This window comes from Streptomyces sp. NPDC020845, from assembly GCF_044334165.1.
Classification (GTDB): Bacteria; Actinomycetota; Actinomycetes; order Streptomycetales; family Streptomycetaceae; genus Streptomyces.
Genome location: NZ_JBIRSJ010000011.1, coordinates 223381 through 280078 on the forward strand (window position 1 = coordinate 223381; position 56698 = coordinate 280078).

General features: G+C 69.8%; 54 protein-coding genes, 3 tRNA genes and 1 pseudogene (2 of these 58 running past the window's edge). 26 read left to right on the forward strand and 32 right to left on the reverse strand.

Annotation, left to right across the window (positions count from 1 at the left end; all coding sequences use genetic code 11):
- Nucleotides 1-696, reverse strand: the 5' portion of a protein-coding gene (locus ACH4U7_RS29560) for a DUF5819 family protein (RefSeq protein ID WP_398530860.1). It extends 63 nt beyond the left edge of the window; only the first 696 of its 759 coding nucleotides appear in the window; the start codon lies at nt 694-696; its stop codon lies beyond the left edge, outside the window.
- A 187-nt stretch (nt 697-883) separates the two neighbouring features.
- On the opposite strand from ACH4U7_RS29560, the gene paaA reads away from it, so the two are divergent.
- The 6 genes from paaA (at nt 884) to ACH4U7_RS29590 (ending at nt 5736) form a co-directional block, all read left to right on the forward strand.
- The gene (paaA, locus tag ACH4U7_RS29565) at nt 884-1834 is read left to right on the forward strand and encodes a 1,2-phenylacetyl-CoA epoxidase subunit PaaA (protein ID WP_398530861.1); all 951 of its coding nucleotides are present in this window, start codon (nt 884-886) and stop codon (nt 1832-1834) included.
- Nucleotides 1831-2127, forward strand: a complete 297-nt coding sequence (paaB, locus tag ACH4U7_RS29570) for a 1,2-phenylacetyl-CoA epoxidase subunit PaaB (protein ID WP_398530862.1) — start codon at nt 1831-1833, stop codon at nt 2125-2127. Before paaA ends, paaB begins: the two co-directional genes overlap by 4 nt.
- A complete protein-coding gene (gene paaC, locus ACH4U7_RS29575) occupies nt 2124-2828 on the forward strand; it encodes a 1,2-phenylacetyl-CoA epoxidase subunit PaaC (protein ID WP_385617208.1) in 705 nt (234 codons plus the stop codon). Before paaB ends, paaC begins: the two co-directional genes overlap by 4 nt.
- On the forward strand, nt 2822-3325 hold the full coding sequence (gene paaD, locus ACH4U7_RS29580) for a 1,2-phenylacetyl-CoA epoxidase subunit PaaD (RefSeq protein WP_089507439.1): 504 nt from the start codon (nt 2822-2824) through the stop codon (nt 3323-3325). The genes paaC and paaD overlap by 7 nt, the downstream gene beginning before the upstream one ends.
- Nucleotides 3325-4434 (forward strand): 2Fe-2S iron-sulfur cluster-binding protein, encoded by a 1110-nt coding sequence (locus tag ACH4U7_RS29585; RefSeq protein ID WP_398530863.1) that lies wholly within the window; start codon nt 3325-3327, stop codon nt 4432-4434. Before paaD ends, ACH4U7_RS29585 begins: the two co-directional genes overlap by 1 nt.
- 132 nt (nt 4435-4566) lie before the next feature.
- The gene (locus ACH4U7_RS29590) at nt 4567-5736 is read left to right on the forward strand and encodes an acyl-CoA dehydrogenase family protein (RefSeq protein ID WP_398530864.1); all 1170 of its coding nucleotides are present in this window, start codon (nt 4567-4569) and stop codon (nt 5734-5736) included.
- Between the two features lie 35 nt (nt 5737-5771).
- Here ACH4U7_RS29590 and ACH4U7_RS29595 read toward each other — a convergent pair whose 3' ends face one another.
- From ACH4U7_RS29595 to ACH4U7_RS29610, 4 genes are all read right to left on the reverse strand, one after another.
- Complete coding sequence (locus ACH4U7_RS29595) at nt 5772-6125, reverse strand: rhodanese-like domain-containing protein (RefSeq protein ID WP_398530865.1); 354 nt, start codon at nt 6123-6125, stop codon at nt 5772-5774.
- Between the two features lie 42 nt (nt 6126-6167).
- On the reverse strand, nt 6168-7139 hold the full coding sequence (locus ACH4U7_RS29600) for a hypothetical protein (protein WP_398530866.1): 972 nt from the start codon (nt 7137-7139) through the stop codon (nt 6168-6170).
- A 41-nt stretch (nt 7140-7180) separates the two neighbouring features.
- Nucleotides 7181-8620: a DUF2252 domain-containing protein gene (locus ACH4U7_RS29605; RefSeq protein WP_398530867.1), complete on the reverse strand. Its 1440-nt coding sequence runs from the start codon at nt 8618-8620 to the stop codon at nt 7181-7183.
- 250 nt (nt 8621-8870) lie between these two features.
- Nucleotides 8871-9236 (reverse strand): winged helix-turn-helix transcriptional regulator, encoded by a 366-nt coding sequence (locus tag ACH4U7_RS29610; RefSeq protein WP_385617219.1) that lies wholly within the window; start codon nt 9234-9236, stop codon nt 8871-8873.
- Nucleotides 9237-9382: 146 nt separating this feature from the next.
- Between ACH4U7_RS29610 and ACH4U7_RS29615 the strand changes: the two genes are divergently transcribed.
- Complete coding sequence (locus ACH4U7_RS29615) at nt 9383-10036, forward strand: FMN-dependent NADH-azoreductase (RefSeq protein ID WP_398530868.1); 654 nt, start codon at nt 9383-9385, stop codon at nt 10034-10036.
- Between the two features lie 370 nt (nt 10037-10406).
- On the opposite strand, the gene ACH4U7_RS29620 is transcribed toward ACH4U7_RS29615, so the two are convergent.
- Nucleotides 10407-10493: transfer RNA gene (locus tag ACH4U7_RS29620), tRNA-Leu, on the reverse strand.
- Between the two features lie 325 nt (nt 10494-10818).
- Between ACH4U7_RS29620 and ACH4U7_RS29625 the strand changes: the two genes are divergently transcribed.
- From ACH4U7_RS29625 to pknB, 6 genes are all read left to right on the forward strand, one after another.
- Entirely contained in the window at nt 10819-11649 is an 831-nt protein-coding gene (locus tag ACH4U7_RS29625) for an FhaA domain-containing protein (protein ID WP_398530869.1), read from the forward strand.
- A 10-nt stretch (nt 11650-11659) separates the two neighbouring features.
- Nucleotides 11660-12181 (forward strand): FHA domain-containing protein, encoded by a 522-nt coding sequence (locus tag ACH4U7_RS29630; protein WP_398530870.1) that lies wholly within the window; start codon nt 11660-11662, stop codon nt 12179-12181.
- A gap of 75 nt (nt 12182-12256) precedes the next feature.
- Nucleotides 12257-13888 carry a PP2C family protein-serine/threonine phosphatase gene (locus ACH4U7_RS29635; RefSeq protein ID WP_398531028.1) on the forward strand — a complete coding sequence of 544 codons (1632 nt, stop codon included), beginning with the start codon at nt 12257-12259 and terminating at the stop codon, nt 13886-13888.
- Nucleotides 13889-13910: 22 nt separating this feature from the next.
- Nucleotides 13911-15335: an FtsW/RodA/SpoVE family cell cycle protein gene (locus tag ACH4U7_RS29640; RefSeq protein WP_398530871.1), complete on the forward strand. Its 1425-nt coding sequence runs from the start codon at nt 13911-13913 to the stop codon at nt 15333-15335.
- Nucleotides 15332-16804 (forward strand): penicillin-binding transpeptidase domain-containing protein, encoded by a 1473-nt coding sequence (locus tag ACH4U7_RS29645; RefSeq protein ID WP_398530872.1) that lies wholly within the window; start codon nt 15332-15334, stop codon nt 16802-16804. The genes ACH4U7_RS29640 and ACH4U7_RS29645 overlap by 4 nt, the downstream gene beginning before the upstream one ends.
- Nucleotides 16805-16972: 168 nt before the next feature.
- Nucleotides 16973-18985, forward strand: a complete 2013-nt coding sequence (gene pknB, locus ACH4U7_RS29650) for a Stk1 family PASTA domain-containing Ser/Thr kinase (RefSeq protein ID WP_398530873.1) — start codon at nt 16973-16975, stop codon at nt 18983-18985.
- Nucleotides 18986-19079: 94 nt separating this feature from the next.
- Here pknB and ACH4U7_RS29655 read toward each other — a convergent pair whose 3' ends face one another.
- The 6 genes from ACH4U7_RS29655 to ACH4U7_RS29680 all read right to left on the reverse strand — a co-directional run bounded on the left by ACH4U7_RS29655 (nt 19080) and on the right by ACH4U7_RS29680 (nt 23989).
- Nucleotides 19080-19820 carry a class E sortase gene (locus ACH4U7_RS29655; RefSeq protein WP_398530874.1) on the reverse strand — a complete coding sequence of 247 codons (741 nt, stop codon included), beginning with the start codon at nt 19818-19820 and terminating at the stop codon, nt 19080-19082.
- Between the two features lie 76 nt (nt 19821-19896).
- Entirely contained in the window at nt 19897-21057 is a 1161-nt protein-coding gene (locus ACH4U7_RS29660) for a class E sortase (protein WP_398530875.1), read from the reverse strand.
- Nucleotides 21058-21575: 518 nt separating this feature from the next.
- Nucleotides 21576-22226 carry an aminodeoxychorismate/anthranilate synthase component II gene (locus ACH4U7_RS29665; RefSeq protein ID WP_089507425.1) on the reverse strand — a complete coding sequence of 217 codons (651 nt, stop codon included), beginning with the start codon at nt 22224-22226 and terminating at the stop codon, nt 21576-21578.
- A complete protein-coding gene (locus ACH4U7_RS29670; protein ID WP_143667732.1) occupies nt 22223-22414 on the reverse strand; it encodes a hypothetical protein in 192 nt (63 codons plus the stop codon). The genes ACH4U7_RS29665 and ACH4U7_RS29670 overlap by 4 nt, the downstream gene beginning before the upstream one ends.
- A 55-nt stretch (nt 22415-22469) precedes the next feature.
- Nucleotides 22470-23165, reverse strand: coding sequence for a class E sortase (locus ACH4U7_RS29675; protein ID WP_398530876.1), 696 nt, complete (start codon nt 23163-23165; stop codon nt 22470-22472).
- Between the two features lie 56 nt (nt 23166-23221).
- Nucleotides 23222-23989: a DUF881 domain-containing protein gene (locus ACH4U7_RS29680; protein ID WP_398530877.1), complete on the reverse strand. Its 768-nt coding sequence runs from the start codon at nt 23987-23989 to the stop codon at nt 23222-23224.
- Nucleotides 23990-24135: 146 nt separating this feature from the next.
- On the opposite strand from ACH4U7_RS29680, the gene crgA reads away from it, so the two are divergent.
- The gene (gene crgA, locus ACH4U7_RS29685; protein WP_014177983.1) at nt 24136-24393 is read left to right on the forward strand and encodes a cell division protein CrgA; all 258 of its coding nucleotides are present in this window, start codon (nt 24136-24138) and stop codon (nt 24391-24393) included.
- A 313-nt stretch (nt 24394-24706) separates the two neighbouring features.
- Here the strand turns inward: crgA and ACH4U7_RS29690 are convergent, their stop codons facing one another.
- A complete protein-coding gene (locus ACH4U7_RS29690) occupies nt 24707-25594 on the reverse strand; it encodes a rhomboid family intramembrane serine protease (protein WP_398530878.1) in 888 nt (295 codons plus the stop codon).
- Nucleotides 25595-25795: 201 nt separating this feature from the next.
- Nucleotides 25796-26329, reverse strand: coding sequence for a peptidylprolyl isomerase (locus ACH4U7_RS29695; protein ID WP_358637784.1), 534 nt, complete (start codon nt 26327-26329; stop codon nt 25796-25798).
- Nucleotides 26330-26551: 222 nt separating this feature from the next.
- Here ACH4U7_RS29695 and ACH4U7_RS29700 point away from each other — a divergent pair, with 222 nt between their 5' ends.
- Nucleotides 26552-27259: a DUF5324 family protein gene (locus ACH4U7_RS29700; RefSeq protein ID WP_398530879.1), complete on the forward strand. Its 708-nt coding sequence runs from the start codon at nt 26552-26554 to the stop codon at nt 27257-27259.
- A gap of 119 nt (nt 27260-27378) precedes the next feature.
- Here the strand turns inward: ACH4U7_RS29700 and ACH4U7_RS29705 are convergent, their stop codons facing one another.
- Nucleotides 27379-28524: a response regulator gene (locus ACH4U7_RS29705; protein WP_398530880.1), complete on the reverse strand. Its 1146-nt coding sequence runs from the start codon at nt 28522-28524 to the stop codon at nt 27379-27381.
- 260 nt (nt 28525-28784) lie between these two features.
- A tRNA-Ala gene (locus tag ACH4U7_RS29710) sits at nt 28785-28857 on the reverse strand.
- Nucleotides 28858-28974: 117 nt separating this feature from the next.
- On the opposite strand from ACH4U7_RS29710, the gene ACH4U7_RS29715 reads away from it, so the two are divergent.
- Nucleotides 28975-29520, forward strand: coding sequence for a transcriptional regulator (locus tag ACH4U7_RS29715; RefSeq protein WP_014177978.1), 546 nt, complete (start codon nt 28975-28977; stop codon nt 29518-29520).
- Between the two features lie 48 nt (nt 29521-29568).
- Nucleotides 29569-31305 carry a protein kinase gene (locus ACH4U7_RS29720; RefSeq protein ID WP_398530881.1) on the forward strand — a complete coding sequence of 579 codons (1737 nt, stop codon included), beginning with the start codon at nt 29569-29571 and terminating at the stop codon, nt 31303-31305.
- A gap of 79 nt (nt 31306-31384) precedes the next feature.
- Here ACH4U7_RS29720 and ACH4U7_RS29725 read toward each other — a convergent pair whose 3' ends face one another.
- The 11 genes from ACH4U7_RS29725 to dnaA form a co-directional block, all read right to left on the reverse strand.
- Nucleotides 31385-32776, reverse strand: coding sequence for a hypothetical protein (locus tag ACH4U7_RS29725; protein ID WP_398530882.1), 1392 nt, complete (start codon nt 32774-32776; stop codon nt 31385-31387).
- 180 nt (nt 32777-32956) lie between these two features.
- The gene (locus tag ACH4U7_RS29730) at nt 32957-33091 is read right to left on the reverse strand and encodes a DLW-39 family protein (protein ID WP_003958712.1); all 135 of its coding nucleotides are present in this window, start codon (nt 33089-33091) and stop codon (nt 32957-32959) included.
- A gap of 185 nt (nt 33092-33276) precedes the next feature.
- Nucleotides 33277-33350: transfer RNA gene (locus ACH4U7_RS29735), tRNA-Ile, on the reverse strand.
- A 61-nt stretch (nt 33351-33411) separates the two neighbouring features.
- On the reverse strand, nt 33412-33999 hold the full coding sequence (locus ACH4U7_RS29740) for a DUF3566 domain-containing protein (RefSeq protein WP_398530883.1): 588 nt from the start codon (nt 33997-33999) through the stop codon (nt 33412-33414).
- 147 nt (nt 34000-34146) lie between these two features.
- Entirely contained in the window at nt 34147-36756 is a 2610-nt protein-coding gene (gene gyrA, locus ACH4U7_RS29745; RefSeq protein ID WP_398530884.1) for a DNA gyrase subunit A, read from the reverse strand.
- Nucleotides 36757-36801: 45 nt separating this feature from the next.
- Entirely contained in the window at nt 36802-38844 is a 2043-nt protein-coding gene (gene gyrB / locus ACH4U7_RS29750) for a DNA topoisomerase (ATP-hydrolyzing) subunit B (protein WP_398530885.1), read from the reverse strand.
- 323 nt (nt 38845-39167) lie between these two features.
- Nucleotides 39168-39701, reverse strand: a complete 534-nt coding sequence (locus ACH4U7_RS29755; protein WP_398530886.1) for a DUF721 domain-containing protein — start codon at nt 39699-39701, stop codon at nt 39168-39170.
- Nucleotides 39698-40921, reverse strand: a complete 1224-nt coding sequence (gene recF / locus ACH4U7_RS29760; RefSeq protein ID WP_398530887.1) for a DNA replication/repair protein RecF — start codon at nt 40919-40921, stop codon at nt 39698-39700. Before recF ends, ACH4U7_RS29755 begins: the two co-directional genes overlap by 4 nt.
- A 44-nt stretch (nt 40922-40965) precedes the next feature.
- The gene (gnd, locus tag ACH4U7_RS29765; RefSeq protein WP_398530888.1) at nt 40966-41844 is read right to left on the reverse strand and encodes a phosphogluconate dehydrogenase (NAD(+)-dependent, decarboxylating); all 879 of its coding nucleotides are present in this window, start codon (nt 41842-41844) and stop codon (nt 40966-40968) included.
- Nucleotides 41845-41934: 90 nt separating this feature from the next.
- Nucleotides 41935-43065, reverse strand: coding sequence for a DNA polymerase III subunit beta (dnaN, locus tag ACH4U7_RS29770; RefSeq protein WP_398530889.1), 1131 nt, complete (start codon nt 43063-43065; stop codon nt 41935-41937).
- 924 nt (nt 43066-43989) lie between these two features.
- Nucleotides 43990-45891, reverse strand: coding sequence for a chromosomal replication initiator protein DnaA (gene dnaA, locus ACH4U7_RS29775; protein ID WP_398530890.1), 1902 nt, complete (start codon nt 45889-45891; stop codon nt 43990-43992).
- 455 nt (nt 45892-46346) lie between these two features.
- Between dnaA and rpmH the strand changes: the two genes are divergently transcribed.
- The 9 genes from rpmH (at nt 46347) to ACH4U7_RS29820 (ending at nt 53157) form a co-directional block, all read left to right on the forward strand.
- Nucleotides 46347-46484, forward strand: a complete 138-nt coding sequence (gene rpmH, locus ACH4U7_RS29780; protein ID WP_003956500.1) for a 50S ribosomal protein L34 — start codon at nt 46347-46349, stop codon at nt 46482-46484.
- Nucleotides 46485-46508: 24 nt separating this feature from the next.
- Nucleotides 46509-46892, forward strand: coding sequence for a ribonuclease P protein component (gene rnpA, locus ACH4U7_RS29785; protein ID WP_089507410.1), 384 nt, complete (start codon nt 46509-46511; stop codon nt 46890-46892).
- On the forward strand, nt 46889-47206 hold the full coding sequence (gene yidD / locus ACH4U7_RS29790; protein WP_089507409.1) for a membrane protein insertion efficiency factor YidD: 318 nt from the start codon (nt 46889-46891) through the stop codon (nt 47204-47206). The genes rnpA and yidD overlap by 4 nt, the downstream gene beginning before the upstream one ends.
- 3 nt (nt 47207-47209) lie before the next feature.
- The gene (gene yidC / locus ACH4U7_RS29795) at nt 47210-48367 is read left to right on the forward strand and encodes a membrane protein insertase YidC (protein ID WP_398530891.1); all 1158 of its coding nucleotides are present in this window, start codon (nt 47210-47212) and stop codon (nt 48365-48367) included.
- Between the two features lie 14 nt (nt 48368-48381).
- On the forward strand, nt 48382-48891 hold the full coding sequence (locus ACH4U7_RS29800) for a protein jag (protein ID WP_398530892.1): 510 nt from the start codon (nt 48382-48384) through the stop codon (nt 48889-48891).
- Between the two features lie 133 nt (nt 48892-49024).
- Nucleotides 49025-49738, forward strand: coding sequence for a 16S rRNA (guanine(527)-N(7))-methyltransferase RsmG (gene rsmG / locus ACH4U7_RS29805; protein WP_398530893.1), 714 nt, complete (start codon nt 49025-49027; stop codon nt 49736-49738).
- A gap of 277 nt (nt 49739-50015) precedes the next feature.
- Nucleotides 50016-51104, forward strand: a complete 1089-nt coding sequence (locus ACH4U7_RS29810) for a ParA family protein (RefSeq protein WP_078610557.1) — start codon at nt 50016-50018, stop codon at nt 51102-51104.
- Complete coding sequence (locus tag ACH4U7_RS29815) at nt 51101-52231, forward strand: ParB/RepB/Spo0J family partition protein (RefSeq protein WP_398530894.1); 1131 nt, start codon at nt 51101-51103, stop codon at nt 52229-52231. The genes ACH4U7_RS29810 and ACH4U7_RS29815 overlap by 4 nt, the downstream gene beginning before the upstream one ends.
- A 308-nt stretch (nt 52232-52539) precedes the next feature.
- Nucleotides 52540-53157 carry a GNAT family N-acetyltransferase gene (locus ACH4U7_RS29820; protein ID WP_055545947.1) on the forward strand — a complete coding sequence of 206 codons (618 nt, stop codon included), beginning with the start codon at nt 52540-52542 and terminating at the stop codon, nt 53155-53157.
- Between the two features lie 139 nt (nt 53158-53296).
- Here ACH4U7_RS29820 and trxA read toward each other — a convergent pair whose 3' ends face one another.
- The 5 genes and pseudogenes from trxA to ACH4U7_RS29845 all read right to left on the reverse strand — a co-directional run.
- Nucleotides 53297-53626, reverse strand: coding sequence for a thioredoxin (gene trxA / locus ACH4U7_RS29825; protein ID WP_089507403.1), 330 nt, complete (start codon nt 53624-53626; stop codon nt 53297-53299).
- Between the two features lie 45 nt (nt 53627-53671).
- Nucleotides 53672-54625: a thioredoxin-disulfide reductase gene (gene trxB / locus ACH4U7_RS29830; protein WP_398530895.1), complete on the reverse strand. Its 954-nt coding sequence runs from the start codon at nt 54623-54625 to the stop codon at nt 53672-53674.
- Nucleotides 54626-54784: 159 nt separating this feature from the next.
- The gene (locus ACH4U7_RS29835; RefSeq protein ID WP_398530896.1) at nt 54785-55765 is read right to left on the reverse strand and encodes a hypothetical protein; all 981 of its coding nucleotides are present in this window, start codon (nt 55763-55765) and stop codon (nt 54785-54787) included.
- Nucleotides 55762-56452 (reverse strand): annotated as a pseudogene (gene sigM, locus ACH4U7_RS29840) (RNA polymerase sigma factor SigM). Before sigM ends, ACH4U7_RS29835 begins: the two are co-directional and overlap by 4 nt.
- A gap of 36 nt (nt 56453-56488) precedes the next feature.
- A protein-coding gene (locus ACH4U7_RS29845) for a protein kinase family protein (protein WP_398530897.1) crosses the window boundary here: on the reverse strand, nt 56489-56698 show its 3' end. The gene runs 1506 nt beyond the window's last position; only the last 210 of its 1716 coding nucleotides appear in the window; the start codon falls outside the window, past its right edge; the stop codon is at nt 56489-56491.

A 56698-nucleotide genomic window follows, 5' to 3' on the forward strand; every position in this document is an offset into this window, starting at 1 on the left:
GATGGGACGGGTGTCGATCTTCTCCTCGCTCCACGACGGGGCGGCCAACTGCCGGGTGAGCGAACGCAGCTGGAGCCGCTGCACCGTGCCGCCGTCCTGCTTCAGGCCCAGGCGGAGTATCGCGAGCCGCCGCAGATACTGCGCCGAGAGCTGTCCGCGCAGCCCGTTCGGCCGCTCCTGGGCGTCATGCGAGAGAAGGTAGAAGTCCCAGGCGCGGCGCAGCTGGTTCTGCTGGGTGTGGCTGGGCAGCGGATTGTGCCTGATGGCCGCGCCGTCCTGGGCCGACAGATCTCGCCACCCGGTGGTCGCGGTGCCGCCCTCAGGGGTGCGGATCTCGGCGCGCACCTGGACGGCGATGTTCTGCTGGAGGGGGTTCGGGGCGAAAAGCTTCCAGTTCCGTTCGAATTCTGGATATATGTAGTCGTCTATAGCCTCGCTGTACTGCTTACTGACCGTGTTGGCCGGGGAGACGTTCAGGAAGGCCATCCCGAGGTGGACGGCCACGGCGGCCACGGTCACCGCGAGGCCCACGGCCACGACGAGCTGCGAGGGCAGCGACAGCAGGCTCCCCGCTCTCGTCTCCCTCGCTTCTTGCTCCCCTTCCTCCCCCTGCTCCCCTCTCTCCCCTTTCTCCGCGATGTGCCCCGTATCCGCCATTCCCGCCCCGATCCCGTGGTCCCCGGCCGCGCGCCGCACGCCGCGCTCTCCGCGCCTTCCGCGGCCCTTACGCCCCGGAACGGTACCGATGAGCGCGCGCAGGGCACAGCGCCCCGGAGTTATCCACAGGCTTGACACCCCACGTTCCCCCGGCACACCATTGAACCGAACGATCGGTCGGTCGGGTGCGGGCGACAGCCCGGCGGGGACGGCGAAGGGGCTTCGCATGACGACGATGGCGGCTGACGCGGAGGCGTATCAGACGGTGTTCGACGCCGCCCTGGCCACGGACGAGCGCATCGAGCCCCGCGACTGGATGCCCGACGAATACCGCGCCTCGCTGGTGAGACAGATGGCCCAGCACGCACACTCCGAGATCATCGGCATGCAGCCGGAGGCCAACTGGATCAGCCGGGCGCCCTCGCTGCGCCGCAAGGCCATCCTCATGGCCAAGGTCCAGGACGAGGCGGGACACGGCCTGTATCTCTACAGCGCCGCCGAGACCCTGGGCACCAGCCGCGACGAGCTGCTCGACAAGCTCCACTCCGGCCGCCAGAAGTACTCCTCGATCTTCAACTACCCCACCCTCACCTGGGCCGATGTGGGCGCCATCGGATGGCTGGTGGACGGCGCGGCGATCACCAACCAGGTGCCGCTGTGCCGCTGCTCCTATGGGCCGTACGCACGGGCGATGGTCCGGATCTGCAAGGAGGAGTCCTTCCACCAGCGCCAGGGCTTCGAGCTGCTGCTGACCCTGAGCCGTGGCACCGAGGCGCAGCGCGCGATGGCTCAGGACGCGGTGGACCGCTGGTGGTGGCCCTCGCTGATGATGTTCGGCCCGCCCGACGAGGCATCGGCCCACTCCGCCCAGTCCATGGCCTGGAAGATCAAGCGCCATTCGAACGACGAGCTCCGCCAGCGCTTCGTCGACATCTGCGTCCCGCAGGCCGAAGCGCTCGGCCTGGCCCTCCCCGACCCCGACCTGAGGTGGAACGAGGACCGGGGCCACTACGACTTCGGGCCGATCGACTGGGAGGAGTTCCGCGAAGTGCTCCGGGGAAACGGGCCGTGCAACACCCAGCGCATCTCCCAGCGGCGACGGGCCCATGAGGAAGGCGCCTGGGTGCGCGAGGCGGCCGCGGCGTATGCGGCCAAGCACGGAGAGGCCGGAGCATGAGCGGCGGCACCAGCGGTGAGTGGCCCCTGTGGGAAGTGTTCGTGCGCGGCAGGCGCGGCCTGTCCCACACCCACGCCGGCAGCCTGCACGCGCCGGACGCCGAGATGGCTCTGCGCAGCGCCCGCGATCTGTATACGCGCCGCTCCGAGGGCGTCTCCATCTGGGTCGTGCCGTCCGACCGGATCACCGCCTCCTCACCGGACGAGAAGGATCCGTTCTTCGAGCCGGCCGCCGACAAGGCCTACCGCCATCCGACCTTCTACGAGATCCCCGAGGGGGTGCGGCACCTGTGACCGCCGCCGCACTCGCCCTCGGCGACGACGCCCTGGTGCTCTCCCACCGGCTGGGGGAGTGGGCGGGGCACGCCCCGGTGCTGGAGGAGGAGGTCGCCCTCGCCAATATCGCCCTGGACCTGCTCGGGCAGGCGCGGGTGCTGCTCTCCCTGGCGGGCGACGAGGACGAACTGGCCTATCTGCGGGAGGAGCGCGCCTTCCGCAATGTCCAGCTCGTCGAGCAGCCCAACGGCGACTTCGCCCACACCATCGCCCGCCAGCTGTACTTCTCCACCTATCAGCAGCTGCTGTACGACCGGCTGGCGCGCGGCGACGGCCCCTTCGCCCCGCTGGCCGCCAAGGCGGTCAAGGAGGTCGCCTACCACCGCGATCACGCCGAGCACTGGACCCTGCGGCTGGGCGATGGCACCGCCGAGAGCCATGAGCGGATACGGCGCGGTCTGGAGGCGCTGTGGCGGTTCACCGGCGAGCTGTTCGAGCCGGTCGAGGGGTGCGAGGTGGACTGGACCGCCCTGCACGACGAATGGCTGGCACGGATCACGGCCGTGCTGGACCGGGCCACCCTGGCCGTGCCCGAGGGCCCGCGGCGCGGCGCCTGGGCGGCCGGCGCCGGGCGGCAGGGCGTCCACACCGAGCCGTTCGGCCGGATGCTGGCCGAAATGCAGCATCTGCACCGCAGCCACCCGGGGGCGTCATGGTGACGCCCGCGCCCGCGACCCCGCTCGAGACCCGGCTGCGCGAGCTGGCGGGTGCCGTGCCGGACCCGGAGCTGCCCATGGTGAGCCTGGCCGAGCTCGGTGTGCTGCGCGCGCTGCGCGTCATGGCGCCGGGCCGGGTCGAGGTCGAGCTGACCCCCACCTACACCGGCTGTCCCGCGCTGGAGTCGATGGCCGCGGACGTCGAACAGGTGCTGCACGACCACGGCATACCCGAGGTGACGGTCCGCACCGTCCTCTCCCCGCCCTGGTCGACGGACGAGATCAGCGCGGAAGGCCGCCGCAAGCTGGCCGAGTCCGGCATCGCACCGCCCGGCCCCCGCGCCGCGGGCGGGCCGGTCGCCGTCGACCTGACGGTGCGCTGCCCGCACTGCGGATCGACCGACACCAAGCTGCTCAGCCGCTTCTCCTCCACCTCCTGCAAGGCGCTGCGCCGCTGCGAGACCTGCCGCGAACCCTTCGACCACTTCAAGGAGTTGTGATGGCCGCCGAAGGCGTGGCGGCGCCCGTGCCCCGCCATGGCGCCTTCCATCCACTGCGGGTGATCGCGGTCGACCGGCTCACCGACGACTCGGTGGCCGTCACCCTCCAGGTCCCGCCCGCGCTGCGCGAGACCTTCCGCTTCTCTCCGGGGCAGCACATCGCGGTGCGGCGGTTCGCCGACGGCGCCCAGATACGGCGGACCTACTCGATCTGCACACCGGCGCCGGCGGCCGAGGGCCCCTCGGCCCTGCGGGTCGGGGTGCGGCTGGTCGAGGGCGGCGAGTTCTCGACGTATGCCCTCAAGGAGCTGGCGGTCGGCGAGGTCATGGAGGTGATGGCCCCGGCCGGCCGGTTCGTACTGGACCCCAGGCCCGGCCACTTCGCCGCCGTGGTCGGCGGCAGCGGCATCACCCCCGTTCTGTCCATCGCCTCGACGCTGCTCGCCCGCGAGCCCCAGGCCCGCTTCTCCTTGATCCGCGGTGACCGCACCACCGCCTCCACGATGTTCCTGGAGGAGGTCGCCGATCTGAAGGACCGCTGGCCCGGCCGGTTCCAGCTGGTGAGCGTCCTCTCCCGGGAGGAGCGGCAGGCCGGGCCGGTCTCCGGACGGCTCGACGAGGAGCGGCTGACCGGGCTGCTGCCGGCGCTGCTGCCGGTGGAGTCGGTGGACGGCTGGTTCCTGTGCGGGCCGTACGGGATGGTGCGCGGCGCCGAGCGGGCGCTGCGCGCCCTCGGGGTCGCCCGCCGCCGCATCCACCAGGAGATCTTCCATGTGGACGCCGGGGACAGCGAGGCCGTCCCCGCGGGGCCGAGCCCGACCGCGGCCCCGTCCCGCTCCATGGTGACGGCGACCCTGGACGGCCGGTCGGGCACCTGGCCGGTGCGGGAGGGCGAATCGCTGCTGGAGGCCGTGGAGCGCAACCGCCCGGACGCGCCATACGCCTGCAAGGGCGGGGTCTGCGGGACCTGCCGGGCGTTCCTGGTCTCGGGCGAGGTACGGATGGACCGGAACTTCGCGCTGGAGCCGGACGAGGTGGCGGCCGGTTATGTGCTGTCCTGTCAGTCGCACCCGGTCGACGAGCGCGTGGAGCTGGACTTCGACCGCTGAACCGCCGCAGCGCGGCCCGACGGGGTGGTCGGCGTCCCCGAAAGGGCGGGCTTGCGCGGGCGTTCCCTTCTTGTAGAACCTGTTCTATCTTGACGGGCCGTCAGACCAAGCCATGGCGCGGGAGGACGGACAGTGGACTTCACCTTCACCGAGGAGCAGCAGGCGGCCGCCGAGGCGGCGAAGGCGGTCTTCTCCTCCGCCCCGCCGGACGGGGTGCCCAGCCCCGCGCTCACGCCCGGCGCCGTCGCCGACGACCTCGACCGCCGGCTGTGGGGCAAGGCCGCCGACGCCGATCTGCTCGGACTCCTGCTGGACCCGCGGTACGGCGGAGCCGGACTGGACCCCATCGCCCTGTGCCTGGTGCTGCGCGAGGCCGGCCGGGTCCTGGCCCGTGTGCCGCTGCTGGAGTCCACCGCGGCCGCGCTCGCCGTCCAGCGGTACGGCGGGGAGGAACTGCGCGCCGCCGTGCTGCCCGGCGTCGGCCGGGGCGAGCTCGTGCTGACCGTCGCGCCCCACGGCCGCACCGGCCACGACGCGGCCGAACTCGCCGTACAGGCCCGCCAAGACAGTCGCGCTGACGGCGACGGCGGCTCCTGGGTCCTCGACGGCGCTCAGACCGCCGTGCCCTGGGCCCACAGCGCCGACCACATCCTCATCCCCGCCCACACCGAAGCGGGCCAGACGCTACTCGCGCTGGTCCCCCGCGACCTCACCGGTGTCGCCCTCAGCCCGCAGATCTCCACCAGCGGCGAACGGCTGGCCGAGATCCGCCTGGACTCCGTACGGCTGGACGGCTCAGAGGTGCTGACGGCGGACGGCGCCTGGGAGTGGCTGCGCCATCTCCTCACCACCGGCACCTGCGCGCTCGCGCTGGGGCTTGGCGAAGCGGTGCTCACCCTGACCAGCTCCTACACTAGCAAGCGCGAGCAGTTCGGCTTCCCGCTCGCCACCTTCCAAGCGGTCGCCGTCCAGGCCGCCGACCGCTATATCGATCTGCGCGCGATGGAGGCCACGCTCTGGCAGGCCGCCTGGCGGCTGGCCACGGACCGCGAGGGCGCACCGGCCGCGCCCGGGGCGCTGCCCGTCGCGGGGGATGTCGCCGTGGCCAAGATCTGGGCCGCCGAGGGGGTGCGCCGCGTCGTCCAGACCGCGCAGCATCTGCACGGCGGCTTCGGCGCGGCCACCGACTATCCGCTGCACCGCTACCACGCCTGGGCCAAACAGCTGGAGCTGTCCCTCGGCCCCGCCGCCGCCCACGAGGAGGCGCTGGGCGACCTACTCGCCGCCCATCCGCTCGGCTAGGCCAGTACACAGCGGGCCCCTGTCCGGGCGCTCGACTAGAGCACAAAGGCCCTGTCGGCCGCGGCGGTCTGCCCGCTCACCAGCGGGCGGCCCGCCGCCTGCCAGGCGAGCATGCCGCCGTCCACATTCACCGCGTCCAGACCCTGGGCGATCAGATACTGCGTCACCTGCGCCGACCGCCCGCCGACCCGGCACACCACATGCACCCGTCCGCCATCGCCCAGCGCCTCGGTCAGCTCACCGAACCGGGCCACGATCTGCCCCATGGGGATATGCAGGGCGTCCTCGGCGTGCCCTGCGGCCCACTCGTCGTCCTCCCGCACATCCAGCAGGAACCCATCGGCCGGCACCGCCGCGACCTCCACCTCGGGAAGCGGGGCAAATCCCATCACATACACCTCTCACACGACCTGGCAGCTGAGGGAAACCTACTACCGCACGAGCTCCGCCAGCTGATTCTCCTTCTCGGCGACCTTGGCCAGCAGCTGCTCGGCGATCTCGTCGAGCAGCCCGTCGGGGTCCTCCGGCGCCATCTTGATCATCGCGCCGATCGCGCCGGACTCCAGCTCGGCGGCGACCTGGGCCAGCATCTCCTTCCGCGCGGCCAGCCACTCCAGCCGGGCGTACAGCTCCTCGCTGGGGCTCCACCGGCGCTCGGGTGGCGGCGGACCGGCCGCCCACTCCTCGGCCAGCGCCCGCAGCCGCTCCTCGTCCCCGGCCGCGTACGCCGCGTTGACCCGCACGATGAACTCGCCGCGCCGCTCCCGCTCGGCTCCGTCCTCCGCCAGGTCCGGATGCGCCTTGCGGGCGAGCTCCCGGTAGATGCGGCGCGCCTCCTCGCTCGGCCGCACCCGCGGCGGCGGCTGCACCGGCTGCTCGGTGAGCATGGCCGCCCCCTCGGGCGACAGCCCATCGGAGTCGAGCCAGCCGTGGAACAGCTCCTCGACCTGCGGCATCGGCAGCACCAGCCCCCGCGCCTCCCGCGCCTTGCGGATGTCCTCGGGGTCGCCTGTGCGCGCCGCCACCGCCTCGGCGATCAGCGCGTCCAGCTCGTCGAGGCGGGAGTACATCGGCCCGAGCCGCTGGTGGTGGAGCCGGGAGAAGTTCTCCACCTCGATGCGGAAGGTCTCCACCGCGATCTCGAACTCGATCAGCGCCTGCTCCGCCGCCCGCACGGCCCGCTCAAGCCGCGCGGTGGCTTCCGCCTCCGCCGTCGCCTCGGCCTCCGCCTCCGCCTCCGCCTCCGCGTCCGTGCCCGCGTCCGACGGCACACCCGCCGCCGGCTCCGACGGCTCCTCTGATCGGGCTTCGGGCCGGGTGTGTGATCGCTCCTGCGATTCAGCCTGGGGCTCTGCCTCCGGCACCGGCTGCCGGGCCTGCTGCTGCGCTTCCGGGTTCGTCACCCGCTCACCCTACGTCCGGCAGCAATCGGGCCGGGGAGGTGTCACACCCCCAACTCGGCCGCTATCCGCCCGCCCCGCACCGCGGCGAGAAGCCGCGCATGGTCCTCCTCCGTGCGGTCCGCGTACGCCACCGCGAACTCGGCGACCGCCTCGTCCAGCTCGTCCCCCTTTCCGCAGTACCCCGACAGCAGCCGCGGGTCCACGCTGTGCGCATGCGCCCGCGCCAGCAGCGCGCCCGTCATCCGCCCGTAGTCATCCAGCTGGTCGGCCGCCAGCGCCACCGGGTCCACACTTCCCTTCCGGTTGCGGAACTGCCGCACCTGGTAGGGGCGCCCCTGGACCGTGGCCCAGCCCAGCAAAATGTCGCTGACCACCTGCATCCGCTTCTGGCCGAGCACCACCCGCCGCCCCTCATGCGCGACGGCGGACACCTCGAAGCCGGCCTGCCGCACATACGGCAGCAGCGCGGACGGCCGCGCCTCCTTGATCTGCAGCACCATCGGCTCACCTCGGTGGTCGAGCAGCAGCACCACATACGACCGCGTCCCCACGCTTCCGGTGCCCACCACCCGGAACGCCACGTCGTGCACCGCGTAACGGGCCAGCAGCGGCAGCCGGTCCTCCGGCAGCGTCCCCAGATACTCGCCCAGCGCCGACGCCACGGCCGCCGCCTCCGCGTCCGGCACCCGTCGCAGCACCGGCGGCGCGTCCACGAAGCGCCGCGCCACCGGTCGCCCGGACGGGTTCTCCCCGTCCGGCACGGCCTCCGTCGACCTGGCGGCGAACCGCGCGCTCGTGTTCCGCCGCGCCTTCTCCGAGACCCGCTGCAACGTGCCGGCCAGGTCCTTGGCGTCCGCGTGCGAGACCAACTCCTCGTCCGCGATCGCGTTCCACGCGTCGGCGGCGGGCAGCTTCGACAGCAGCCGCAGCGTGCGCCGGTAGGAGCCCACCGTGTCATGCGCCGCCGCCCGGCAGGTGTCCTCGTCCGCTCCCGCCTCCCGCCCGGCCAGCACCAGCGAGGCGGCGAGCCGCTTCACATCCCACTCCCACGGGCCGTGGATGGTCTCGTCAAAGTCGTTGAGATCGATGACCAGGCCGCCGCGGGCGTCCCCGTACAGACCGAAGTTGGCGCCGTGGGCGTCCCCGCAGAGCTGCGCGCCGACGCCGGTCACCGGCGTGGCCGCCAGATCGTGGCCCATCAGCCCGGCCGCCCCGCGCAGAAAGGAGAAGGGGGAGGCGGCCATTCGCCCGACCCGGATCGGGGTGAGCTCCGGCAGCCGCCCGGCGTTGGACCGCTCGACCGCCTCCACCGCGTCCGGCCGCCCCGCGCCCCGCGGCAGCTCGCGATGGGCCGAGCGGGGCACCCGCTCCCGCAGCGCCTTCCCTTCCTGCCGGGCCGCGCCGCTCCCCGGCCACGGGGCGAACCCCGGGACATGCGGCAGCCGCCGCACCGACTCCTCGCCGCGCTCGCCGTCCGTCATCACGCGTCCCCCGTTCAACACGCGCCCCCCATTTCCCCGCCGGCACAACCACCGGCCATGTCGCAGATATCGCAGACGTCGAAGACGACGAGACCGACAACCAGACCGGCAACCGGCCCCGGACACAGGCCCGAAGACTTCGACTGCCATGACCGTACAGCCCGCCGCGAAAACCCGTCACGGCCTGTGGATAACCTCGCCGACCGCCGCGAACGCCCTGTTCAGAACCCGCTCAGAAGGTGAGGGCCGGCTACCGGCACTCCTCGTCCTCGGCCATGTACCGCTCCGCCCACCGAGCCAGCTCGCTCAGCGCGGGCTCCAGCGCCCTGCCGCTCTCCGTCAGCCGATAGGTGACCCGCAGCGGCGGCCCCGCATCGACCTCCCGCAGCGCCAGCCCCGCCGCCACCAGTTCCGTGAGCCGGTCGGTCAGCATGCGCTCGCTGATCTTCGGGATGGCCCGCCGCAGCTCGGCGAAGTACGCGGGCCGCGTCATCAGGACGGTCACGATGAGCCCGGTCCACCGCTTGCCGAGCAGTTCGAAGACGCGGGTCATCGTCCCGTCGACCTTCATGCACGTCTTCTCGTCGTGCTCCGCGCGCCCGCCGCCACCCGCCATGGAGCACAGCGTACTGCCACTTCAACCCATACTGCGGAAAAGTAAGCTCCTGTGCTATTCATAGCTACGTAGAAATTTTTCGCACTCACCGCCGGGGCCGCCACCAAGCCGCCCCGGCACCGAGCTCCGTTATTCGGAAGGTCCTCATGCCCACGCTTCTGCACATCGACAGCTCCCTCTTCCCTGCCGACGCCTCCGCCTCCCGCGCCATCACGGCCACCTTCCGCAAGGAGTGGGAGGCCCAGCACCCCGACGGCACGGTCATCTACCGCGACCTGGCCGCCGAGCCCCTGCCGCACCTGGACGGCCTCGCCGCCGCCGCGGGCTTCACCCCCGCCGAGCAGCGCACGCCGGAGCTCGAGGCCGCCTTCGCCCTGCGGGACACCCTGGCCTCCGAGCTGGAGCGGGCCGACGCGGTCGTGATCGGCGCCCCGATGTACAACTTCACGATCCCCTCCTCCCTCAAGGCCTGGCTGGACCACGTGATCATCGCGGGCCGTACGTCGATGGCCCAGCCGTCCACCACGGCGGGCACCCCGACGGTCGTCGTCGCCAGCCGTGGCGGCGGCTACGGCCCCGGCACCCCGCGCGAGAGCTTTGAATTCGTCCTCAACTACCTGGGCAAGACGCTGACCGAAATGCTCTCCCTGGACGTCGAGTTCATCGTCCCGGAGCTGACCCTGGCCCGTACCAACCCGGCCATGGCCGACCTGGTCGACCTCTCCGACGCCTCCAAGGCCAAGGCGCACGAGGAGGCGGCCGCCAAGGCCAAGACCGTCACCGCCCGCCTCGCCGCCTGACCCGTACCGGGTACCGCACCGCTACCCCACCACCCGTCGGCTCCGGCCCGACCGCCCGGCGGGCCCAGGGCCTCCCCCGTCCGCCGACGCCGCCACGCACCGCGAGGGCTGCGACAGCGCGCAGCGGGGGAGGCCCCACTCACGGCCGTCCTGGCGGCCGGCATCGGGGTGTACGCACTGCGCCACCGGGCCGGTTCACCGAAACCGCCGTGACCTGCGGCACAGGGGAAGAGACACGCCAAAACCCGCGCACCGAAACCCGCACGCCGAAACCCACCCACCCGAAACAGCGCGCCCGAAACAGCGCACCCAAACGCGAAACGGGCCCCTCCGGCGCGACTTTCGTCACACAGGAGAGGCCCGATCCGACTGGTGCGCGAGGGGGGAGTTGAACCCCCACGCCCTTTCGGGCACTGGAACCTGAATCCAGCGCGTCTGCCTATTCCGCCACCCGCGCATGGGTGCTGCCGACCGAATCACCGCCGATTTACCGAACCGATCCTTCCGGTTTGGCCGATCTGTGCGGTGCGCCTTCCGACATCCAGAACATTAGCACGCCGTCCAGGGTGGATTCACACGCGTTCCCGACGCCCCAGCACCCGCCCGACCGGATAGCGACCCGGTTGCGGGACACTGTCATGAAGGCACCTCTACGATCCCTGTGAGAGGTGACACTGCTCCGCAGGGCCAGGAAGGGGAACCACCCGATTTCCCGACGCGTGGATACGATCAGTAAGCAGTATGAGGACGACACTGAGCACGACTGAGGAAGGAGGTGCCCCGTGGGAGTACTGAAGCGCTTCGAGCAGCGTCTCGAGGGTCTCGTGAACGGCACCTTCGCCAAGGTGTTCAAGTCAGAGGTCCAACCCGTCGAGATCGCGGGCGCGCTCCAGCGTGAGTGCGACAACAACGCCAGCATCTGGAACCGCGACCGGACCGTCGTCCCCAACGACTTCATCGTCGAACTGAGCGCGCCCGACTACGAGCGGCTGAGCCCGTACTCGGGCCAGCTCGGCGATGAGCTCGCGGGCATGGTGCGCGACTACGCCAAGCAGCAGCGCTACACGTTCATGGGCGCCATCAAGGTCCATCTGCAGAAGGCCGACGACCTCGACACCGGCCTGTACCGCGTGCGCAGCCGCACCCTGGCGTCCAGCGAGTCCCAGAGCCCGCAAGGGGGACGCGGTCCCGCCGCGCCCCAGCAGCGCCCCGGCGGCTACGGCTACCCCCCGCAGCCCGCGGGCGCACCCCCCATGCCCGCCGCGCCGCCGTCCGGCGCCCGCTCCGCGCCCCGCGCGGGCGGCCCCGGCGTCGGTGCGCAGTCGTACGGGCAGACCCGCCGGTGGATCGAGATCAACGGCACCCGCCACCAGATCTCCCGGCCCACCCTGGTCCTGGGCCGGAGCACCGACGCCGACGTGCGGATCGATGACCCCGGAGTCTCGCGCCGACACTGCGAGATCCGGGTCGGATCGCCCTCGACCATCCAGGATCTGGGCTCGACCAACGGCATCGTGGTAGACGGACAGCACACCACACGCGCTACGCTCCGCGACGGCTCGCGCATCGTCGTGGGCAGCACCACCATCGTTTACCGGCAAGCCGAAGGGTGAAGCGGGGGCAATGTCAGAGCTGACCCTCACGGTCATGCGGTTGGGTTTCCTCGCCGTACTGTGGCTGTTCGTCATCGTGGCCGTCCAGGTCATCCGTAGCGACCTGTTCGGGACCCGCGTGACCCAGCGCGGTTCGGCGCGGCGCGGGGCCCCCGACCGGCCGCAGCAGCGGCAGGCGACGCCTCCACCCCAGCGCCAGCAGCCGGCCGGCCGGGGCGCGAGCCGCGGCCGCCGCGGCGCACCCACCAAGCTGGTCGTCTCCGAGGGCACGCTCGCGGGCACCACGGTCGCCCTCCAGGGGCAGACCATCAGCCTCGGCCGGGCCCATGACTCGACCATCGTGCTGGACGACGACTACGCCTCCAGCCGGCATGCCAGGATCTACCCGGACCGCGACGGCCAGTGGATCGTCGAGGACCTCGGGTCCACCAACGGCACATATCTCGACCGGACCCGACTCACCACACCGACACCGATTCCGCTGGGCGCGCCGATCCGTATCGGCAAGACCGTCATCGAGCTGCGGAAGTAGTACGACCATGACGACCGGAGGGTGGGCAGCGTGGTTGGCAAGGGGCTGTACCCGGAGCCGACGGGCGAGGTGCGCATGAGTCTGTCACTGCGTTTCGCCGCCGGATCGCACAAAGGCATGATCCGGGAGGGCAACGAGGACTCCGGCTACGCCGGCCCCCGGCTGCTCGCCATCGCCGACGGCATGGGCGGCCAGGCCGCCGGTGAGGTCGCCAGCTCGGAAGTGATCTCCACTCTCGTCCAGCTCGACGACGACGTCCCGGGCTCGGACATCCTGACCTCCCTGGGCAGCGCCGTGCAGCGCGCCAATGACCAGTTGCGCATGATGGTCGAGGAGGATCCGCAGCTGGAGGGCATGGGCACCACGCTCACCGCCCTGCTGTGGACCGGCCAGCGGCTCGGCCTCGTCCACGTCGGCGACTCGCGCGCGTATCTGCTGCGCGACGGCGTGCTCACCCAGATCACCCAGGACCACACCTGGGTGCAGCGCCTCGTCGACGAGGGCAGGATCACCGAGGAGGAGGCGGGCACCCACCCGCAGCGCTCCCTGCTGATGCGGGCCCTGGGCAGCGGCGACCATGTCGAGCCCGATCTGTCCATCCGGGAGGTCCGGGCCGGGGACCGCTATCTGATCTGCTCCGACGGCCTGTCCGGCGTGGTCAGCCACCAGACCCTCGAGGACACCCTCGCCAGCTACCACGGCCCGCACGAGACCATTCAGGAGCTCATCCAGCTCGCGCTGCGCGGCGGCGGCCCCGACAACATCACCTGCATCGTCGCCGACGTCCTCGACGTCGACGGCAGCGACACCCTCGCCGGACAGCTCAACGACACCCCCGTCATCGTGGGCGCGGTCGCCGAGAACCAGACCTCCCTCGGGGACGGCGGCGCCGCGCACACCCCCGCGGGCCGCGCCGCGGAGCTCGGGCGCAACCGGGGGATGGCGCCGGGGGAGGCCCAGGGGGGCTTCGGCCCGCCGGGGAGCGGCGACCCGTCGCTCGGCGGCCCGCCCGAGGGCAGCTACGGGGCGTACGCGGACGGCGACTTCACCAAGAAGGGCGGCCGCAAGAAGTGGATCAAGCGGTCGCTGTACATCGCGCTGGGCCTCGCGGTGGTCGGCGGCGGCCTCTACGGCGGTTACCGCTGGACGCAGACGCAGTACTACGTGGGCGCCAACGGCGACCATGTGGCGATCTACCAGGGCATCAGCCAGGACCTCGCCTGGATCAAGCTCAACAAGGTCCATGAGGACCACCGTGAGATCGAACTCAAGTACCTACCGGTGGACCAGCGCAGCCGGGTCGAGGACACGATCGCGGTCGGCAGCCTCAACCAGGCCAAGGACAAGACCAAGGACCTGGCCACCCTCGCCAGCGCCTGCAAGAAGTCGGATGCGCAGCGCCAGGCCGAGGAGAAGCAGCAGGACCTCACCAACGGCAAGGACAAGAACAAGGACAAGGCGGCCGGTTCCGCCGGCGGCAAGGCCCAGACCGACAACGAGCTGACGACGCGCGCGGGCGAGGCCACGACGCCGCCGGCGCCGGGTGGTCAGCAGCAGCAGCAGCCGAACACGAACGACAAGGACACGAAGTCGCCGTCGTCCACGCCTTCGTCGAAGCCCTCGTCCAGCGCCACGCCCAAGCCCGGCCCCACCCTTTCCGAGGAAGAGCAGAAGTTGGTCCCACAGTGCAGCAGTGCCCAGCAGTGAAGCCGTAGGGGGCCGTTGATCCATGAGCAGTACCAGCAATACGACCACCATCAGCACGATCGGCCCGCCGAGCAGACGCAACACCGAGCTCGCGCTGCTGGTCTTCGCGGTGATCGTCCCGGTCTTCGCGTACGCCAACGCGGGCTTGGCCCTCAGTGACGAGCTGCCCTCGGGCATGCTCAGCTATGGCCTGGGCCTCGGCCTGCTCGCCGGGGTGGGCCACTTGGCGGTGCGTAAGTTCGCCCCGTACGCCGACCCGCTGCTGCTGCCGATCGCGACCCTGCTCAACGGCCTCGGCCTGGTGCTCATCTGGCGTCTCGACCAGTCCCGGCGGCTGGCCCAGCGTGCCAAGAGCATCGACCAGGTCTATTCCGCGTCGGCCCCCAATCAGCTGATCTACTCGGCGATGGCTGTGGCGCTGTTCGTGGGCGTGCTGATCTTCCTCAAGGACCACCGGATCCTCCAGCGCTACACCTACATCTCCATGGTCGGCGCGCTGATCCTGCTCATCCTCCCGGTCTTCTTCCCGCCGGTCTTCGGCGCCCGGATCTGGGTCCGGGTCGGCAGCTTCACCATCCAGCCCGCCGAGTTCGCGAAGATCATCATCGCGGTGTTCTTCTCCGGCTACCTGATGGTCAAGCGGGACGCCCTGGCCCTGGCCAGCCGCCGCTTCATGGGCCTGTACCTGCCGCGCGGCCGCGACCTGGGCCCGATCCTCGTCGTATGGGCGATGAGCATCCTCATCCTCGTCTTCGAGACCGACCTGGGCACCTCGCTGCTGTTCTTCGGCATGTTCGTCGTCATGCTGTACGTGGCCACCGAGCGCACCAGCTGGATCGTCTTCGGTCTGCTGATGTCGGCGGCCGGCGCGGTCGGCGTCGCGTCCTTCGAGCCGCACGTCAAGATCCGTGTGATGGCGTGGCTGCACCCCTTCGCCTACTACCAGGAACACCCCCCGAGCTGGGCCACCACCGACCAGATCGCCCAGGCCCTGATGTCCTTCGGCTCCGGCGGCGTCTTCGGCACCGGCCTCGGCCAGGGCGCCTCCGACCTCATCGGCTTCGCCGCCAACTCCGACTTCATCCTCGCCACCGTCGGCGAGGAGCTGGGCCTGGCCGGCACCATGGCGATCCTGCTGCTGTACGGCCTGATCGTGGAGCGCGGCGTACGCACCGCCCTCGCCGCCCGCGACCCGTTCGGCAAGCTGCTGGCCATCGGCCTGTCCGCGGCCTTCGCCATCCAGGTCTTCGTCGTCGCCGGCGGTGTGATGGGCCTGATCCCGCTGACCGGTATGACCATGCCGTTCGTCGCCTACGGCGGATCGTCCGTGCTCGCCAACTGGGCACTCATCGCGATTCTCATCAGGATCAGCGACACCGCCCGCCGCCCGGCGCCGGCCCCCGCCCCGTCCACCGACGCCGAGATGACCCAGGTGGTCCGACCGTGAACAAGCCCGTGCGCCGAATCGCGATCTTCTGCGGACTCCTCGTCTTCGCCCTGCTGCTGCGGGACAACTGGATCCAGTACGTCCAGGCCGACTCGCTCAAGAACCACAAGCACAACCACCGTGTCGACATCGCCCGCTACAGCCAGGCACGCGGCAACATCATCGTCGAGGGCGGCGACGCCATCACGGGCTCCGTCGAGACCAACGGCATCGACTACAAGTACAAGCGCACCTACAAGAACGGCGAGATGTGGGCGCCGGTCACCGGCTACGCCTCGCAGGTCTACGGCACCAACCAGCTCGAGAACCTCGAGGACGGCATCCTCACCGGCGACGACGACCGCCTCTTCTTCAACCGGACCGTCGACATGCTCACCGGCAAGGAGAAGAAGGGCGGTGACGTCATCACCACCCTGAACCCCAAGGCACAGGAAGCCGCGTTCAAGGGCCTGGGCGACAAGAAGGGCGCCGTCGCCGCGATCGACCCGCGCACCGGCAAGATCCTCGCGCTCGCCAGCACCCCCAGCTACGACCCCTCCACCATCGCGGGGGCCAGCGACAAGGACGAGGCCGCCTGGAAGGCGCTCGACAAGAAGCAGAACCCGGACGACCCGATGCTCAACCGGGCGCTGCGTCAGACCTACCCGCCGGGCTCCACCTTCAAGGTCGTCACCGCGGCCGCGGCGCTGGAGAACGACTTGTACAAGGACATCGACGAGCCCACCCGGTCGCCGCTGCCGTGGAAACTGCCGCTGTCCACCCAGAACCTGAAGAACGAGGGGAACATCCCCTGCGAGAACGCCAGCCTCCGCGTCGCCCTGCGCTACTCCTGCAACACCGTCTTCGGCAAGGTCGGTGACGACCTCCGCGTGGACAAGATGCGCGAGGAGGCCGAGAAGTTCGGCTTCAACAAGGAGCAGTTCACGCCCGTCCGCGCCGACGCCAGCGTCTACCCCGAGAAGATGGACCGGCCGTCCAACGCCCTGTCCGCCATCGGCCAGTTCGACAACCGCGCCACCCCGCTGCAGATGGCCATGGTCGCCGCCGCGGTCGCCAACGACGGCAAGCTCATGAAGCCGTACATGGTCGACAAGCTGCGCGCCCCGAACCTGAACGTCATCGAGCAGACGCAGCCCGAGCAGATGAGCACGCCGCTCTCCGAGGACAACGCCCAGAAGCTGCAGGAGATGATGGAGACGGTGGTCCAGGTCGGCACCGGAACCTCCGCCAGGATCCCGGGCGTCACGGTGGGTGGCAAGACCGGTACCGCCCAGCACGGCGTCGCCAACAGCAAGAACCCCTACGCGTGGTTCATCTCCTACGCCAAGGGCAAGGACGGCTCCTCGCCGGTCGCGGTCGCGGTCGTCATCGAGGGCTCCGACACCGTCCGCGACGACATCGCCGGCGGCAGGCTCGCCGCGCCGATCGCCAAGGACGTGATGAAGGCGGTGCTCGCCGGAGAGAAGTGACCCCGGTCACGTCCTGGTGCCGATCCCGCACGTCGCCGTACCGGTCACGTATCAAGTAGCGACCGAGACCGGGTCCGGCACGGCGTCCCGGGTACGGTATGCCCGAGCAGCACACCGCCGGGCCCCTACGGGTGCGGCCGGGAATGACGGAAGAGGGCTGGAGTAGCTATGGAAGAGCCGCGTCGCCTCGGCGGCCGGTATGAGCTGGGCTCTGTGCTCGGCCGCGGTGGCATGGCCGAGGTCTACCTCGCGCATGACACCCGCCTCGGCCGCACTGTCGCCGTGAAGACGCTCCGGGTGGATCTGGCCCGCGACCCGTCCTTCCAAGCCCGGTTCCGCCGAGAGGCCCAGTCGGCCGCCTCGCTCAACCACGCCGCGATCGTCGCGGTCTACGACACCGGCGAGGACTACGTCGACGGGGTCTCGATCCCGTACATCGTGATGGAGTACGTCGACGGATCCACCCTGCGGGAGCTGCTGCACTCCGGCAGAAAGCTGCTCCCCGAACGGTCCCTGGAGATGACCGTCGGGATTCTCCAAGCTCTGGAGTACTCGCACCGCAACGGCATCGTCCACCGCGACATCAAGCCGGCGAACGTCATGCTCACCAGGAACGGCCAGGTCAAGGTCATGGACTTCGGCATCGCCCGGGCCATGGGCGACGCCGGTATGACCATGACGCAGACCGCCGCCGTGATCGGCACCGCCCAGTACCTCTCCCCCGAGCAGGCCAAGGGCGAGACCGTCGACGCGCGCAGCGACCTCTACTCCACCGGCTGTCTGCTGTACGAGCTGCTGACCGTGCGCCCGCCGTTCATCGGCGACTCACCGGTCGCCGTCGCCTATCAGCACGTACGGGAGGAGCCACAGCCGCCGAGCACGTTCGATCCGGAGATCACCCCGGAGATGGACGCGATCGTGCTGCGGGCCCTGGTCAAGGACCCGGACTACCGCTACCAGTCCGCCGACGAGATGCGCGCCGACATCGAAGCGGCCTTGGAGGGCCAGCCCGTCGCCGCCACCGCCGCGCTGGGCGCGGTCGGCTACGGCGGCGAGGACCAGCCCACGACCATGCTGCGGTCGCAGGATGTCGGCGCCCAGACCTCGATGCTGCCGCCGATGCGCGAGGACGACGGGGGCTTCGGCTACGACGAGCGCCCCGACCGCAGGCGCGGGCCCGAGAAGAAGAGCAATCTCTCGACGATCCTGCTCGTCCTGGCCGGCATCCTGGTGCTGGTCGGAGCGATCTTCATCGGCAAGGAGATCTTCAGTGGCGGCAACAACAGCGACAACGTCGATGTTCCGCCGCTGAAGGGGCTGGCTGTCACCGAGGCCAGGCAACTGGGCGAAAACGGGGGCTTCAAGGTCAAGGCGACCCGCAGCCCCATCTTCTGCGACGAGGACAAGGGCAAGGTCTGCGAGCAGAGCGCGGAGGGCAAGAAGGCCATCGAGCGCGGCGGCACAGTCCAACTGACCCTGTCCAAGGGCCCCAAGCCCGCCGAGAAGGTCGAAGTCCCCGACGTCATCAACATCCAGTTCGAGAGCGCCAAGCAGCAGCTCGAGGCCAAGGGCTTCGAGGTCAACCAGACGACCGAGGAGTCCGACCAGACCGCGGGCAAGGTCATCGACCAGGACCCCAAGGGCGGCAAGAAGGTCGCGCCCAAGTCGACCATCACCCTGACCGTCGCCCGGCCCCAGTCGAAGATCACCGTCCCTGACGTCACCACCAAGAAGCTCGCGGACGCCACCTCCACGCTCGAGGGCGCGGGCCTGAAGGTGCAGACCACGGAGGTCGAGAACGCCGACGCCGAGGCGGGCACGGTCATCAGCCAGAACCCCCAGCCCAACGAGCAGGTCCTGCCCAACACGACCGTCACCCTGACCGTCGCCAAGGCCCCCGCGCAGCAGCAGAACGTCGCGGTGCCCCAGCTGCGCGGCCAGAAGCTCAAGGACGCCAAGAAGGCCCTCGAGGCCGCCGGCCTCACCGTCGGCACCGTCTCCGGATCGCAGAACGAGGACTCCAGGGTGCTGTTCTCCGACCCGGCGGAGGGCCAGCAGGTGCCCAAGGGCCAGGTCGTCAACCTGACCACCTTCGACAGTGGTCAGGGCAACAACGGGGGCGGTGACGGCGGCGGCGACGGCGGCACCATCCCGTTCGGCGGCCCCTCCGGCGGGCCCTAGGACGCGCGCTCCGCGCGGCAGCAGTCGCCTCGGCAAGAAGCCCCGGCGCCCGGGAATCGGGCGGCCGGGGCTTCTCCGTGGTCGGGCCCGGCGGTTAACGCAGCTCCTTGGGCGGCGTACGGTCCGCGTCGACCTTCTCCGTACGCTCCAGCTCGCCCCACACGATGTAGCGGTGGAGCGAGGTGTAGACCGGTGTGCACGTCGAGAGCGTGATGTAGCGGCCCGGCTTCGTCTTCCCCGACTCCTTGGGGACCGGGCTGAGCACCCGCACGTTGTACTTCGAGGTCTCGGACAGCTCCGCGTAGACCTTGTAGATGTACCAGACGTCCCGGGTCTCGAAGACGATCGCGTCGCCCTTGTCCAGCTTGTCGATGTTGTGGAACTTGGCGCCGTGCCCGTCCCGGTGCGCGGCCAGGGTGAAGTTGCCCTTCTTGTCCCACGGCATCGCCGACTTCACCGGCTTGGTGTAGTAGCCGGCGACGCCGTCGTTCAGCGTCTCCGTCGCCGTGCCCTTCTTGACCAGCACCTCGCCGTTGTGCATGGCCGGCACATGCAGAAAGCCGATGCCGTCCTTGGTGTCGAGCCGACCGGGCCCCTCCTGCTGCGCCCACTGCCGGCGCACCCGGTCGCCCTGCTTCTTCGCCTCGCGGTCGGCCAGCACATTCGTCCACCACAGCGAGTAGACGACGAAGAGGGCGAGGAGCACCCCCACGGTGATCAGCAGCTCGCCCAGAATGCCGACGGCCGCGGCTATCCGCCCCCGGCGGGGGCGGCCCTGCCGCGCGGGCGCGGCGGGCAGTTCGCCCGGCCGCTCGTCTTGGTCGGTCCGTGCCACCGCGTCGTACCCCTTTTCCCGGTCGTCCCGGTCTTTCTGACTGCCCCGTCGTTCCGGCCTTCCCGGCCGCGCTCGCTCACTGGACCAACGCGTCCGGCTTGCCCTTGCTCCGAGGCCGCTCGTCGACCATCTTGCCCCAGACGATCATGCGGTACTTGCTGGTGAACTCGGGGGTGCAGGTCGTCAGGGTGATGTAGCGGCCCGGTTCCGTAAAGCCCGAGCCGGGCGGCACCGGACCGATCACCCCTGTGTTCGAGGGCTGGGTCTGCGGCAGGATGCTGGTCATCTCGTAGGTGAAGAACGCGTTCTGCGTCTCCACGACGATCTTGTCGCCGGGCTTGAGGTTATTGATGTACCGGAACGGCTCACCATGGGTGTTGCGGTGCCCGGCCAGCGCGAAGTTGCCCTTCTTGTCCCACGGCATCGCGGTCTTCAGCTTGCCGCTGCCGTAGTGGCCGACCATGCCGTGGTCGAGGACCTTCTGCTTGCTGATCCCTTCGGCGATCGGGGCCTTGACGTCCAGCTTGGGGATGTAGAGGATCGCGAAGCCCTCGCCGGGCGAGAACGTACCGGGATCGCGGTTCGCCCCGCCCTCCCGATCCCACTTCTTCTGGAGGCTGTTGGCGGCGCCGTTCGCCTGCTGATGGGCCAGGATGTTGGTCCACCACAGCTGATAGGTCACGAAGAGCAGCATCAGCACGCCGACCGTGATGAACAGCTCACCGACGACACGGCTCGCGATGACGGCCGGGCTGTCCTTGCGCGCCCGGGCGGCGCGCTTGGCCTCCATACGAGTGCGGGGCTTCGCCGTCTGCGGCCCGCTTCCGGCCGGGGTAGCGGTGGCGGTGCCCGTATCGTCGCCCGCGCCCCCCGCCCCGCCGCGCGCGCGGGCTCCCCGTCTGCCGCCGCCGCGCTTGGCCGCCGCCTGAGCGGCGCGCCTGCGGGCGGCCCGGCCCCCGGGCGGCGGCTCCTGCGGGCCGTCCGGGGCAGCCGCTGCGGCGGGGTCGGCCGCGATCTGCCGCAGCAGCACCGTCTCGTCGTCGCCCGGAGGGGGAGCGGCGGCGGCCTTGGGCCCGTCGGCCGCCCCCGCCCGGACCGCGCGCAGCGCCACGGTCTCGTCGTCGCGCGCCGCCCGTCGCCTGCCTGGCGCCTGTCCGCCTGGCGTCTTTCCGCCAGGCGCCTGCCCGGTCGGCGCCTGCCCGGTCGGCGCCTGTTCCGGAGCTCCCGCCTCGGACACCCGCGGCAGTACGGCTGTCGCGTCCGCGTCGGCGGGTGTGGCCGGCCCGGCGGGTGCCGCGGGGGCGGGGCGGCGATGGCGGGCCCTTGACGGGCCTCCAGGGGGCCGCTCGGCGGCCGGGGCGGATCCAGACACGGAAGGCGCCGCCCGACCCGCCACAGGCCCGGCAGCGGGCGTTCTGGCGGCCCCTGGCAGAGGTTCGGCCATAGGCCCCGTCATGGGCCCGGTAGTACGGCCCGTCATGGGCCCCGTCGAAGGCCCCGCGGCAGGACCGGCGGTGGGCCTCGTAGCAGGCCCGGTGGCGGGCTCCGCACCGGGCCCGGTCACGGTCCCCGGTACGAGTCCGGGCGAGGATCTGGGCAGCGGATCGGTCAGGGGGTCGTCCAGCCGCTCCACCGCCGCCGCGAACGCGTCCGTGCCCCCGTAGGCGCCGGGCGGCTCATTCGGCTCGTACGGCGCGTATGGGTCGGGCTCCTGGGCGCCTTGGGGCGCGCCCTCGCGCTCGGGGCGCAGTGCGGTCACTCGCCGGCCTTACCGCCGACCGCCCCCACCACGGGGGCCAGGCCCGCCGACCGTCCCACCGCCCCCGTGTCGCCGCACTCCTCGAGCCAGTTGGCGAGCATCCGGTGCCCCCACTCGGTGAGCACCGACTCGGGATGGAACTGCACGCCCTCCACGGGCAGCCGACGGTGGCGCAGCCCCATCGCGATGCCCGTCTCCGTCCAGGCCGTGATCTCCAGCTCGTCCGGGACGGTGTCCCGTTCGACGGCCAGCGAGTGGTAGCGGGTGGCGGTGAAGGGCGACGGAAGGCCCTTGAAGACGCCGGTGCCCTCGTGCGTCACGCGCGAGGTCTTGCCGTGCAACAGCTCGGGGGCGCGCCCGACGACCCCGCCGTACGCGACGGCCATGGACTGCATCCCCAGGCAGACACCGAAGACCGGCACGCCGGTGCGCGCGCAGTGCCGCACCATGTCGACGCAGACGCCCGCCTCCTCGGGGGTGCCGGGGCCCGGGGACAGCAGGACGCCGTCGAAGCCGTCCTGGGCGTGGCCGAGGGCCACCTCGTCGTTGCGCAGCACCTCGCACTCGGCGCCGAGTTGGTAGAGGTACTGGACCAGGTTGAAGACGAAGCTGTCGTAGTTGTCGACGACCAGGATGCGCGCGCTCACCGGGGGCCCGCCATTCCCTCGTCGACCGTCACATCGCCGAACGGCAGCAGGGGCTCCGCCCACGGGAAGACGTACTGGAAGAGCACGAAGACGATCGCCAGCACCAGTACGAGCGAAATCAGCGCCCGCACCCATGCGTTGCCCGGCAGATGCCGCCAGATCCAGCCGTACATGCCATCCCTACTCACGACGAAGAAGTCGACTGCAGCACCAGAGTAAGGGGCCGGGCCCGGGGCCGGTGGGTCAGCTGAGCAAAGCTTCCGGCTTGCCTTCGGTCACTGGACGGGTGGCGTCCAGATGTGCCCAGGCGATCAGCCGATGGCTGTGCCCCCACTCCGGCTCACAGGTTGTGAGGGTCAGATAGCGGCCCGGCCCCCGGAACCCTGACGCGCGCGGCACCGGGTCGATGACGCCGACGTCGGTGGGCAGCGTGCGGTAGGGCCGCTTGTCGATGCGGTACGTGTACCAGGTCGTACCGTCGCTGAGCACTACGGCGTCGCCGGGGCGCAGCCGGGGGAAGTCCTTGAACGGGTCGCCGTAGGTGCGGCGGTGCCCGGCGACGGCGAAATTGCCCCGAGCGCCGAGCCGGGCGGTGCGGGTGTAGTGGCCAAGCCCCTTCTTCAGGGTGTCGGTCCCGGTGCCCTGAAGGACCGGCTTGGCCCAGTCGGCGCCGAAGCGGGGGATGTACATGATCGCGAATGACGCACCGTCCCGGTACGGCTCCGGCTCGGGGCGGCGGACTGCCGGGGACTCCGTCGCCTCGGCGCCCGCGACCGGGCCGGTCGCCCATCGGTCCTGGAGCCGGTCGATCTCCCCGTCCATCGCACGGTCGGCGAGGACGCCGGTCCAGTACAGGACGTAGACGACAAAGAGGACGATCAGGGTGCCCACGGTGAGGCAGATCTCACTGAGCGTCCTGACGATCAGTCGCACCCTCATCGACCGCACACCTGTCCATGTTCACCGCGCCTGTCGCGTTCTCGCGATGACGCGTTTCACCGGGGCTGGGCGTAGTGCAGGTCCACTGTGCCGGAGTAGCCGGGAAGAGTCACCCTGTCGTGCTGGGCGACTTTCCATCCGAGCCCGTACGCCTCGACATAGCTGCGGTAGTTCTCGATGGCCGGGGAGGCGGCCAGCGCGGCGCGCAGCTTGCCCCGGTCGCCGACGGCGGTGATGGTGTACGGCGGTGAGTAGACCCGGCCCTGGAGGATCAGGGTGTTGCCGACGCAGCGCACCGCGCTGGTCGAGATCAGCCGCTGGTCCATGACCTTGATCCCCCGCGCTCCGCCCTGCCACAGCGCGTTGACCACGGCTTGCAGGTCCTGCTGGTGGATGACCAGGTCGTTGGGTTGCGGCTCGGGCACTCCAGGGATCTTCGCCGTCGCGTTCGGCGGGGCGTCGGTGAGGGTGACGGAGAGCCCCGTTCCGGTGAGCTTCTGGGTGCCCGCGTCCCGTTCCAGCGCGGCGAGCCTGCGGCGCTCGGCGTCCGTGGCGCCGTTGTCGCGGCGGGCGAGGGCGTCGACCCGCGAGCGCAGCTGGGCGGTACTGTCGTCGAGCCCGGCGTTCTTGCGGCTGCGCTCCTGGATGAGGTCGGACAGCCTCAGCATCGACTCGTCGCTGCGGAGATTGGTGCCCTGCGCGGTGTCGAAGCTGGTCCAGAAGATCAGTCCGGCGAGCGCGAAAACCGCGGCGGTCAGCAGCCGGACGGGGCGGAAGGCGGGTCGGCGGGGGCCCGGGTTGGGGGTGCCGGCGGAATTGCTCAACGTACCCTTACTCCTTACGACGCCGCGGAAGGACTACGCTAACGGACGCCCCGAGTGAAGGGTCTGGTCCCCCGTCCCAGCCCCGACCCGGTGCCGTCCGTATCAATACCGCGCGGTCACGCAGCGCATCGACAGGAGAGTTCCTCGTGCCGAAGTCACGGATCCGCAAGAAGGACGACTTCACGCCGCCGCCGGCGAAGCAGGCCACTAACATCAGCCTGCACAGCGGCCGCCGGTGGGTGGCTCCGTTGATGCTGGCGATGTTCCTCATCGGCCTCGCCTGGATCGTGATGTTCTACGTGACGACCGGGGATATGCCCGTCGATTCCCTGGGCAACTGGAACATCGTGGTCGGCTTCGGCTTCATCGCCGCCGGGTTCGTGGTCTCCACTCAGTGGAAGTAGGATCGTCCCTCCGATCCTCCGCGCCCCGGTCGTCCACAGAGTTATCCACAGCCGGGGAAAACTCAGAAGATCTGTGGATAACTTCCGCCGCATTGACGCCGGTGTGATCGGCCGAACACATCCGTTCGACCGTTCACACCTGCTTCTGCCTGGGGAAACGCAGATGAGTGCGGGCCCGCACTGATGTTCTCCACAGCTTGCACAAGATCAGGCACTCGCTGTGGACAACTGTGCTGTGGATATCCCCGATACGGCCGGGGCTGCGGCAGCGGCGCTTGTGTACGGCCGGCTGCGTACGGCCGGTGCCGGCCGGTCAGCCGGTGAGCTGCACCGTCCGCAGCCACACCACCGCGACGATCGCGAGCAGCATCAGCGCGCAGGTGAGCCGCTGCACCAGCGCGCGCTTCTCGCGCGGCGCGTGCACCATCCCGTATGCCACCGCCGTGCCCACGACCAGGCCGCCGACATGGGCCTGCCAGGCGATGCCGGACCAGGCGAATGTGAAGATCAGGTTGAGCACGAGCAGCGCGATGACCGGCCGCATGTCGTAGTTGAGGCGGCGCATCAGGACCGCCGTCGCGCCGAGCAGGCCGAAGATCGCCCCGGAGGCGCCGAGCGAGGGCTGGTTCTGCGCGGCGAGCAGATACGACAGCGCGCTGCCGCCCAGCCCGGCCAGCAGATACACCGCGAGATAGCGCGCCCGGCCGAGCGCCGCCTCCAGCGGCCCGCCGAGCCACCACAGCGAAAGCATGTTGAAGGCGATGTGATACGCCTGCTGGTGCAGGAACATCGCGGTGACCAGCCGATACCACTGGCCCTCGGCAACCCCCACAAGATCGGCCGCGGTGGGGTCGTACGCCCGGCCCACCAGGTCCAGCGCGTTCACAAACCGGTCGCCGATCGCGAGCGCCACGAACCACACGGCGAGATTGAGGCCGATGAGGATCTTGGTCACCAGCCGCGGGTCCGCGGTGAGCGCGCCGCCCGCTATCGTGCGCGGCCGGGCGTCCCGCACCGGGTGCCCCGCCGGGACAGGACCGCCGGAGGAGCCCTGTCCACCACCGCGCACGCACTCCGGGCACTGGAAACCCACCGAGGCGCTGATCATGCACTCCGGGCAGATCGGCCGCTCGCAGCGGACACAGCTTATGCCGGTCTCCCGCTGCGGATGCCGATAGCAGCAGACCGCCTGGTCCTCCATCGTCTCCCCTTGCCCTGCACTCCATGCTCGCACCGGGCCCACGTGCCCGCCTGCCTGCCGTCAAGACGGACAGGCGGGGCGCGGAGTTCCCGCCACCGTTCCGGCGAGGCCCGGCGCGGGCCCGCCACGCGGCGGCAGCCGGCTGCGTCGGCATGCGGCTCCGCCGCGTGGCGATGACGGCCTCGAGGTCAGCCCTCGGTTTCAGCCCTCGCGGGTCTCCACGACGACCGACTCGATGACGACGTCGTTGAGCGGGCGGTCGGTGCGCGGGTTGGTCGAGGTGCCCGCGATCGCGTCGATGACCTTCTTGCTCGCCTCGTCGACGACCTCGCCGAAGATGGTGTGCTTACCGGTCAGCCACGCGGTCGGCGCCACGGTGATGAAGAACTGCGAGCCGTTGGTGCCCGGGCCGGCGTTGGCCATCGCCAGCAGATACGGCTTGTTGAACGCCAGGTCCGGGTGGAACTCGTCGCCGAACTCGTAGCCGGGGCCACCGGTGCCGTTGCCCAGCGGGTCACCGCCCTGGATCATGAAGCCGCTGATCACGCGGTGGAAGACGGTGCCGTCGTACAGCTTCTCCTTGGCCCGCTTGCCCGTCGCCGGGTGGGTCCACTCACGGGTGCCCTCGGCGAGCTCCACGAAGTTCTTGACCGTCTTGGGGGCGTGGTTCGGCAGCAGCCGGACCACGATGTCGCCATTGTTCGTCTTCAGGGTGGCGTAGAGCTGCTCAGCCACGATCTACCTTCCATAGTTTTCATTGCGGTCCCTTGATCCTCGCACGGACGCCGCGACGACGCGTACCCACGAAGCGGCGCGCGGCACACACGATTCATGCCGACCCGGACGGGAACCCGTACGTGCCCCGGATGCCCGGCCGCGCGTGCCCGGCATCCTGCACACAGGCATGATCGTCACAAATAGGCATGATCTTCCATGAAACGGAAAGGGGAGGATCCCGTGACCCGCATGGAGAGCGTGCGAGCCGCGACCGGCACCGCCAAGGGCAGCGTCCTGCACGCGGCGGAGGTGGTGGCGCCCTACGCCGGTACGGCCAAGGACGCCGCCACGCGCTATGCGCACACGGCTCGCGTACAGCTGGGGCCGAAGGTCTCGCACGCCGCGCACCAGGCCCGATACACCGCAGGCAGTCAGTACCACGTGCATATCGCGCCGCGGCTGACCCAGGCCCGCGGCACCCTGCCGCGCGGGGTCGACGCCGCCGCCACCCGGGCCGCCGCCCGGACCCGCAAGGCGGCGCGCCAGGCCGCCCGGTACACCGCCCCGCGCGTCCAGCACGCGGTGGCCGAGGCGCGCGCCACCGCAGGGCCGGTGTGCGAGGAGGCCGTCACCCGCAGCGCCGCGGCCCTCGCCGCCCTGCGTGACCATGTGACCGCGGCCGACATCCACAAGCTCGCCAGGCGCCGCCGCAGGAGGGACCGCACCGGCCGCATCGCCAAGCGCACCGTCTTCGTCGGCCTCGTGGGCGCGGGGATCTTCACCGCGTGGAAGTGGTGGGACAGGCAGGCCAACCCCGACTGGCTGGTCGAGCCCCCGGCGGCGACCGAGCTGAGCGGACGCGAGCCGCTGACGTCGGTGGACGGCAGCGACCAGTCCGCACTCGACCCGGAGGCGCAGAGCAAGCAGGCGAACGAGAACGATCGCTGAGCCGGGCCGGGCGCCGGGCAGCACATCCGGAAGGGCGGGAGACCACGGCGTCCCCGCCCTTCGCCATTCCCCTCCCCGCTGCCGGCCTCCCCCGGCGGTCAGTGGGCGGCGACCGGCGGTCAGTGGGCGGCGACGCGCTCGCTGTACCGGCGCCGCTCCAAGAAGATCTCCGTGAAGACGGAGACCTTGGCACGCAGCGCCCAGGGGTCGAACGGCTTGGCAATGTAGTCCACCGCACCGGCCGCGTATCCCCGGGAGGAGTGCTCCGGGTCGGCGCCCATCGCGGTCATGAAGATGATCGGGATGTCCCGGTTGCGGGGCCGCCGCTGGATATGGGCCGCGGTCTCATAGCCGTCCATCTCCGGCATCTGCACGTCCAGCAGGATCACCGCGAAGTCGTCGTGGTCGAGCAGGGCCTTGAGAGCTTCCTGTCCCGAGGACGCGGTCACCAGCTCCTGGTCCAGCTTGGCCAGCACGGCTGCCATGGCCAGCAGGTTGTTGTGCTGGTCGTCGACCACGAGGATCTTGGGACGAGGCCCCGAGCAGGGCTTGGACATCACGGGCTCCGCGGGGGCGTCGGGCACCCCGTCCGGCGCCGGGGCCGCGGCGGGGCGCTGGGACTCCACCATGGCCAGCTGCCGCTCCAGCATCTGGCAGCGGTCCTCCGCCAGTAACCCGCGCAGCCGCACATCCTCAAGCTCCTCGGTGAGGCGCTTCACCTCGCGCTGGAGCATGTCCCGTTCTTTGATCAGCTCCGCTTGGTCGGGAAGACCCAGCTCCAGCGTGTCCGCCCGGGTGCGCTCCGTCGCCCACGCCGCTTCCAGCTGGTTCAGCCGCACCTCGAGATCGGCGATCCGGTGCTGCCGGTCGAGCAGCGCCTCCCCCAGCACGTCCTCCGTCACGCTCGACGCCCTGGCCTCCCGGTCGGCGTCCGCCAGCTGATGCTGAAGGATCTCCATGGCATGACCGGGCGATCCGCTCGTATGCACCGCGGCCCGGTGCAGCTCCCGCACCAGCTCGATCGCGGCCGGGGTCGCCGCGGTGCCCCGCCGCTCGGCGAGATCGGTGAACAGGTCCTGCACGAACTCCCACGGCGGGATGCGCGTCCCGCTCAGATAGCGCGAGAGCGTGCCCGGATCGCGATACCTGCGCGCGGCATATCTGCGCACCGAGACGTCCAGCCCTTTGAACAGGTCCCGCAGCGCCAAGGCGAAATCCCGGCATTCCTGGCTCAGACCCTCACCCAAGGGCCGCAGCTCACGCATCTTGTCTCCCCGCACGGCGGATCGCGCCGACCAGACGACTCCCGGACCACATGCCCGAGTTGAGGCCAGCGTGAGGCATTTCAAAGGTGTTGCACGCGACAACGGCGAGAGCGGCAACACCGGGCAACATGTGGGAGGACAATGCCCCGGAACGGCGCTGTGGGCCCGCGCGGGCCAACCGCACCAAGGGACCCGCGGGACTTGGGCGGCAAGACAAACCGGCCAGGGCACGCATCTGGTGTCCTGGCCGGTGACGAAAGTGGAGCCTAGGAGAGTCGAACTCCTGACATCCGCCATGCAAAGACGGCGCTCTACCAACTGAGCTAAGGCCCCGTCGCCGATCAGGATACCTGGTTGTGGCCACCTTTCCCGACCGGGTATCGCTCGCGCGTACCGCCCTCCGTAGGATGCCACGCAAGATTCGCTGCAGCGAAGCGAAGGGGAGAGCGAATGGACGCAGCACAGCAGGATGCCACCGCCCGCGCACGGGAGCTGCAGCGCAGCTGGTACGGGGAACCGCTGGGGGCGCTCTTCCGCCGTCTCATCGACGACCTCGGCCTCAACCAGGCCCGCCTCGCCGCCGTCCTCGGTCTGTCCGCGCCCATGCTCTCGCAGCTGATGAGCGGCCAGCGAGCCAAGATCGGCAACCCGGCCGTCGTGCAGCGGGTACAGGCCCTGCAGGAGCTGTCGAGCCAGGCGGCGGACGGCCGGGTCAGCGCCGCCGAGGCCGCCGAGCGCATGGAGGAGATCAAGAAGTCCGCGGGGGGCTCCGTGCTGAACACCACACAGACCACGGCGAGCACCGGCGCCCCCACCGTGCGGCGCGTGGTCCGCGAGATCCAGTCGCTGCTGCGCTCGGTATCCGCCGCGGGCGACATCATCGATGCCGCCGACACCCTCGCCCCCACCCACCCGGAGCTGGCAGAGTTCCTCCGGGTGTACGGCGCCGGGCGGACCGCCGAGGCGGTCGCCCACTACGAGGCGCACCAGAACTGATGGGCTGACGGACTGCTGACGAGCCGATGAGTGGGCGGGGGCCGCGCGATGGGTGAAGTCTTCGCGGGCCGGTACGAGCTGGTCGACCCGATCGGGCGCGGTGGCGTGGGCGCTGTGTGGCGCGTCTGGGACCACCGGCGCCGCCGCTACGTCGCGGCGAAGGTGCTGCAGCAGCGCGATGCGCACACCCTGCTGCGGTTCGTACGGGAACAGGCGCTGCGTATCGACCACCCCTATGTGCTGGCACCGGCCAGCTGGGCGGCGGACGACGACAAGGTGCTGTTCACCATGGACCTGGTGGGCGGCGGCTCGTTCGCCCATCTCATCGGCGACTACGGCCCGCTGCCGCCGCGCTATGTGTGCACGCTGCTCGACCAGTTGCTCTCCGGCCTGGCGGCGGTGCACGCGGAAGGCGTGGTGCACCGCGACATCAAACCCGCGAACATCCTGCTGGAGGCCACTGGGACCGGCCGGCCGCATGTGCGGCTGTCCGACTTCGGCATTGCGCTGACAAAGGGGGAACCCCGGCTCACCGAGGCCAACTACGTGATGGGAACGCCCGGTTACTTCGCGCCCGAGCAGATGATGGGCGATGAGCCGGACTTCCCCGCCGACCTCTTCGCGGTCGGGCTGGTGGCGCTGTATCTGCTCAGCGGGCACAAACCGGACGCGGACGCCCTGATCAAGCTGTTCGAGCAGGGTGTGCCGAACGCGCCCACGGGGGTGCCCGAGCCGCTGTGGCAGGTGATCGCGAATCTGCTGCAGCCCGATCCCGAGGACCGGTTCCGCACGGCCACAGGGGCGCGCAAGGCGCTTCTCGCGGCCACCGAGATGCTGCCCGAGCCCGGCATCGACGACGAGGTGATCGAGGTCTTCGACCATCTCGGGCCGCTCCCCGAGGGGTTCGGGTCCGAGGGTCCCTTCCGGACGATCCAACGGCCGGGCGCGGACACCGAAGGCGACGCTGACACCAGCACCAGCACCAGCACCAGCACCGGCACCGGCACCGGCACCGGCACGGCCCATGCGCACAGCGGCCCGACACCCCAGCCACCGGGCCCCCAGGGGCCCAGCACGCCAACGCCGTCCGAGCCGTCCCTGCCACAACCATCCGAATCGTCCGTTTCGCAGCCGTCCGTTTCGCAGCCGTCGATGTCGGACACCGGCAGCTTCCAACTGCCGCCGCCCCAGCCCCAGACGCCACACACCGGGATACCGCAGCACCCGGCCCCACAACCGCCCCCGGCCCCCCAGCCGCCCACCGGACAGCCGCCCACCGGACAGCCGCCCACCGGACAGCCGCACACCGGCCAGAACCCGAGCGGCCAGAACCCGAGCGGCCAGCACCTCAGCGGGCAGTTCCCGAGCGGCCAGTTCCCGACCGGGCAGCCCCAAACCCCGTACCCCCCGCACGCCCCCCACACGCCGTACTCCGGCCTTCCGCAGCCGCCGGCCTCCCAGCCGGCGCCCGCACAGCCCACGACGCCTCCGCGGCCCGTACGGCCCGCACAGCCGCCGCAGGCCACGCCCGATCCGCGACAACAGCCAGGCCCCCCGCCCGCGCATACGCCTACCCCCACTCCCACTCCCACTCCGGCCACGGCTTCCGCCCCGGCGGCCCAGCGCGAATTCCCTCCTACTCGTCCATACACCGCTCCGCAGCCGCAGGTTCCCCCCACCGCCCGACGCCGCCCCGGACCGTCCCGGAAGACGACGATCGCGATCCTGATCGCCGCGGCCGTGTGCTTCGCGGTCGGCACATGGGCGTTACTGACCGCGGGCTGACCCGACGGCCACGGGCCGTGGCCACCCACCAGGCGGGCGCCGTCCGCCAAGCAGCCGCCACCCACCGCGCCGGCGCCACCTACCAGGCAGGCGGCGGCCCGTACCGCCGGTGCCTGCCCGGCCCGGATGCCGGGGCCGCGGCGGCCGGGGCCCGACGCCGGGCCGCCAGCGTCCACCCCCCGAGCCCGAGCAGCAGCAGCGCGCCGACGGCATAGCTCACATAGCCCACCAGCCGCAGCCGGCCCTTGTCCGTGTCGTCGGCCACCGCGGCCCCGGCATCATCCCCGGTGGCCGGCCCCTGGGCGGCCCCCCGCCGGTCGGCGTCCGTGAGACCGAAGCCCGCCCGGACCGCGTCCCCGTCGTAGGTCGGCCCGGCCTTCGCGGTGCCCGAGATCCGCACCCGCAGGGTGAGCGGCACCGTGTCCTTGAAGAACCGCGTGACGTCCGGATTCACCGTGACCGCCAGGTAGTACCACCCGGCGAAGCTCATCTTGCGCACGGAGTAGTCGGCCCGCGCCGAGCGGTTGCCGTACGCCACGGGAACGGTGTCCGCCTCCACCTGCGCCTTCTGCCCCTCGTAGGCCTCGAAGGAGCTCTTCTTCGTCAGGCCGCGCGCCGGGTTGAAGACCCGAAGCCCCAGCGCGTCGTTGACCCCGGCCGTCTCTCCGGTCTTCGCGGCGGACAGTTCGGCGGTGGCGTCGAGCCGCTGTCCCCAGTCGATCGGCACCCGGTAGAAGTGGGTCTCGCCCGGCCTGATCTGATCCGCCCACACCCCTGTGGACAACGGGCGCGCGTCGTTGAACCCCGTGCCGCCCGGCCGCCACCGCGCCTTGCCCTCGGGCAGCTCGGGCGGGGTGGCGCGCCAACTGTCATCCTGGGCCTGCCCGGTGTCCCCGCCCTTCACCGGCGGCTCCACCATCAGCCTGAGCTCCAGCGGCCAGCTGTCGGGGTCCTGGGAGCCGGCTCCGCGCTCCACGGTGACGACGTACCGGCCCGCCTTCCGGCAGGAGGCCACCGAGCCCGACGCGGCCTGGCGTGCCGCGTAGTCGGCGAGCGGATAGGCCACGCCGTTCGCCTCGATCTTCCGGTCGGAGCTGTCGCAGGTGGTGCCGTCGGGGCTCTCCAGCGTCACTTTGACCCGGTCCTGGTACGAGACGACGCCCGCCCCCGGCCGGGGCGCCGCGACCGCCGAGGCATACGCGCCGGACGTGGCGTCCAGCCGGACGCTGTAGTACCGCTTCTGGCCCGCCGCGATGCTGTCGACGTAGCCGAGCCCCGGCTTGAGCAGCGGGGCGCCCTCGGCGTCGTCGGTGCCGTGGATCAAGGTCCCCTCGGCCCGGTACGGCCGCGCCCCGGCGGCCCCGTCCGCGGGCGCGGCCCAGGCCTGGCCGACCGGTCCTGGCGCCGTGGCCACCGCGCACAGCGCGGCCACCGCGGCGAGGCCGGTCCTGACCTTGCTGCGGTCATCCATCGCGGGTCACTCCTCGTCGTACCGGCCGCACAGCCCGTTCAACTTTGCTTATGCAAGCATTTCATTTGCAAGAGTGAACAAAGAAGACGGTTGCCGCGAGGAGTCCCGCGACAGCCGCCAGTAAAGCCGACAGGGCCCCGACCGCTCCAGCGGTCGGGGCCCTGTACAGAGCTGTTGGTCTCACACACCCGAACCTGCGGGCACGGAGTCGGTCGCCTCCGTCCACAGATCCTGCTCGGCGCGATCCGCCTGGATCTGGCGGTACACGAGGAGCCCGCCGATGGCGGCCAGTGCGACCAGGAGAAGCTTCTTCACCGCGCTACCTCGTCTCTTTCCTTGACGTAGGGGACCTCTGGCGCCCGATGATACACACCGGCCGATACCGTTCGGTGACCTATGCCCGGCATTGGCCGACCGACAGCCGTTCATCAACTGCCCAGGCGCCGTTACGGAATCAGCCCGGACGAAGAGAAGATCTCCGTCCGGGCTGATCGCACCGGTGGGGCTAACAGGACTTGAACCTGTGGCCTCTTCCTTATCAGGGAAGCGCTCTAACCGTCTGAGCTATAGCCCCGCGCTGCACCGAAAGATTAGCGCACGACCAGCCCTGTCCCAAAATCGGTTACAGGCGGCCGCTACTCGTCCTCGGCGAGCGTGACCTCCACACCACCGACGAAGCCCGCCGACAGGTTGTAGATGAAGGCCCCCAGGGTGGCCAGCGCCGTGGCCAGCACCACATTGATCGCTGCGATGACCCCGGTGAAGGCCAGCACTCGCGGCAGCGACAGGAAGGACTCCAGGTCGAAGCCGGTGCCCTTCTTCGACTCCGTGGCCTCGCTGATCGTCCCGCCCACGGCGCTGAAGACGCCCATCCCGTCCATGACCATCCACAGCACCGCCGCGGCGACCACGGTGCAGATGCCCAGAGCGATCGCGAGCAGGAAGCTGACCTTCATCACCGACCACGGGTCCGCCCTGGCGACCCGCAGCCGCGCCTTGCGCGTACGCGGGGCCGGGCGGCCACCCGACTCGGTGCGCGGGCGGCGCACCGCGGTCTGCTGGTGCCCCGAGGCGCCCCTGGCGGCCTCGCCGGTGCTCGGCGGGGCATACGCCTGCGGCGGGTGGTACGGCTGCGCGGGCTGTGGCTGGCCCGGCCGCTCACCGGGCAGCGGGCTGCCCGAATAGCTCTCGTACGGCGGCTGCGGCTGCCTGATGTCCGTCACGGTACCCCCATGGGAGTCGGTGGAGGGGCCACGGGCGCCTGCCGAAGCGGGTGATCCGCTCCCGGCGGGTGCGGCGCCCGGCACCGGCCCATGGCCGGTATCCATTCCGCCGCCGCCCGCCGCGGGACCCGTGGCTCCACTCACGACCTACTCCTCGGTCTCGTCGGCCGGGGGCGGTGTGCCCTCGGCCGCCTCGGACGCGGCCCCCTCGGCTGCTTCGCTCACGGTCTCGGACTCTTCCTCGACCTCTTCAGCCTCACGACCGGCCTCGGCGTTCCGGGCGATACCGACGACGGCATCGCGCTTGCCCAGGTTGATCAGTTGGACGCCCATGGTGTCACGGCCCGTCTCCCTGACCTCGTTCACACGGGTACGGATTACGCCACCGCTGAGCGTGATGGCAAGGATCTCATCACTTTCCTCGACCACCAGAGCCCCGACGAGAGAACCGCGGTCCTCCACGATCTTGGCGGCCTTGATACCGAGGCCGCCACGGCCCTGGACACGGTACTCGTCGACATTCGTCCGCTTCGCGTACCCACCGTCGGTGGCGGTGAACACGAACGTACCGGGCCGGACGACATTCATCGACAAGAGCTCGTCGCCCTCGCGGAAGCTCATGCCCTTGACTCCGGAGGTCGCCCGTCCCATCGGCCGCATCGAATCATCCGTGGCCGTGAACCTGATCGACTGTGCCTTCTTGCTGATCAGCAGCAGATCGTCCTCGGCCGAAACCAGCTCGGCCCCGATCAGCTCGTCCTCCCGGCCGTCCTCCGTCTCCCGGAGGTTGATGGCGATCACACCGCCCGACCGCGGGGAGTCGTAGTCCTTGAGCGGGGTCTTCTTCACCAGGCCCGACTTCGTCGCCAGCACCAGGTACGGCGCCGCCTCGTAGTCGCGGATCGCCAGGATCTGCGCGATCTGCTCGTCCGGCTGGAACGCCAGCAGGTTCGCGACGTGCTGACCGCGCGCCTCCCGGCCCGCGTCCGGCAGCTCGTACGCCTTCGCCCGGTAGACCCGGCCCTTGTTGGTGAAGAACAACAGCCAGTGGTGGGTGGTCGAGACGAAGAAGTGGTCGACGATGTCGTCCTGCTTGAGCTTGGTGCCGCGCACACCCTTACCGCCGCGCTTCTGCGAGCGGTAGTCCTCGGTCTTCGTACGCTTCACATAGCCGCCGCGGGTGATCGTGACGACGATGTCCTCCTCGGCGATCAGGTCCTCGATGGACATGTCACCGTCGAAGGGGATCAGCTTGGTACGCCGGTCGTCGCCGTACTTCTCGACGATCGCGGTCAGCTCCTCGCTGATGATCTGCCGCTGCCGCTCGGGCGAGGCCAGGATCGCGTTGTACTCATTGATCTTGGCCTGCAGCTCGTCGTGCTCCTGGATGATCTTCTGACGCTCCAGGGCGGCGAGCCGCCGCAGCTGCATCTCCAGGATCGCGTTGGCCTGGATCTCGTCGATCGTCAGCAGGTCCATCAGGCCCCCGCGCGCGATCTCCACCGTGTCACTGCGCCGGATCAGCGCGATGACCTCGTCGATCGCGTCCAGCGCCTTGAGCAGACCGCGCAGGATGTGGGCCCGCTCCTCGGCCTTGCGCAGCCTGAAGCGCGTCCGGCGGACGATGACCTCGATCTGGTGGGTGACCCAGTTGCGGATGAAGGCGTCCAGCGAGAGGGTGCGCGGCACTCCGTCGACCAGCGCCAGCATGTTCGCGCCGAAGTTGGTCTGGAGGTCGGTGTGCTTGTAGAGGTTGTTGAGCACGACCTTGGCGACCGCGTCCCGCTTCAACACGATGACCAGGCGCTGACCGGTCCGCGAGGACGTCTCGTCGCGGACGTCCGCGATGCCGCCGATCCTGGCTTCCTTCACCAGGTCGGCGATCTTCTGCGCCAGATTGTCCGGGTTGACCTGGTACGGCAGCTCGGTGACCACCAGGCACTGACGGCCCTGGATCTCCTCGACCTCGACGACCGCGCGCATCGTGATCGAGCCGCGACCGGTGCGGTACGCCTCCTCGATGCCCTTGCGGCCGACCACCAGGGCGCCGGTGGGGAAGTCCGGGCCCTTGATCCGGTCGATGAGCGCGTCGAGCAGCTCCTCCGGTGTGGCCTCCGGGTTGGCCAGGAACCACTGGGCGCCCTCGGCCACCTCGCGGAGGTTGTGCGGCGGGATGTTGGTGGCCATGCCGACCGCGATCCCCGCCGAGCCGTTGATCAGCAGGTTCGGGAAGCGGGACGGCAGAACCGTCGGCTCCTGGTTACGCCCGTCGTAGTTGTCCTGGAAGTCGACGGTGTCCTCGTCGATGTCCCGGAGCATCTCCATGGACAGCGGCGCCATCTTGCACTCGGTGTAGCGCATGGCCGCCGCCGGGTCGTTGCCCGGGGAGCCGAAGTTGCCGTTGGAGTCGACCAGCGGCATCCGCATGGACCACGGCTGGGCCAGCCGCACCAGGGCGTCGTAGATGGACGAGTCGCCGTGCGGGTGGTACGTGCCCATCACGTCGCCGACGACGCGGGCGCACTTGTAGAAGCCCTTCTCGGGGCGGTACCCGCCGTCGTACATCGCGTACAGCACACGGCGGTGCACCGGCTTGAGGCCGTCCCGGACGTCGGGCAGCGCACGGCTCACGATCACGCTCATCGCGTAGTCGAGGTACGAGCGCTGCATCTCCGTCTCGAGGCCCACCGGCTCGACGCGGAGGGTGGTCCCCTGGGTCTGGTCTTCTGGCGTGTTCGGGGTGTTCTCGTCGGCCATTGCTGGTCAAAGTCCTTCTGTCGTCTGCGGCTGCTCGGGGCCGACTCAGATGTCGAGGAAGCGGACGTCCTTGGCGTTGCGCTGGATGAACGAGCGCCGGGCCTCGACGTCCTCGCCCATCAGGACCGAGAACAGATCGTCGGCCTGCGCGGCGTCGTCCAGGGTGACCTGGCCCAGGACGCGGTGGTCCACGTCCATGGTGGTCACGCGCAGCTCCTCGGCGTTCATCTCGCCCAGACCCTTGAAGCGCTGGACCGAGTCCTCCTTGATGCGCTTGCCCTGCTCACGGCCCGCCTGGATCAGCGCGTCCCGCTCGCGGTCCGAGTACGCGTACTCGAAGTCGTCCCGGCCCCACTTGATCTTGTAGAGCGGCGGGCGGGACAGGAAGACATGGCCCGCCTCGACCAGCGGGCGCATAAAGCGGAAGAGGAAGGTGAGCAGCAGGGTGTTGATGTGCTGGCCGTCGACGTCGGCGTCCGCCATCAGGATGATCTTGTGATAGCGGAGCTTGCTGATGTCGAAGTCCTCGTGCACACCGGTGCCGAACGCCGAGATCAGCGCCTGGACCTCGTTGTTCTGGAGGATCTTGTCGACCCGCGCCTTCTCGACGTTGAGGATCTTGCCTCGGATGGGCAGGATCGCCTGGTACTGCGGGTTACGGCCGGCCTTGGCCGAGCCGCCGGCGGAGTCACCCTCGACGATGAAGATCTCGCACTTGGACGGGTCGTTGGACTGGCAGTCGGCCAGCTTGCCCGGCAGTGACGCGGTCTCCAGCAGCCCCTTGCGGCGGGTCAGATCGCGGGCCTTACGGGCCGCGACCCGGGCCGTGGCCGCCTGGATGGACTTGCGGACGATGTCCGACGCCTCGTTGGGGTAGCGGTCGAGCCAGTCGGCCAGGTGCTCATGGACGATCTTCTGGACGAAGGTCTTCGCCTCCGTGTTGCCCAGCTTCGTCTTCGTCTGGCCCTCGAACTGCGGCTCGCCGAGCTTGACCGAGATGATCGCGGTCAGGCCCTCACGGATGTCCTCACCGGTGAGATTGTCATCCTTTTCCCGGAGCAGCTTCTTGTCCCGCGCGTACTTGTTGATCAAGTACGTCAGCGCGGCGCGGAAGCCCTCCTCGTGGGTGCCGCCCTCATGGGTGTGGATCGTGTTCGCGAAGCTGTAGACACCCTCGGTGTACTGGGTGTTCCACTGCATCGCGATCTCGACCGAGAGCATCCGCTCCTTGTCCTCGGCCTCGAAGCCGATGACTGTGGGGTGGACCAGCTCCCCCTTGCGGGAGTTCAGGTACTGCACGAAGTCGACGATGCCGCCCTCGTAGCAGTACGTCACGGAGAGCGGCTTGCCCTCCTCATCCACATGGGCCGCGCGCTCGTCCGTCAGCGAGATGGACAGGCCCTTGTTGAGGAACGCCATCTCCTGGAAGCGCCGCGACAGCGTCTCGAAGGAGTACTCGGTCGTCTCGAAGACATCCGGATCGGCCCAGAAGGTGACCGTCGTACCGGTCTCCGTGACCTGCTCGTTCTTGGCCAGCGGCGCGGTGGGCACGCCAAGCTTGTAGTCCTGGGTCCAGCGGTAGCCGTCCCGCTTGACCTCGACCGAGACCTTCGTCGACAGCGCGTTGACCACGGAGACGCCGACGCCGTGCAGACCGCCGGAGACGGCGTAGCCGCCGCCGCCGAACTTGCCACCCGCGTGCAGCACGGTCAGCACGACCTCGACGGCCGGTTTCTTCTCCACCGGATGCAGGTCGACCGGGATACCGCGGCCGTTGTCGACCACGCGGACCCCGCCATCGGCCAGGATCGTCACCTCGATGGTGTCCGCGTGACCGGCCAGGGCCTCGTCCACGGAGTTGTCCACCACCTCTTGGACAAGGTGGTGGAGGCCGCGCTCACCGGTGGAACCGATGTACATACCGGGTCGCTTGCGGACCGCGTCCAGGCCCTCCAGGACGGTGATCGCACTGGCGTCATAGGACGGCGGGGCCAGAGCCCCGTCGACGTCCTCGGACGGGATCTCGGACGGGATGTTCTCGTTGGGGTTGCCGGAATCGGCCACGAAGCGCCCTTTCTGGCACAGCACGAGCCGTCTCCGGGGCAGGCGGGAGCGGCTGCGTCGTTCAACATGTGTCCGCGAGCGCTCGGTGCGCAAGCGGCGACGGTGTACGCGCCCAGTCTACCGGTAGCGCCGACAAGAATGGGGGCTTGCCGGTGCCTGAGTACGCATGTGCCGCCCTGAACCGGTCGCCACCGACTCCCCATATCTGGGGACGGGGTTTAAGAGGCTCACACCGCCACTCAGCGCTTCGGGTCGTCAACCACCGGCAACCATGACAGACGCCCCAGCGGCCACCCCCTTCACGGCCGCCCCGCCACCTGCGCACCGGGGGCGCACGGAGGGCTGTCTCAGCCGTAGGTGTCGCCTGGGCCCGCGCTGCCGGGGGCGCGCAGCGATCCATAACGGCGGGCCGGGCCGCCCGGGCCCAAGACCTTGATCAGCTTGACCGTGCCCTGGCCGAGGTCCGCGTTGAGCCGGGCCACCAGCTGCGGGGCCAGCAGCCGCAGCTGGGTCGCCCACGCCGTCGAATCGCACCGCACCGTCAGCACCCGAGCTTCCTCGTCGTACCGCTGCGGCTCGCAGTGCTGCGCCACCTCCGGCCCCACCATCTGGGGCCAGCGGCCCATCACCCCGCCCACCGCGGCCGGGGTCTCCCAGCCCCGCTCGGTGATCAGCCGGTTGATCGCGGCACCGAGCGGCAGCGGATCGCGCCCGTCGGCGCGCGCGCCGGAGCGCAAGCCCCCTCGGCGCGCCTGCTTCTTCTGCTGCGCCGCCGCACCACGGGCGCGCGCCTGCTCCTTGGCGGCGCGCAGCGCCACCCGCGCCAGGTCGACCCCCGAGGGCTCCGGTGGGGTGGGCGGCTGTGCGGGCTGCTCGGTCACAGAGGCCGCACCTCCCCTTCGGACACCGCGTAGCGGGCGCCCGCCAGCACCCCGGGGACGTCGTCCTCCACGGCCGCCGTCACCAGCACCTGCTCGCCGGGCGCGACCAGCTCGGCCAACCGCTCCCGGCGCCGCTCGTCGAGCTCCGCGAAGACGTCGTCCAGCACCAGCACCGGCTCGCCCGCCCGCCGGACCGCCCCGGCCTCACCGCCCCCGCCGGCCTCGGCTGCCTCGGCGGAAGGCCCGCCCGGCGCCCATGAGATGTCCGCGCGCAGCAGGTCGTACGAGGCCAGGCGCAGGGCCAGCGCATACGACCAGGACTCGCCATGGCTCGCATAGCCCTTCGCCGGAAGCTCTCCGAGCCGCAGGATCAGATCGTCGCGGTGCGGGCCGACCAGCGTCACCCCGCGCTCGATCTCCTGCTTACGGGCGGCGGTGAGCGCGGCCGAAAGCTGCTCGTACAGCTCCTCGCGGGTGCCCGCGGCCGCCAGGCCGTCGCCCATGGAGCTGCGGTAGTCAAAACCGATCGGGCCGCCGCCCGGCGCCAGTTGCTCATACGCCTTGTCGGTCAGCGGCTGCAGCGCGGCGATCAGATCGAGGCGCTGGGCGAGCAATTCCGCACCGGCGCGCGCCAGATGCTGGTCCCATACGTCGAGAGTGGACAGCGCCCCGTCGCCCCCGGAACCGCGGCCGCCGCCGTGACGCCGGGCCAACGCGGCGGTCTTGAGCAGGGTGTTGCGCTGCTTGAGCACCCGCTCGTAGTCGGCGCGGACCCCGGCCATGCGCGGTGAGCGCGCGGTGACCAGCTCGTCCAGGAAGCGCCGGCGCTCCCCGGGATCTCCCTTGACCAGGGCCAGGTCCTCGGGCGCGAACAGGACAGTGCGCAGGATGCCAAGCACATCGCGCGGTCTGACCTGCGAGGATCTATTGATTCTGGCGCGGTTGGCCTTACCGGGGTTCAGCTCCAGCTCGACCAGCTGCTGCCGGTCGCCCTCGACGATCGCGGCCCGCACGATCGCCCGGTCCGCGCCCATCCGCACCAGCGGAGCGTCGGCGGAGACGCGATGGCTGCTGAGCGTGGCCACATAGCCGACGGCCTCGACGAGGTTGGTCTTCCCCTGGCCGTTGGGGCCCACAAAAGCCGTGACGCCCGGACCGAGAGCGACCTCGGCCCGGGCGTATGAGCGGAAGTCGGCGAGCGACAGATGCGTTACATGCATGGTGGCGCGCCGACCTCCCCCGGCGGCTCCCTTACGGGGGCTGGTTACTTCTTGTTCTCGACCGCGTGGCCGCCGAACTGGTTGCGCAGTGCGGCGATCATCTTCATCTGCGGGGAGTCGTCCTGGCGGGACGCGAACCGGGCGAAGAGCGAGGCCGTGATGGCGGGCAGCGGCACGGCGTTGTCGATGGCCGCCTCGACGGTCCAGCGGCCCTCGCCGGAGTCCTCCGCGTAGCCCCGCAGCTTCTCCAAGTGCTCGTCGTCGTCCAGGGCGTTGACCGCGAGGTCCAGCAGCCAGGAGCGGATGACGGTGCCCTCCTGCCAGGAGCGGAAGACCTCGCGGACGTCGGTGACCGAGTCCACGGCCTCCAGCAGCTCCCAGCCCTCGGCGTAGGCCTGCATCATCGCGTACTCGATGCCGTTGTGGACCATCTTCGCGAAATGGCCGGCACCGACCCGCCCGGCGTGGACCGCCCCGAAGTCGCCCTCGGGCTTGAGCGCATCGAAGATCGGCTGGACCCGCGCCACATGCTCGGCCGCGCCGCCGTACATCAGCGCATAGCCGTTCTCCAGGCCCCAGACGCCGCCGGAGACGCCGCAGTCGACAAAGCCGATGCCCTTGGCGTTCAGCTGCTCGGCGTGCCGCTCGTCGTCGGTCCAGCGGGAGTTGCCACCGTCGACCACGATGTCGCCCGGCGACAGCAGCTCGGCCAGCTCCTCGATGGTGGTCTGGGTCGCGATGCCGGCCGGCACCATGATCCACACCACACGCGGTCCCTTGAGCTTGTCCACAAGGTCGCCGAGGCTGTGGACGTCGGCGAGGTCCGGGTTGCGGTCGTACCCGATGACGGTGTGACCTGCGCGGCGAATGCGCTCGCGCATATTGCCGCCCATCTTGCCGAGACCGACGAGACCGAGCTCCATCAGTGATCCTTTATGCCGTAGTCATTGCGTTTCGCACCTGAGTCCGAGCCTACGCCCAGGGGTTGTCGCTCAACTGTGGGCCACACCCGCTCATCCGCTGAGCCGCACCGGCATGATCAGGTACTTGTACGCCTCGTCCGCCTCGGCGTCCATGGCCGGCTTGCCACTGAGCAGAGCGGGCTTGGTCGAGGTGGTGAACGACAGCTGGGCGACCGGGGAATCGATCGCGCTCAGCCCGTCCAGCAGGAAGGTCGGGTTGAAGGCGATCGAGATGTCGTCGCCTTCGAGCTGGGCGTCGACGCGCTCCACAGCCTGTGCGTCGTCGCTCGACCCGGCCTCCAGGATCAGCACGCCCTGCTCGAAGGTGAGCCGGACCGGGGTGTTGCGCTCGGCGACCAGGGCGACGCGCTTGACCGCCTCCACGAACGGAGCGGTCTCGATCACCGCGACGGAGTTGAACTCGGTCGGGAAGAGCGTGCGGTACTTGGGGAGGTCGCCTTCGAGCAGCCGGGTCGTGGTGCGGCGCCCGGCGCCCTCGAAGCCGATCAGACCCTCCCCGGCGCCCGAGCCGGACAGGGCGAGAGCCACGGTGTCACCGCTGGTCAGCGACTTGGCGGTGTCCAGGAGCGTCTTGGCAGGCACCAGCGCGACCGCGGAGATGTCGGGCGTCTCGGGCTTCCACAGGAACTCGCGGACCGCGAAGCGGTAGCGGTCGGTGGAGGCCAGCGTGACCGTGTCGCCCTCGATCTCGATCCGCACACCGGTGAGCACCGGCAGGGTGTCGTCGCGGCCGGCCGCGATGGCCACCTGGGCAGCGGCGGAGGCGAAGACATCGCCGGGCACGGTGCCGGTCGCCGTCGGCATCTGCGGCAGGGCGGGGTACTCCTCCACAGGCAGGGTGTGGAGTGTGAATCGCGAGGAGCCGCAGACGACGGTCACCCGCACACCGTCAGTGGAGATCTCCACAGGACGGTTGGGGAGGGCACGGCAGATGTCGGCGAGCAGGCGGCCGGAGACCAGGACCGTGCCGTCGTCCTCCACATCGGCTTCCACCGACACCCGGGCCGAGACCTCGTAGTCGAAACCGGAGAGGCTGAGGGTGCTCTCCTCCGCCTTCAGCAGCAGCCCCGCGAGGACGGGCACCGGCGGACGGGCCGGAAGGCTGCGGGCCGCCCAGGCCACTGCCTCCGCGAGTACATCGCGCTCCACCCGGATCTTCACCGGAACCGCCTCCTGCTGTTGCTGGCTCGCCCTGCTGGCCTTCGTCGTCGGCGCAATCGCCGGAGACCAGTCTGACGTACGCCGCCGACAGTCGGTGCGGCTCGGGGTCAAATCGGCGCCCAGGGTGTCGGGCGGCTCGGAGCCCGGTTGTGCACAGGCCCCACTTCGAAACGAATTTCTCGCTCTAACTAAGTGGTCGTAGTAGTAGGGCCTGTGGAAACCGTGGACAACTGACTTCTCGCAGGTCAGCATCAGTTTTTTATCCACCGGGCCTGTGGGCGACGGCAGTGGACAAACAGGCTCTGCTGTGGATGCCGCCGAGTTCTGCACACTCGATGCACAGGCGAGCCCCGGTTCTCCCCAGCTGTGTCCCCAGTTTTACCCACCTTCCCCACAGCCCAACCCGGCTCATTGGTGTGACGCCTTTCACTCGTCTCGGTGACCACGCCCGTTTCCTTGCCGAACAGTGGATGAGGGTGTGGAGAAGCTGTGGGTGATGGGGCCTCGGCTGTGGGCGGGCGGTGGACAACGCGGAGGCCGCCCTGTGGGTAACTCCGTCGTCCACAGTCTGTGGACTGTTGATTGTCACAATTCCACACCCCCCTGACCTCCTTCGATGTCCCGTCGGCGGCCGCCCCTGTGGACACAGTCTGGACAGTCGGGACATCCCCAGGGTGTGGATGGTGGATTGGCCGCTGACCTGTGGAGAAGCGGCCTCCGAGGGCATGGAATCGAACAGGCCGTCCGCGTCGCCGGGGCGCGGACGGCTGGGCCGGGGCTGCCGTCGGGCGGAGCGGAGCCCGGCCGGGGCGGCTCCGGAGCGACGAAACGGGCCCGGAAACGACGAAGGGCGCTTGCGGGAGTCGTTCCTCCCCAAGCGCCCTGGACGCGGAATCCGGCGCGAGAGCCGCGCCGTGCGCCGCGTCAGCCGTTCTTGATGCGGTTGGTCAGCTCGGTGACCTGGTTGTAGATGGAGCGCCGCTCGGCCATCAGCGCCCGGATCTTGCGGTCGGCGTGCATGACAGTTGTATGGTCCCGGCCGCCGAACTGCGCCCCGATCTTGGGCAGCGACAGATCGGTCAGCTCACGGCACAGATACATCGCGATCTGCCGCGCGGTGACCAGCACCCGGCTGCGCGAGGCACCGCACAGATCGTCGACCGTATGCCCGAAGTAGTCGGCGGTCGCGGCCATGATCGCGGTGGCGGTGATCTCCGGGGCCGCGTCCTCGCCGCCGGGGATCAGGTCCTTCAGCACGATCTCGGTCAGGCCGAGGTCCACCGGCTGCCGGTTCAGGCTGGCGAAGGCCGTGACCCGGATCAGCGCCCCCTCCAGCTCGCGGATATTGCGCGAGATACGGGACGCGATGAACTCCAGCACCTCCGGCGGCGCGTTCAGCTGCTCCTGCACCGCCTTCTTGCGCAGGATCGCGATCCGCGTCTCCAGCTCCGGCGGCTGCACATCGGTGATCAGGCCCCACTCGAAGCGGTTGCGGAGCCGGTCCTCCAGGGTCACCAGCTGCTTGGGCGGCCGGTCGGAGGACAGCACGATCTGCTTGTTCGCGTTGTGGAGCGTGTTGAAGGTGTGGAAGAACTCCTCCTGCGTCGACTCCTTGCTCGCGAGGAACTGGATGTCGTCGACCAGAAGGATGTCCATGTCGCGGTAGCGCTTGCGGAACGCGTCCGCCTTGCCGTCGCGGATGGAGTTGATGAACTCGTTGGTGAACTCCTCGGAGCTCACATAGCGCACCCGCGTCCCCGGGTAGAGGCTGCGCGCATAGTGCCCGATCGCATGCAGCAGGTGGGTCTTGCCGAGCCCGGACTCCCCGTAGATGAACAAGGGGTTGTACGCCTTGGCGGGCGCCTCGGCGACCGCGACCGCCGCGGCGTGCGCGAAGCGGTTCGATGCGCCGATGACGAAGGTGTCGAAGAGGTACTTCGGGTTCAGGCGCGCGGTCGGCTCACCGGGGCCGGGCGCGGGCGCCGGCTGCGCGGCGAGCGGGCCGGGGGCACCGGTCTGCGAGGGCAGCACGGGCGGGCCGCCGCGGGAACGATCCAGCGGGTCGGGGAGCTCCCGGCGCGGCTGCTCGTAGGGCGACCGATCGGGCCCTGGGCCGGAACCCGGGCCAGGGCCGGGCCCTGGCCGCTCCGCGCCCGCGCCCCGGTAGTCCGAGTGCGGCTGCTGATCGTAGAGCTGCTGGTCATAGCCGGGCTGGGGACGTTGGGTGGCGTACGGGTCGCTCTCGGGGAAGCCGCCGAGCCGGGGCTGCTGCCAGCCGTAGTCGTCGCGCGGCCGGGGCCAGGCGCCGGGCTCGGGCCGGTGCTGGTCATAGCCGGGGTAGGCGGGGCGGGCCGTCGGCAGCTCATCGCCCGCCGGACGGCCGTATCCGTCCCGGCTGCCATAGCTGTCGCGGTTGTCGTAGCCCTCGTAGGCGTCGCGACTCTCATACGAGTCACGATTCTCGTAAGAGTCCCGACTTTCGCGGGTGTCGCGACTTTCGTAGGTGTCGCGCTGTGGCTGTTGCGGGACCATCGGCTCGCCGGCGGAGTCGTCGACGGTGATCGCGATCCGGATCGGGCGGCCGCACTCGCGGCTGAGCGTTTCGCTGACGATCGGGGCCAGCCGGCCCTCCAGAACGCCCTTGGCGAATTCATTGGGCACGGCCAGCAGCGCGGTGTCGGCGACGAGGGCGAGCGGCTGGCACCGCTTGATCCAATGTTCGTCCTTGGCCTCGACGCCTTGTCCGCCCTGGCCCGCGCCCTCTCCGAGCAGCCGCTCGAGCACACGTGGCCACACTGCGGCAAGATCGGCGGGTACGTCAGCCACAGGGCACGCTCTCTCACTCGCTGGGTGGGGGGACGCCGACAGGTCCCACGAATATGCGGTTCTCGGGACGGGCGGGAAGGAATCGGAGCCCAGCCACGGTAGTCAGGCCGGGGTGTGCGGTTCAAGTCGTTGTCCACAGGGTGTGTACAAATGTGCCATGCGATGTCGCCCCGCGTTCCCTTGCCCCGGGCACAAAGGGTCCGCGTCTTCGCGGGGCGCCACCCGGCCGCGCCACCGAGCGGTGCCGGTTTGACCGGATGGCGTAATCGCGCGTACCGTAACCAGGTCGAGTTGTCGATGGCTGCTGCCGCCTGCCTCCGATGGGCAAGGGTCGCGGACCCCAGGTCCGGCGATTATGAAGCGGTGCACTCGGGCGTATTGCGAGCTACTCGTGGGCGCACGGTGACAGCCAGGCGATGTCCCGCCACCACCCGATTCATTTCTGGAGCCCCCGAGTGAGCAAGCGCACCTTCCAGCCGAACAACCGCCGCCGCGCGAAGACCCACGGCTTCCGGCTGCGTATGCGTACCCGTGCCGGCCGCGCGATTCTCGCGTCCCGCCGTAGCAAGGGTCGCGCCCGTCTGTCGGCCTGAGCAGCCTGACCCAAGGTCCATGACGTGCTGCCTACCGAAAAACGGCTGAGGCGGCGCGAGGACTTTGCAGCCGCGGTACGCCGAGGGCGCCGGGCCGGACGCCCACTCCTCGTCGTGCACTATCGCAGCGGCCTTGCCAGCGGTGAAACGGACCCGCACGCACCTGGGGAGAGTGCTCCCCCTGCGCGTGCGGGTTTCGTCGTAAGCAAGGCGGTCGGCGGTGCCGTCGTACGCAACCTGGTGAAGCGGAGGCTGCGCCATCTCATGCGCGACCGCCTCGAGCTTTTTCCCGCAGGTAGCCTTGTGGTCGTACGGGCGCTGCCCGGTGCGGGCGAAGCGGGCCACGACCAGCTGGCCCGTGACCTCGACACCGCAGTGCGGCGGCTACTGGGAGGGGTGCCGCGATGAAGTACCCGCTGCTGTGGTTGATCAAGCTGTACCAGTGGACCATCAGCCCGATGCTGGGACCGGTCTGCAAGTACTACCCGTCGTGCTCACACTACGGCTACACGGCCATTGACCGGCACGGCGCGGTGAAAGGAACGGCGCTGACGGCGTGGCGCATCTTGCGCTGCAACCCGTGGTCGCTCGGTGGCGTCGACCACGTTCCTCCCCGGAAGCGCCCGGTCTGGCACCAGCGGCTGCGCAACCGCCTCGGCGGGCACTCCGCCGGGGAGCCTGCCCCACAGCCCGAGACCCAGCCCAACGCCCAAGGAGCCTGATTCGTGGACACGATCCTCGGTCCTCTTTATGACGTAGTTTCCTGGATCATCGTCCAGTTCCACGCGTTCTACAGCCTCATCTTCGACCGGGACAGTGGCTGGGCGTGGGGTCTGTCCATCGTTTCGCTGGTGGTACTGATCCGTATCTGCCTGATCCCGCTCTTCGTGAAGCAGATCAAGGCGACGCGGAACATGCAGGCGCTCCAGCCGAAGATGAAGGCGATCCAGGAGCGCTACAAGAGCGACCGGCAGCGCCAGTCCGAAGAGATGATGAAGCTCTACAAGGAGACGGGTACCAACCCGCTCTCGAGCTGTCTCCCGATTCTGGCGCAGTCGCCGTTCTTCATCTCGCTGTACCAGGTCCTGAACCACATCGCGAACAACCGCACGGTCGGTTTCATCGACCAGTCGCTGCTGGACAGCGCCCGTCAGGCGCATATTTTCGGCGCCCCGCTGTCCGTGAAGTTCATGTCGTCCGCCTCGAAGGTCGAGTCCCTCGGCGCCTCGCTGACGGACGTCCGGGTCGTGACGGTCGTCATGATCGTCCTGATGTCGGCGTCGCAGTTCTTCACCCAGCGCCAGCTGATGACCAAGAACGTCGACCTGACGGTGAAGACGCCGTTCATGCAGCAGCAGAAGATGCTGATGTACGTCTTCCCGGTCATGTTCGCCGTCTTCGGCATCAACTTCCCCGTCGGTGTCCTCGTCTACTGGCTGACCACCAACGTGTGGACCATGGGTCAGCAGATGTTCGTCATCCGCCGCAACCCGACCCCCGGCAGCGTCGCCTACAAGGCTCGCCAGGAGCGGCTGCGGGCGAAGGGGAAGATCAAGGAAGAGCCGGCCGAGGTCGAGGCCAAGAAGGCGGCCGAGACGGCTCGTGCGAACCGGCAGCAGCCCAAGCGGCAGAGCAAGTCGCAGCGGCAGTCGGGTGGCACGGGCCACGCCAGGGCGCAGTCCCAGCCGCAGGTCGCCAAGACCTCGCTGGACAAGTCCGACTCGGAGGAGTCGGGCTCGGAGAAGCAGCAGCCCAGCGTGGCGCAGAAGAAGGGCGCGCAGGGCGGTAAGCCGGCCGGCGGCTCGGCTTCCGGCTCCTCCCGCACCGCCAAGTCCGGGCAGCGCAAGGGCCAGCAGCGCCCCAAGCACCCGTCCAAGAAGTAAGAAGGAGTCCATCCGTGACGGAAGGCACCACCCCGGCTGCCGAGGGTGTCGACACCCTGACCCGCCTCGAGCAGGAGGGGGAGATCGCGGCCGACTATCTCGAGGGGCTGCTGGACATCGCGGACCTCGACGGTGACATCGACATGGACGTCGAGGCCGACCGTGCCGCGGTGTCGATCATCAGTGATTCGACCAGTCGTGACCTGCAGAAGCTGGTGGGCCGGGACGGTGAGGTGCTGGAGGCGCTCCAGGAGCTGACCCGGCTCGCGGTGCACCGGGAGACCGGCGATCGCAGCCGGCTGATGCTCGACATCGCCGGGTACCGGGCCCGTAAGCGCGCCGAGCTCACCGAGCTGGGCACCAAGGCCGCGGAAGAGGCCAAGGGCACCGGTGAGCCGGTGAAGCTGAAGCCAATGACGCCGTTCGAGCGGAAGGTCGTGCACGACGCGGTGGCCGCCGCCGGACTGCGCAGCGAATCGGAGGGCGAGGAGCCCCAGCGTCGCGTGGTCGTGCTTCCGGCCTGAACCGGTCCAGCCTCATGATCCACACGGCCCCGTCTGCTCGCAGACGGGGCCGAATCTTGTCAGCCTTGCATCAGCTGTCAGCCCTCGCAGCATCAGCGTTCACCACAGTGTTCGGTATGGAAGGACGGTCCCCGTGACGGAAGCAGCGGAGCTCCCCCCGGCCCCCGAGGAGGCGCGGGAGGTATTCGGTGAGCGCTTCTTGGAGGCCGTCCGGTACGCCGAACTGCTCGCCGACGTCGGGGTGACCCGCGGTCTGATCGGGCCTCGCGAGGTGCCACGGCTGTGGGAGCGCCATCTGCTGAACTGCGCGGTGCTCTCCGAAGTGGTGCCCGAGGGCGTCACCGTATGCGATGTGGGCTCGGGGGCGGGGCTGCCCGGTATCCCGCTGGCCCTGACCCGCCCGGATCTGCGGATCACGCTGCTGGAGCCGCTGCTGCGCCGTACGAACTTCCTCCAGGAAGTGGTCGAGCTGCTGGGTCTTGAGCATGTGACGGTGGTGCGGGGCCGGGCCGAGGAGGTACTGGGGAAGCTGCCCCCGATGCATGTGGTGACGGCGCGCGCCGTGGCTCCGCTGGACCGGCTGGCCGGCTGGGGGGTTCCGCTGCTGCGCCCGTACGGAGAGATGCTGCTGCTCAAGGGGGACACGGCGGAGGAGGAGCTGAAGCACGCCCGCGCCGCGCTGAGCAAGCTCGGGGTGGTCGGGGCCTCGGTCCTCCATGTCGGGGAGGGGATCGTCGATCCGCTCTCCACCGTGGTGCGGGTCGAGGTCGGGGAGAGCCCCGGGGGTGTGCGTTTCGCCGCCAAGCGAGCCAAGGCGGCCCGCAAGGGTCCCCGGCGTCGCCGCTGAGGGGCCGAGGCCCGTCCAGGATCTTCCCTGGAGCCGGCATTGCTCCATAGGGCGGGTTCGGCTACTCCATACAAGCTTCCAAAACTACGCATAGCGGAGTGTCGTGACGAATCGGTGAGGCTGTCCGTGCATCGTGTTTCACGTGAAACGTCGCTCCTTGTTGCATGGAATCATCAGTCGTGGGCGCGCGGCCGCACTGCCGCGCGACCGTCGGCCCCGACGGGATGTGGATTCATCCACAGGAGAACGGGCCTCGCTGGTTCACGACCCCCAAAGCATGGCAGGCTCTGTTCATCGCGAGCCTGATGTCGAGGAGAGTGAATCCTTGCGGTCCGACGCCAACATCGCGGGGCCGATGACCGATCCGGTCCCCGGCCCCCGTACTGAATCGGCGGGGGAGGATGTTTCACGTGAAACACCGCCCCCGATGGACGACACCCCCATTGGTCGTGCCGCCGAACTGGCGGTCCAAGCCCTGGGCCGCGCGGGCGAGGGACTGCCCAGGCCGGAACAGACCCGGGTGATCGTGGTCGCCAATCAGAAGGGCGGGGTCGGCAAGACCACCACCACGGTCAATCTGGCCGCTTCTCTGGCCCTCCACGGCGGCCGGGTGCTGGTCATCGACCTCGATCCGCAGGGAAATGCCTCGACGGCGCTGGGAATCGATCACCACGCCGAGGTGCCGTCGATCTATGACGTGCTGGTGGACAGCAGGCCCCTGTCCGACGTGGTGCAGCCCGTTCCCGATGTGGAGGGGCTGTTCTGTGCCCCGGCCACGATCGATCTGGCAGGTGCGGAGATCGAACTGGTCTCGCTGGTGGCGCGGGAGAGCCGGCTGGAGCGGGCCATCCAAGCCTATGAGCAGCCACTGGACTACATCCTCATCGACTGCCCCCCGTCGCTGGGCCTGCTGACGGTCAACGCGCTCGTCGCCGGAGCCGAGGTCCTGATCCCGATCCAGTGCGAGTACTACGCACTGGAGGGGCTTGGGCAGCTTCTGCGCAATGTCGACCTGGTGCGGGGGCATCTCAACCCCAAGCTCCATGTCTCGACGATCCTGCTGACGATGTACGACGGCCGGACCCGGCTGGCGTCGCAGGTCGCCGATGAAGTCCGCAGCCACTTCGGTCATGAGGTGCTGCGGACGAGCATCCCCAGATCGGTGCGCATCTCCGAGGCTCCCAGCTATGGGCAGACAGTCCTCACCTACGACCCGGGGTCCAGCGGAGCGCTGTCCTATCTGGAAGCGGCCCGAGAGATCGCGCTCCGAGGGGCCAACGTCCACTATGACGCCCAGCGGGCACATACCGTCCCAGAGATCAGCCCGCACGACCAGCACAGCAGCATGCAGGAGGGGATTCAGTGAGTGAGCGACGCAGAGGACTGGGCCGTGGGCTCGGGGCTCTGATCCCTCCCGCGCCGAAGGGGACGGATGGCTCCGGGCCCGCGCAGGCGGCGGGACCGATCACGGCGACGGGGGTCTCCACCTCGCCGTCGGCGGTCCCGGTGCTGACCCAGGAGCGTGGTGTGGCGGCGGCCAAGGTGACTTCGCTGCCGTCCCATGGCCTTCCACCGGAGACGGAAGCCGTGCCGCAGCAGCAGCACGAGGAAGTCCTGCCGCCCGTCGTGGAGGAGGTGGCCGGAGCACACTTCGCCGAGCTGCCGCTGGACTTCATCACCCCCAATCCGCGGCAGCCGCGTGAGGTGTTCGACGAGGACGCTCTTGCCGAGCTGATCACCTCGATCCAGGAGGTGGGGCTTCTCCAGCCCATCGTCGTCAGGCAGTTGGCTCCCGAGCGCTATGAGCTCATCATGGGCGAGCGCCGCTGGCGGGCCTGCCGGGAGGCGGGGCTGGAGAAGATTCCGGCGATCGTCAGGGCGACCGAGGACGAGAAGCTTCTGCTGGACGCGCTGCTGGAGAATCTGCATCGCGCACAGCTCAACCCCTTGGAAGAGGCATTCGCCTACGACCAACTGCTGAAGGACTTCGACTGCACGCATGACGAGCTGGCGGACCGTATCGGGCGTTCCCGCCCCCAGGTCTCCAATACGCTCCGGCTGCTGAAGCTGTCCCCCAAGGTGCAGAGCCGGGTCGCGGCAGGCGTGCTCTCCGCGGGTCACGCCCGTGCGTTGCTCGGCGTCGATGACCCGGAGGAGCAGGACCGGCTGGCGTATCGGATCGTCGCCGAAGGGCTCTCGGTGCGGTCGGTCGAAGAGATCGTGACCCTGATGGGCTCACGGTCGGGGAACAAGACGAAGGCGAAGGGGCCGCGCGCGGGCACGAAGATCTCCCCCGCGCTCACGGATCTCGCCTCCAGGCTCTCCGACCGCTTTGAGACCCGGGTGAAGGTGGACCTCGGTCAGAAGAAGGGAAAGATCGTCGTCGAGTTCGCCTCGATGGACGATCTGGAGCGCATCCTCGGCACGCTCGCCCCGGGCGAGGGGCCGGTTCTGGAGCAGCGGCTCTCGGAAGCAACGGAAGAAGAAGAGTAGGACACCGGTCTTACGGGCAGAGCGGGGCGGGTCGTATTCCGGCGTGGTCGGAACACGACCCGCTCTTTGCTCCAGGGCGCTATCGGTGCAATCTCGGCACGGATACGATGCGATCAGGTAGGGCGGATCCATGTGGAGGCGTCTTATGCGGAGGGCAAGGCCGTGCGATCGGTGAGTCGCACGGGGCTGCTGGCAACGGGATTGGGCCTGGGGGCCGTCGGCGGATTCGTCGGCAGTCTGCTCAGGGGGCGTAGTGCGCTGGCGGCCGCTCGGAGCGCGGCCGGCAACGGAAGTGAGGGACTGGCTTCATGGGGCGTCGGCTCGTACCGCTCACACTGGACAACCTCCCGGACATCCCCAAGCGCTGTCGCGCCTGTGTCTTCTGGGAGCTCGACCCGGTCAGCGGCGAAGCCGCGGTAAGGGCCGGACGTCCGGAGCTGGAGAAGGAAGCCTGGATCTCGGCTGTTCTGCTGGAGTGGGGATCCTGCGGCCGGGTGGTCTATGTGGACGATGTGCCGGTGGGCTTTGTGCTCTACGCGCCCCCGGCGTATGTGCCGCGATCCACGGCCTTTCCGACGAGCCCCGTCGCGGCGGATGCCGTGCAGCTGATGACGGCCTGGCTGATGCCCGGGTACCAGGGGCAGGGGCTGGGCCGGGTGATGGTGCAGACGGTGGCCAAGGATCTGATACGGCGCGGGTTCAAGGCGATCGAGGCCTTCGGGGACGCCACCTGGAAGGAACCGGCCTGTGTACTGCCCGCGGACCATTTGCTCGCTGTGGGCTTCAAGACGGTGCGGCCGCATCCACGGTATCCGCGGTTGAGGCTGGAGTTGCGGACGACGATCTCCTGGAAGGAGGACGTCGAGCTGGCGCTGGACCGGCTACTCGGTGCGGTCCAGAAGGAGCCGGCGCTCCGGCCGCTGTAGGGCCGTGCGTACGAGGTCGGTGCGTGTGAAGGCCGGTGCGTGTGAAGGCCGGTGCGTACGGGTCGTGGTTTCACGTGAAACACGAAGGGGCTGCCCCAAGCGGGGCAGCCCCTTCGTAGTGGAGCGATGGCTGATGGGGTCAGCCGATGAAGTCGGCCAGGTCGCGCTCGATGGCGGCCTTGGGCTTGGCGCCGACGATGGTCTTGGCGACCTCGCCGCCCTGGTAGACGTTCAGCGTCGGGATCGACATCACGCCGTACTTCGCGGCGGTCGCCGGGTTCTCGTCGATGTTGAGCTTGGCGATGATGATCTTGTCGCCGTGCTCAGCCGCGATGGCCTCCAGAGACGGAGCGATCTGGCGGCACGGACCGCACCACGCGGCCCAGAAGTCGACGAGCACAGGCTTGTCGCTCTTGAGGACGGTCTCCTCGAAGTCGGCGTCTGTGACGGTCACCGTGGCACCGGCCATGGTTCATCTCCTTTATCGATTTGGTGCAGAGGGGGGTAGGTGGGGTCAGGCGGTGGCGTTCGCGCCATCGGCGAGAGCGGCGAGGTACCGCTCGGCATCGAGTGCGGCGGAGCAGCCCGTGCCGGCCGCGGTGATCGCCTGACGGTAGGTGTGGTCCACGACATCGCCCGCGGCGAAGACACCGGGCAGGTTGGTCCGGGTCGAGGGCGACGCGGCCTTCAGGTAGCCCTCGTCGTCCAGGTCGAGCTGGCCCTTGAAGAGCTCGGTGCGCGGGTCGTGACCGATGGCGATGAACAGACCGGTGACCGGCAGCTCGGAGGTCTCGCCGGTCTTGACGTCCCGCAGACTCAGCCCGGAGAGCTTGTTGTCCCCGCGGATCTCGGTGACCTCGCTGTCCCAGATGAAGGAGATCTTGGGGTCGGCGAAGGCGCGCTCCTGCATCGCCTTGCTGGCCCGCAACGTGTCACGGCGGTGGACCACGGTGACCGACTTGGCGAAGCGGGAGAGGAAGGTCGCCTCCTCCATCGCGGTGTCGCCACCACCGATGACGGCGATGTCCTGGTCCTTGAAGAAGAACCCGTCGCAGGTGGCACACCAGGAGACGCCACGACCGGAGAGCTCGTCCTCATGGGCCAGGCCCAGCTTGCGGTGCTGCGAGCCGGTGGTGACGATGACCGTCTTGGCCCGGTGGACCGTACCGGCGGAGTCGGTGACGGTCTTGATGTCCTCGGTGAGGTCGACCGAGACAACATCGTCCGGGACCAGCTCGGCGCCGAAGCGCTCCGCCTGGGCCCGCATGTTGTCCATCAGGTCGGGGCCCATGATCCCGTCACGGAAGCCGGGGAAGTTCTCCACGTCGGTGGTGTTCATCAGGGCACCACCGGCGGTCACGGAGCCTTCGAAGACCAGCGGCTTCAAGGAAGCCCGGGCGGTGTAGAGCGCGGCCGTATAGCCCGCGGGCCCGGAACCGATGATGATCACGTTGCGGACGTCGCTCACGGATGTCTTCCTTGTCTCTGCCGAGTGCCGAGTACTGACTGAGGGCGGCGACGTCCGGAGTCCCCCGGAAAACCGCTGCCACCCCACCCAACGGATCCTACGGGTCGCGCATTCCCGGGTGGCGTCAGGCGGCCTTCCGTGTGCCGTGTGCCGCTCGCCTCAGTCTCGCGGGTAGGTGCGGGCCACGAGGCGGGTCCCGGCATTCGACGGTGACTGTGCGACGCAGGCCGATTCGATCACGAAGGCGTCGACGAGCTTGTTGTCGGCTTCGTGCGGCAGCACCACAAGATAGACGTCCTTGCCTGCGTAGGTGTCCTCCTGCGCGGCAAGTGGGGTCTCCGAGCGGCCGGTGCCGGCCTGTACACAGCTGGGCACCGGGGGGTCCTCGGCGCGCAACGGCATGTCCGGGGTGTCCTGCGCTCGCACATCGCCGGAGGCGGTCGACGGCTTCTGGTCGGCGAGGAGGGCATGCACCCGAGCCTGGAGGGTCGCCGCGGAGAGCGCTTCCGTAGTGGACGAGGGCTGCCTCTCCGACGCCTGTGTGCTGCCCGCATCGTTGCCGACGGTGGAGCCCGACTGCATGAGGAAGGTGCCGAGACCGATCACGGCAGCCGCGCAGGCGGAGCCGAGGACGGCCCTGGGCCAGCGCCGGGGCTGCGGGCGCCGGGTGTCGGGCCGGGGCTTCGTACGGCCCGGTCCGGTGGTGGCTCGCGGACGCCCCGCCGGTCGCTCGGCAGCGCCGGACGAGACGGGTGTCGAGTCGCCGCTCGTCTTCCGGGGGCGGGTCGGCTCCGATGTTTCACGTGAAACGCTCGGAGCCGCTTCGGCCGAGGAGTCGAGGGTCGAAGTTTCACGTGAAACATCGACGCAGTCATCCGGGGTGGTCGCATCGAGGAGGGCTTCTGCGGCGAGCGCCGCGTCGATACGCCCCGCGATATCGGCGGGCATCTGCACCGGGCCCGGGAGGGTGCCCAGCAGCGACCGGATCTCGTCCAGGGAGGCTTGTACGTCGGCGCACAGCTCACAGGCGGCGAGGTGGCCGCGCACATCGGCAGTGCGGTCGGGGGGCAGCAGCCCCTCGGCGAGTGCGGAGATCTCCGTGACCTCCGGGTGCTCGTCCGTGTCGGTCGACGATGTCACGCTCGGCCACCTCCGCCCTTCACGGCATCTGTGTCGTTCGGTCCTGCCGTCGGTGGGACGGATGTCCCCTGCGTCCGGTTCCTTGCCCCGCTCGGCGAGTCGCTACCCCTCCCGTTCGGATGGAGATGGGTCAGCATGGGCAGCAGACGTGCGCGTCCCCGGGCGCAGCGGCTTTTGACCGTGCCGGTGGGGACCTCCAGGATTCTCGCGGCTTCGGCCACGGGGTAGCCCTGCATATCTACGAGTACGAGGGCCGCCCGTTGCTCGGGGGGGCAGGGTGCGGAGCGCGCGAAGCAGCTCGCGGTGGAGGTCTCCGCGCTCCGCGGGAGCGGCGGCCGACTCGTGGGGTTCCAGAAGCTGCTCGAGCCGCTCCGTTTCGGCGACGGGGGAGGTACGACGGGACGCGGCCTTACGGGCCCGGTCCAGGCAGGCGTTCACCGTGATGCGGTGGAGCCAGGTCGTGACGGCCGACTGGCCGCGGAAGGTGTGAGCGGCCCGGTAGGCGGATACGAGCGCGTCCTGGACCGCGTCGGCGGCCTCCTCACGGTCGCCGAGCGTGCGCAGCGCCACCGCCCAGAGTCTGTCGCGGTGGCGTCGCACGAGTTCACCGAAGGCATCCGGGTCGCCGGCGACATGGCGCTTGAGGAGCTCGCTGTCGCTCGTGTCGCCGAATCTGGCGTTGTCCACCCTGGAGCCCCCTCCCCGCCGACCGCCTGTCGAGGGTCAGCCCTTGACCTTGATCTCCGAGATGCCGCCACGGTAGCGATCCGGAGTGCTGGTGGGCAGCTCGGTGATGTGGATGAGTAGGTATCGTGTCCGAACCGGCTTGTCGAGAGTGGTGGACAGCGTCTTGCCGGCTTCCTTCAGAGCGGTGACATGGTGGGGGAAGTCGCTGAGTGAGGTCGGGCCTGACGCGGATGCCTGGGCGGCGAG

Excerpts from the sequence above, each read along its gene's own strand:
- gnd (WP_398530888.1), bottom strand. The coding sequence starts at position 41,844 with ATGGAGCTCGGTCTCGTCGGTCTCGGCAAGATGGGCGGCAATATGCGC.
- ACH4U7_RS29595 (WP_398530865.1), bottom strand. The coding sequence starts at position 6,125 with ATGGGATTTGCCCCGCTTCCCGAGGTGGAGGTCGCGGCGGTGCCGGCC.
- ACH4U7_RS29690 (WP_398530878.1), bottom strand. The coding sequence starts at position 25,594 with ATGGAGGACCAGGCGGTCTGCTGCTATCGGCATCCGCAGCGGGAGACC.
- ACH4U7_RS29705 (WP_398530880.1), bottom strand. The coding sequence starts at position 28,524 with ATGCGTGAGCTGCGGCCCTTGGGTGAGGGTCTGAGCCAGGAATGCCGG.
- gyrA (WP_398530884.1), bottom strand. The coding sequence starts at position 36,756 with ATGGCCGACGAGAACACCCCGAACACGCCAGAAGACCAGACCCAGGGG.
- ACH4U7_RS29725 (WP_398530882.1), bottom strand. The coding sequence starts at position 32,776 with ATGGATGACCGCAGCAAGGTCAGGACCGGCCTCGCCGCGGTGGCCGCG.
- yidD (WP_089507409.1), top strand. The coding sequence starts at position 46,889 with ATGAAGTACCCGCTGCTGTGGTTGATCAAGCTGTACCAGTGGACCATC.
- ACH4U7_RS29610 (WP_385617219.1), bottom strand. The coding sequence starts at position 9,236 with ATGGCGGGTGGCGGCGGGCGCGCGGAGCACGACGAGAAGACGTGCATG.
- ACH4U7_RS29715 (WP_014177978.1), top strand. The coding sequence starts at position 28,975 with ATGGACGCAGCACAGCAGGATGCCACCGCCCGCGCACGGGAGCTGCAG.
- paaD (WP_089507439.1), top strand. The coding sequence starts at position 2,822 with ATGGTGACGCCCGCGCCCGCGACCCCGCTCGAGACCCGGCTGCGCGAG.
- ACH4U7_RS29675 (WP_398530876.1), bottom strand. The coding sequence starts at position 23,165 with ATGAGGGTGCGACTGATCGTCAGGACGCTCAGTGAGATCTGCCTCACC.
- ACH4U7_RS29615 (WP_398530868.1), top strand. The coding sequence starts at position 9,383 with ATGCCCACGCTTCTGCACATCGACAGCTCCCTCTTCCCTGCCGACGCC.
- ACH4U7_RS29810 (WP_078610557.1), top strand. The coding sequence starts at position 50,016 with ATGGCAGGCTCTGTTCATCGCGAGCCTGATGTCGAGGAGAGTGAATCC.
- paaB (WP_398530862.1), top strand. The coding sequence starts at position 1,831 with ATGAGCGGCGGCACCAGCGGTGAGTGGCCCCTGTGGGAAGTGTTCGTG.
- ACH4U7_RS29720 (WP_398530881.1), top strand. The coding sequence starts at position 29,569 with ATGGGTGAAGTCTTCGCGGGCCGGTACGAGCTGGTCGACCCGATCGGG.
- ACH4U7_RS29820 (WP_055545947.1), top strand. The coding sequence starts at position 52,540 with ATGGGGCGTCGGCTCGTACCGCTCACACTGGACAACCTCCCGGACATC.
- recF (WP_398530887.1), bottom strand. The coding sequence starts at position 40,921 with ATGCATGTAACGCATCTGTCGCTCGCCGACTTCCGCTCATACGCCCGG.
- trxA (WP_089507403.1), bottom strand. The coding sequence starts at position 53,626 with ATGGCCGGTGCCACGGTGACCGTCACAGACGCCGACTTCGAGGAGACC.
- ACH4U7_RS29585 (WP_398530863.1), top strand. The coding sequence starts at position 3,325 with ATGGCCGCCGAAGGCGTGGCGGCGCCCGTGCCCCGCCATGGCGCCTTC.
- ACH4U7_RS29640 (WP_398530871.1), top strand. The coding sequence starts at position 13,911 with ATGAGCAGTACCAGCAATACGACCACCATCAGCACGATCGGCCCGCCG.
- ACH4U7_RS29605 (WP_398530867.1), bottom strand. The coding sequence starts at position 8,620 with ATGACGGACGGCGAGCGCGGCGAGGAGTCGGTGCGGCGGCTGCCGCAT.
- ACH4U7_RS29635 (WP_398531028.1), top strand. The coding sequence starts at position 12,257 with ATGAGTCTGTCACTGCGTTTCGCCGCCGGATCGCACAAAGGCATGATC.
- pknB (WP_398530873.1), top strand. The coding sequence starts at position 16,973 with ATGGAAGAGCCGCGTCGCCTCGGCGGCCGGTATGAGCTGGGCTCTGTG.
- ACH4U7_RS29630 (WP_398530870.1), top strand. The coding sequence starts at position 11,660 with ATGTCAGAGCTGACCCTCACGGTCATGCGGTTGGGTTTCCTCGCCGTA.
- paaA (WP_398530861.1), top strand. The coding sequence starts at position 884 with ATGACGACGATGGCGGCTGACGCGGAGGCGTATCAGACGGTGTTCGAC.